This window comes from Shewanella olleyana, assembly GCF_023283825.1.
Classification (GTDB): Bacteria; Pseudomonadota; Gammaproteobacteria; order Enterobacterales; family Shewanellaceae; genus Shewanella; species Shewanella olleyana.
In genome coordinates this window covers 1-57,671 of record NZ_JAKILD010000025.1, presented here as the reverse complement: position 1 = coordinate 57,671, position 57,671 = coordinate 1, and the positions used below count along the sequence as shown (strand labels likewise).

Sequence of the window (57,671 nt, the reverse complement as noted above, 5' to 3'; positions counted from 1 at the left end):
AAAATCGACAATTCGTACCCAGAACTTCTTCAGCACTATAGCCGGTAATTTTACTAAATGCTTTGTTGATGAATATGATTGGCTGGTCAGGTAAGCGTATGTCCGTAACGATAATTCCTGTCGCTGTCGAATCAATGGCGCTGCGTTGTAAATCTAGAATTTCTTGCTGATTTATACTTTTATCTAGTAACTTTTTCCCTTCAATTAATTTGTGCTGCAGTTGCAATAAATTGTCTTTAATACCTGTACTAACGCCTAATAAATTACTGGTTATGGTTTTTTCTTGCGTTAATTCATTTATCGCCAACGCTATCTTATCACTCGGTTTAATTAAGTTATTGGCTAAATAACGCCCCATAAGAAAGAGCAATAACAGTATAAAAATTACTAATATGTATACATTGTTATTCAGCTTTAATATAAAAGAAAAAGCATCAGCTTGATCAAGTTTTACAAGTGTTGACCAACCAATATTTTGAAGCCCTTTATAACCTGAAAAATGATTATAAATAGTTATTTGGTCAATTCCTTTTCTTTCATGGAGTGACTCTTGTGTACCTGAAAAACCGGCAATAGCACGATCTACACCTGGTAACGCTTGCTTCAGCAAATTAGTCTTATTCAACATTGAAAAATCACGTTGGTAAATACTTTGCTGCTTACCTATAGGGTCGTAATCAACTAATACATAACCCTCTCGATCGATTAATAAGAGTTCAGCGTGGTGCAAATCTTTTGCCGCTAATTGTTGGTAGATTTCTTTAAATACGTCTTCAACGACAATAAAGTCGACTATGTTGACCCATATCCCAACCATCTGATTTTGCTGAGTATAAATAGGGGTTCCAAACAGCATGTCATAGCGGCCAGGATACTTATCAATAAATTGATTTTGTGGGCCATAAATAGACACCGTTTGTTTTTGACTATAATGACCGCTTCTAATTGCTTTAAACCAGTCGCTATTAGCAATTGTGATTTGGTCTAGGTTAGATGACGGCGTTATTTCTGATTTACTGTTTCGTGTTGTTTCAACTAAAACCTTTCCCTGCAAATTTAGAATCGCGATTTTTGAGTACGCATTCCTAGTTTGAATCAATGAATTCAATTGAATTTTAAATTTTTCTTTTGAAGTAATATCTTCTAGGTTTTGTTCACTTACATCACCTAAAAATAAAGGTAACAATTTTGCATCTTGCTTGTGTTCATAAAGTGTTTTTTCGATCAGTGTTGTCAGTAATTTTGATTCTCGCTCATAAAAATAAACAGTCTGTTCTTTAGATAAGTGATTAACATTTAGATAAAATACAAAAATTGCTCCAATTAAAAGGCTTACGGCAATAGTTAACAACACAAATATTTTTTTATTCAATTTGAGTTTCCTCTTGCTGATTTCCAAATTTCAGGCCTACTTCATTAATATTTTCTATCATTTCTTTTGCAGACATTGGCTTTGAAAAATAAAATCCTTGAGCTATTGAGCAGCCAAGTTTTTGAATTAAACATTTCGTTTCATAATCCTCAACCCCTTCCGCAACCGCCAGTAATTCAAGATCGTTTGCTAAAGAGATACTTCTTCTAAAAAGAGCTTGAGATTTAGTGTTACGAATGATGTCTGATACAAAACATCTATCTATTTTCAGTTCGTTAAATGGCAACATGTGCAGCTGCTCTAACGAAGCAAAACCTGTCCCAAAATCATCAATCGATAATTTAAACTTCATCATGCGTAATCTTAATAAAGCGACAATCATCACCGATGGATTTGACGGTATGGCAGTTTCAGTTAGTTCACATGTAATTGAGCTATTCGCAATTAAATGAGCCGATGCTGCAGTTTCAATCCATTGAGGCATCGATTCATCATCGAGTATTTTTCCAGATAAATTTATCGATAGATTTAGTGTCGAGTATTGTTCATTCAGCTTGGAGAAATAAAAAAAAGCATCGGTAATTACCGCTTTTGTTAGTGGTAATATTAAACGGGTATCTTCTGCAACATTGATAAATTCGGAAGGAGATATGATTTTGTCACCATCAACAATTCTTGCTAAGGCTTCAAAACCACATACTTGATTTGTGTTTAGGTTGTATTGAGGTTGGAAGAAAGCTTTTACATGACCATGTTTTATATGATGCTCTAATTGTTCATGTGACAGTTTTACAGCCGCTTTAGCTTTAGGAAAGGTACTTAACTTACTTGCCTGCTCAATAAACTCTTTCAACATGGTTGAAGTTATTGGTTTTGGCACAATTGCTAAGATATTTAGATGGTAATGGGTAGCTAACACTTTTGCAGAGTTAAGTAATGTCTCGTCTTCTCCACTGAATAGAACAATTGGGCTTGTATATTGAACTTCAATTAATCGTTGTAACAGATATAAACCATCTTTAACTGGCATGTTTAAATCACAAAATACCATGTCAAAATGGTTTTCTTTCACCAAAGTAAAAGCTTCTAAGCCATCAGAAGCTTCCGCTATCTCAAAGTTTCCGAGAAGCTGTAGGCTTTTAATGAAAATGCTTCTTATTATTTGTTGATCATCAACAATTAATACAGAATCTATTCTTTTTGTAACTCCCACTATAACTCCACTTATTCGAAATCCTTCTCCTTGAATAAGTATAGACACTATTTACAGAAAACAAGTTAAAAACAGTATGTTGCTTGATATTAAATAAACTATTCGCTCAATAACCAATTCATCGCAGCGTCTTTGTCTTCGAAATATTGAGAGTCACCATTAATGAACCATTTGGCGATTTTACCTGCAAATTTTTGCCAGCCTTTATTACCATAGATAGCAATTTTTCTAAATTCATTGCCATGTTTAAGGCCAATTTTTAAATCATCCCAAGCAGCCCTTGCCTCCCAACCATCGAGTTCTGTTCCATCTATAAAAACATTCACTTGTGGATGCTTAACCTCAGCTATTGCCGAATCAATAAGAGGGGTAATTGTCAGGTAGTCTTGGTGGGTTAAGGTGCCTTTAGCTTTTAAAGATAAGAAAATATCATTACCAATTCTTTCAATACCAACGGTAAATCCATGTGTATTACTCATTGTATTATCCTCTAATTGATTGAATTTATATAAGTATTAAAGTTATATATTTAATTATTTAAAGTCATATATAAACAATTTGGTAGTTCTATAATGTCTGGATATTCTGTCACGCTAAAGCCATAAGACTGATAAGCTTTTACAGCCTGTACATTGTCAGCCAATACGAAAAGGGATACTACATCTAGGCTTAAATCATTTTTAGCTTTTTGTATCAATTGCTTTAATAGTATTTTGGCTATGCCCTTACCGCGGTGCTCTGGAGAGATAGCTATCCTTGCTAAGTGGCATTTATTTAATCTTTGATAATATTGGCCAAAACCGACCAATTGCTCAAAGTCATCAATAAGAATATAAGATGACAATTTTTGTAAGTTTAAATCTTCTATAAATGTCTGTTCATTGAAGGGATATCTAAAATGTGGTCCCGCCCACTTTGACAAACTATCTTTATCTGCAAACCAAGTCATTAACCCTGTTAAGTGCTTTGACGTTGGGACAAGCAATTGATATTTCACTTTGTTATTCAACAAAGTCTAAGCTGGTTTAAATGATCAACCAATACAAAACATAACTCTATGTATTGAACCGCTTCTACTTTGCCAACTTCATAGCCTTTTGCATGGGCGACTTTATTTCGAAGAACACGTAATTCGCTGAATAATTTTGCTTTTTTGGTATCGATGATATGTTCAGAGACTAGTGTCTCTTCAATGTCTTTGTATCGAGTGTTTGAATCCAATATGACATTGGGTAACTTAATACGAATAAGGTTTTCAGCGGCTTTATCAACTTCACTCCATGCTTGTAAAATTGATGAATTGGGGAGGTTTTCGACAGAGGCAATGAGTACGGATTTTTTATCGATTTCAAGTTCAGGAAATGCACCCTCAGCTTTTTTGGACACCGCTTTTAATTCTTGGCCAAACTCAATTTCAAAGTCTTTAAATTTGAGCTTTTTAGCAAGCGGAATAAGCGCTGCCAATGGTTTTTGAAGTGTGACAACACTAAAAATAAAAACTAACGGCCAAGCTAGTTTATCTAATAACGCTATAAAAAATTGCATTCCATTCATTAACTGACAAATCCTTTATTCACAGTATCTAAATTAAGAGCTTACATTTGCTGCCTTTCTTCTACACACTCGTATGAACCCATTTCAAACTCACGACATACCCATGGTCGATTTTCATAAATTGTACACATTAAGGTCTCTCTATCAACTGCAATACACCATCCATCATCTAGGCGTTTCATCACTTCTCCGCCCCATTGATCTTCACCAATATACTCTTCAGGTACGCCCGTATCGGAGATTAAAATTACTTCTAATTTACAACAACATGCTTTACAACCAGTACAGGTAATATTGGGATCAATATCTGTGCTATCTATACTTAAAATTTCAGTGATTTCTATTTTCATATCAGCCGTTGATGTTGTGTTTAGCTGTATTTTAAACAAATAAGCTAAGTGTATTATCTTTGGCAAATGATACCTTAGCCCAGTGTTTATACATAACTTAAAGACCTTTTAGCGTGATATTTGCTGAATTAATTAACCAACAAATTAATAAGTCAGTGACCTAACCTCATCGATTGTTAAATACCGCCATGTTCCAGTAGGAATATCTACCGTCAAGTTACCAATATTTTCGCGGTGTAAATGTTTAACTTTATTTCCTACAGCAAAAAACATTCTCTTGACTTGATGGTAGCGCCCTTCAGAAATAGACAGTAAAACTTGAAGTTCCGCAGTTGAATCATATGCTGAATCTACTTCAATCTGCTCAAGCTTGGCGGGTAACGTTGGCTTAGATTCTCCCTGTAACAACAAGCCTTCAGAAAACCTTTTAGCTACACCTTGTAATAATGGTTTTGCTAATGTGACTCGGTATGTTTTCTCACAATGCGTTTCTGGTTTCATGATATTAAAAGACCAGCGGCCATCGTCAGTGATAAGCACTAAACCCGTCGTGTCAGCATCCAATCGCCCAGCAATATGAAGCTCATCCTTATTATCAATTTCAAGGTAATTTAAAATTGATGGGTAATCTCCATCTACATTCGAACATATTGTATCTACTGGCTTATTAAACATTAAATACCTAAAAGGCCTTGGGACTAATAGCTTACCTTGATATTCAATCAAATTATTTTCATGCACTTGATAACGTACATCTTTTATCACATCTTGATTAACTCGTACTTCACCTGATTCAATACAAGAAATGACAGATAATTTACTCAATTGTGTGCTACGTAAAACGAATTTATCTAGACGCATATGGTTTCATTATTTCCTACTATGAGTCAGCTAGAATCATTGATTTTATCTTAAAAGCCTTTTCAAAGTGATCTAACTGATGTGTTTCAATCCACCATTTTGCAACTTGCATTAATTCAACAGGATTATCATTTTTATTTGCGAAAAAAGCGTAAAAAGATAAACCGACATTATCTCCTTTTTGTTCAATTTTCTTATCGCAAATGGTCATAATACGTTGACGTAATTCTGGGCTCATAGTTATCTCTTATTGAATCTGATCCAGTTAAAACATGAATGCTTCAAACAATTTAGGCGCCGGTGAGTTTACGTGAATGTTTGTGTAATAGTAGCTGTGCTAGCTTAGTAAACATTACACTCGCGACTATGGAACTGATTAAACTCAGTAAACCGTATAGTAATATCTCAGTGATACTTCTTTCAATAACACTTCGAGCCTAATGAAATTAGCACCCAGTTTGATTATATAACGCCGCATTGTATTTTTCCCAGCAGAGCCTATTAATGCTTGTAAACAAACCGTTTATGAGTCAATCGATAAACCTATTGAAGAAGCGTTAAAAGCAGAAGCCTACTGGTTATATCAAGCCACCAGCAAAACATCTGCAATTACCCGTTTTACCTGGGCTGACGAGCAAGGCGCTCAGTTTGAAATAGATAACCAACGAAATTGGGCTGTATTTACTTTGGTGCTTCATGGTATCGTTTTTTTGGTGCTGTAGAACAGATGGCCCTAATGGCAGCCCAAGGGCAATTACAACCGACGATTATAACTTTAGTGATATTCACTGTGCTTTTCGTGTGGTCTTGTTACGCCTTATCTGCCGCTGGTCTGATCATTAAGTTGCCGCTAGTTAGATTAATACTGGTGTTAATTACCACTATTTATTTACTTCGTGGTTTAGCTGGTTTTTACTTTGTCAGCAGTCCGCTGGGGAGAACTCCAGAATTTTGGATATGGAGTTCGTTGATTTGCCTTGTCATTGGTTTATTTCATCTTGTTGGACTTATCCAGCAATGGCAACGATTGAGTCATTAATCTAAATCATCTATCAAGATAGACTGACTAAGTAGCGTGGCATTAATCAATTTATTATGACCGGCCACCGTTATATGTTCAATAATTACACATAACGATGTTAAATTCAGCAGGTATGACATTAAGCAACACATCCCAATGAAGGATGTACCGACTTAGCTAACGTTAAAGTTTGGCGTAATGAACACACTGATTTTGCATTGCTGTTTGTTTAAGTAGTTGGGTAAATTGTACTTTACCACTTGCTCTTTCATCTTTAAGTAGTTTTTCCATGTGCTGTGCTTGTGAAACCACCTGCTCCATCGCCGTTTGCCTCGCTTGATTTTCTGGTTGGCCTGTTAGCACTAATTGGTCCACAAGATTTGAATAGTTCTCGTATACCACACCTTTATAAAAATCTGCTTCAGTCGCCAATGGAGTATGAGAATAGATAATCGAACAGCTCACCGCTGTTTCAATATTTGCCCGAGACTGATCAATTTGTATCACAACCGATTGTTGAGTTGAATAACTAGCATTCGCTGCTACTGAGAAGAAAGCAAACATAGCGATCATCATTAACTTTTTCATATTGATATTCCTTTTATGCCGATTCTTTAAGTGTGTTTCTTGTTTATTGCTCAATATTACCTACTCGCATCTTCAATTAGTTACCTTAACGTGCCAAGCATTTTTAAAGATTCACTCTTTATTCTAGATGTATGTCATACAGAGTTTGATTCACTTAATTGGTAACTATTTTATCTACTCATACTAAACCTAAGCTGAACAACTGATTAACTTCTTCAATTCATGGTGATTATTTTTAACAAGCCTCAACTCAATCTTTGAATAAATAACCGACAGATTGTTCAAGTTGAATACAAATAAACGGAAATTATTGCCAATTTTACGGGGTTCACTATAATACTGTATAAACATACAGTTATTTTTATATGTGAAACTTATGAATGTTATTCCTATTTTTGCTAGCGCTGGGATCACTGGATTTGAATCCCCAGCTGCTGAATATCGACAATTACCATTAAGCTTAGATGAGCTATTAATTGAACACCCGAGCGCTACCTTTATAGGTCAAGCCAGCGGCGATTCAATGGAGAAAATAGGCATATTTGATAAAGACATTTTGATTGTGGATCGCCATGTCAGTGTTGAGAACCATGATGTGATTGTGGCTAACTATAATGGCAACTTTGTTTGCAAGCTGATTGATACTAAACGCAGGCTTTTATTATCAGCCAACGACAGCCACAATAGTGTGTTAATCCAAGAACACGATAATTTCAGTGTTGAAGGTGTGGTGATCCGCTCTATCCGCTGTCATCGTCAAAGTCCGATCCTTTCCGGTTATTAATTGATGTATGCCTTAGTTGATGCCAATTCTTTTTATTGTAGCGCCGAGCAAGTCTTTAGGCCTGAATGGCGTGGCCGCCCTATTGTCGTGTTATCCAACAACGATGGTTGTATTGTTGCCGCTAACCGCCAAGCAAAAGCGTTAGGCATAGGTAAATTTGGACCATTCTTTGAAGTAAAAGATTTATGTAATGAGCTAGGTGTGATTGCTCTGTCATCTAACTATGAATTATATGGTTCGCTTTCTAGTAATATGATGGAGATCATTGGCCGATTTGCGCCAGAACAGCACATATATTCAATTGATGAATCTTTTCTATCTTTCAAACAAAGCTACCCTGCTATACCTTGTTTATTAACCCATGCAGCTCGCATTCGCCGCGCAGTATGGAAAGAAACCCGCCTACCTGTTTGTGTCGGTATTGGTGAAACCCTCACCCTTGCTAAAGTCGCAAATCATGCGGCTAAAAAACTGAGTGGTTATAACGGTGTTTGCTATATCGACTCACTCGAGCAGCGACAGAGTATTCTAGCTAGCATGAAAGTCACCGACGTGTGGGGAATTGGTTCTCGCATTGGTAAAAAGCTACAACTCATGGGCATTAATGATGCACTTGCTCTGTCTAAATTTAAGCCTGGGCTGGCTCGCAAAAGCTTTAGTGTTGAAATAGAACGTACAGTACGTGAACTCAATGGTGAAGAGTGTAAGGGTTGGGACAGTGCTCGAGCTGATAAACAGCAAATCTTTTCGACTCGCAGTGTTGGCGAGCGCATTACTGACAAAGAAGCTTTACTGCAAGCCTTAAGTAAACACGCGGCCATTGCAGCAGCTAAAGCAAGAAAACAAGGCTCCGCCGCCAGTAGCTTACTCATTTTTGCCAAGAACTCCCCTTATGATGAACAGCCTAGTGGTTTTAAGTATCACTATCGCTGCGCTTACCCAACAAATGACAGCTGTGAGCTAATAAGTTATGCGACAAGCATAGGTAGCCAACTGTTTAACCCTAATACCCGTTATTACAAAATTGGGGTGGGCTTGGTGGACTTATCGCCAGTTCAACATTTACAAGGAGACTTGTTTACGCCAGCAAAAGATCCTGCGCTGATGCAAGTTTGCGACAGACTGAATCAACGTTATGGCACTGACTCTGTGTTTGTTGCTGCACAAGGTATTAGCGGCAAATGGCACATGCGCCGAGAATTACTTACGCCGCAATACACGACTTGTTGGCAAGATATCCCTCAAGTGAGTTGTAGCGAATAACTCAACTCAAACCTGCACTTGCAAACAACATAAAAACACCCACAACCAAACAAAGTAGCAACAAACGACATACCTTACTCAAACACTTTAGGCAGTTTTGTGGCTGAACTAAAAAGATTTTAAGAAACCTCGACGAGATCCTTGTTTCGGCGGTGAAAATATAGACAATACGCAGCTTGAAATTTTATCGGATTATTGTGCGTGCCAGAGTTTGTCTTAAATCAACTATTCTTTGTTCAACTGCTTGGATTCATCTCAATGGCCATTGGCTGGTGGGCTAACACTCAAAAGCAAGACTGCAAATTTATTCATGGCAACATGATGGCTGCAATACTGACCGCAATTCATTTAGGTTTGCTCGGCAGCTTTTTAGGTATGGCAAATCAACTGGTTAATGTCATCCGCTTTCGTTGCTGTCAAAGCCTGAATAAGCAAAACAGTAAAACACTTTCACCTATCGCAATGACCATACTATTCAGTGCAGTGGCTATAACACAAGGTTTCATGTGGGCAGAACACTGGAGTGAATGGTGCGCGGTTGCGGCTGCGGTAATAATGAGTTTTAGCTTGTTTTACTTTGCTGGAAGTCAGCTAAGACTTGCAATGGTAGTGAGTAATGCACTTAATTTAATGCTATCAATATATTTGATGTCATGGTCAGGCATAATATATCAAGTCATGACTATCATGATATTGTCCCAAGGGCTTATTCAGCATTACATACAAAGCAAGTCAGTCCATGAGGCGGCATCTGGCCACTCAATGGGAACAGCAAATGCAATTGAGACAGCCAGTGCGATGGGAATAAACAGCCCTAGTCAAATCAATATAAGCGCAGAACTTGCTAAGTAAATTAGCGCTATTTGTAAGAGTTTATGGTGAGAGTTCTTAATTAAGGTTATTGGTAATAGCCTTTATAAACAATAAAAAAGCGGCCTTTGCCGCTTTTTTTTTGTATTTATTGATGCTAGCTGAGATTAAGCTGCTGCAGTACTGCCAGTGTTTGCAGGTGTGGTAGCAGCTGCATCTAGCACCTGCTCACTATGATCAACCATAGTCACAACTGCCGCATCACCTACCACGTTAGTACTGGTACAGAACATATCAATAATACGGTCTAATGCAGCAACAATGGCAATTGCCTCAATCGGTAAGCCCAACTGGTGAATAAGCACACCTATCATAACGATCCCGCCACCTGGAACGCCACCAGCACCGATAGACAATAGGAACACAGTGAAAGCAAGCACTGGAAGTTGGCTCATCTCGATAGGATGACCAAAGGCATTACCGACAAAGAAAATACCGACTGTAATATAGATAGCCGCACCACTCATGTTCATGGTTGCACCCATTGGTACGCCAAAACCTGCAATACTTTTCTTAACGCCGATCTTTTCAATTAAGGTGCGCATAGTGACAGGGATTGTCGCATTAGAACTGGCTGTAGAAAGCGCGAATAAGAACTGCTCACGGGTATGACGACGAAAATCACTCGCTGAGGTTGAAGTCGTTAAGCCGATAATGGTTGGATACACCACAAGAGCCCAGAAAGCTAATAAGCCAATCACTAACATCATGTAGCTGAGTACACTCATAAACGCTTCAGGTACGAAGGTTGCGCCTAATTGAATCATTAATGCAAAGACACCGTATGGAGCAAGGCTCATCACAACAGTGATCATCTTAAGCATGATCTTGTTACCTTGTTGGAAAAAGGTAATCGTTGGCTTAACAGTATCACCTAAGGCTTTAATGACACCGCCTGTCATTAAGGCCATGAAGATGATTTGCAGCATATTGCCTTCTGCAAATGCTTGAATTGGGTTACGTGGAATGATGTCTACAATCATGCCTAAGAAACCAGGTAACTCTGTCGTGACTAATTCAGCATTTTTATCCCCTGTTAATGCTAAACCTGCACCTGGTGCAAACCAGACCGATAACGTAATTGCGGCTACAATCGCCACCACAGTATTCAGTAAATACAGCACAAAGGTTTTACTGCCTAATCGGCCGAAGGATTTAAGATCGTTTAGCTCAATGATGCCAGTAACAATACTGAAGAAAACCAGTGGTACAACCAACATCATAATTAACTGAACAAACATACTGCCGATACCAGCAGCAACATCCACCAAAGTTCCGTTAACGAAACCATCATTTGCGAAGCCATATTGGAATAATGTCCCAATAAGCAGGCCTACAAATATTTTTACTGAAAGCGATTTAAACATGATTGATTAACCTTTGGTTTTTATTCTTAATCCTTCCTTAGAACTAACTCCATCGGTAATCAAAATTGACCATTTGAATGGCTATATCAAGCGCAAAAACACCATTTAATAATAACCAAACGCTAAATTAATCTCGCCTTAACATGATTAACCAGTGAAATTTACTGAAACAGCATTAACAACCCAATTAAATCAGAATTAAATGTTGCTAAACGAACTAAACCTGCTCAAAAATATCACTCGTACATAAGTGAAAGCGCGATCAATCGTTTTTAACACGCTTACCAGTTGATACCATCCGTTAATCTTTTTGTCTCATTTGTATTCATCAGTATACAAGGTCAAACTCGATAACTTAGACAGCAAATAACTGAAAGCTTGAGGTACATAAGTTGAAACAAAAACGAAATCAGAAATAGATAATAAAAAAGGAGCCGAAGCTCCTTTTAATGAATAGTAGAAATGAGTCGTAAACGCTTAATGATTATAGAGCATTCAAATAAGCCTTGAGCGCTTTTAATCTGATCGTGGCTGCACCAATGATATCCATAAAACCTAAAAACTTAGCCGGTTTTTCCGCAGATATCCATCCAGACCCAGTCGCACCAATAGGAATTGAGTAACCTTCAGGTTCTTTAAACTCAATAATTACCGTACGGCCATGGCTACCCGCATTATTACCCACATGTTGCCTAACTTGTTGAGTTCCTGCTAATGGGCTTATCAAAGATTCACCGGTACCAGAGGTCACACTGTGTACCCGTCCTCGGAAAATTTCTCCAGGGAAAGCATCAACATAAAACTCAGCAAATTGACCAGGCTTAATATAACGATAGGTTTGATCGGCAATACGCATCTCTAAGAACTTCTTGGAAGTATCATATAAATGCATGTTACCTATACGACTACCAACAGCGACGTTCGTGATTGAAAGTTGTCCATCAAATTGAGCTCTAATTTCACGGCGTTGATCATTCCAAGTTGCTGAAGCAATTTGAGCATCGAACGAACGTAGCTGAGCACGATGAGTTTCTAACTCTGCAACCACCGAGGCGATTTCAGCTTCCGTTGATTGAATTTTTGCTAGTAAGTCATCACGTGTCATTTCACTGGCGTAGTCACGTAAATCGGTGACACGTACAAAATTACGTTTATCATTATTTAGCGAGACTTCTAAAGCCTGCATACGCAACTTTAACGCTTCCTTTTTAGCAAGTTCAGCCGCTTTTTGGGCTATAAGAGAATCTATTTCCTGTTCACTGTCTATCGACACTAATTTATAAATCAAATCACCCTTTTTAACTTCTTGGTTATGAGTAACGTATATCTCTTCTATTTCTTGACCAAATAGTGGACTTAACACTGCATGAGGTGCTTTTATGGTGGAGCTATCGGTTAAATCAGCAGGAGACCAAAAACGGTGCGCAGTAAAAAGCATAAATGCGATGAAAATTCCTAACCCAACTGAACGAACTGCATTAGCCAGATTCCATTGAATAACGCCAAGTTTTACTAGTAACCATACAATGAGTACATATGGGAGCATAATCTCTTTCATTTACTTATCTCCTTTTAAACCGTTACTAATAATGCTAGAAAGTCTGTTAGCCAGCACATCCCAACGACCGAAAGCAATGATGATTGCTAGTACCCACCAGGCTTTATCGATAAATAACCCACACAATGACAAGGCAAATACTATTTGAGTGTGAGCACTCGACATGGCTTCAGCTTTATGGACGGCAACTTCATGTAAACGCCAAAATAAAAGCAATATGTAGCAAATGATCGAAATGGTAACGACGAACACAAAGCCCATAAATAACTCAGAATCAAGCAAGCCTAAGATGCTTGGATAGCCATTGATGAAATAGCTTTCTGGTAATGCTTTACCATGAATTTTTGTCAGTAATGAAAATAAATAGCTCATCAAAACTACAGCTGAAAATGCAGCAATAACAGTGAGACTCTTCTTTAAAATAACCAACTTCACATTGGGTTTATTTGTTGCTACTGGTGCAGTTTCTAGCTGTTCTGTCATGTATTCCTCGTTAGATATAATTTCAACAAATGGAATATTAACAATAGCTAAATGTAAAAACGGAATAACCGTTATTCCAAGTGGCTTATTTACTTTGGTCGTTAATGTGTTTGTGGAATAGATGGTGTAATATAAAGTTAACGTGTTCAAAATTATCGGTATATTATGGATCTGAATGCATTAAATGTGTTTACAACTCTATATAGAGCAGGCTCTACCCAAAGAGCTGCGAAGCAACTTGGTCGTTCACAATCGTTTGTTTCAAAAGTATTGGCACAATTACGTGATGAATTAGGCGATCCATTATTCATTCGCACCGCAAACGGCCTTCATCCTACTAGCTATGCAGATAAAATAGCGCCAAAAATTCAAAGCTCAATTGAGCAAATTAACCTAGCACTTGAGCCAGAATATTTTGACCCGAAAAACCTGCAATATATAACCGTTCATATAGGTGAGCCGTTAATGGTGATGATGGGCAAAGCATTAATTAATTCCATTAGAGCACAAACCGATGCCGTGATTGAATTAAGGCAGTGGCGTAAAAGCAGTAACGATGGCTTAATTGATGGTTCTATCGACATTGGCATTCAAACACTCAGAGAAAGGCCGCAGCAGTTATATCAAAAGAAAGTGGCTTCAGGTTATGGCTCGTTGGGCGGTAATAAAGGAGGTGAGTTTGTCAAACTTATCGTTGACGACCTTAATGAGTATGTTGAGTTTTTTCGTGCCGTCGATGAAAAACTAAACCCAACAATCATTATCGATAATTATACGGTTCAACAGCAGTTGTTTAACGACAATTACTCATTTCAATTTAAGCTAGAATCAGATGATAGTCATAAGGATATTGCCGTTGATTTAGCCGTTATATGCAGTGCAGCGCGTCGTCATGAAGCCAAAATCACCTGGTTATCCGAGTTATGTCAGAAAGTTATGTTGCAATCTATCGCTAATAGTTAGTCCACTCGACAGTGAGGCATTATGAGTCAGAGAAGTATTCACGCTTTATTTAAGCCAAAGTCTATTGCCGTTATTGGCGCATCTAATACACAAAAGCGCGCAGGCCGTGTATTAATGAAGAACTTATTAGGTAGCGGCTTTTCTGGCCCCATCATGCCAGTGACACCAAAATATGACTCTGTCATGGGAGTACTCGCTTACCCTAATATCGAATCTCTGCCAATTAAACCTGACTTAGCCATAATCTGTACGCGCGCGAGCCGAGTACCAGGCATAGTCGAAACCTTAGCTCAATTTGGTTGTAAAGTGGTTATCATCATGGCATCAGGGATGGCCAATGAATTTGATGAACATGGCGTTAGTTTATTAAGTTTAACCCAGCAACACGCAAAACGTTTTGGTATGCGTATTTTAGGCTCGAACAGTTTAGGCATGATTATTCCGCCAATCGGGTTAAATGCCAGTTTAGCCCATAGCAGTGCCCAAAAAGGCAAAATTGCATTCGTATCGCAATCTGCTGCCATTTGTACCACAGTCCTAGACTGGGCAAATAATAAAGATATTGGTTTTTCATCATTTATATCGCTTGGCGATGCATCGGATATCGATTTTGATGAATTACTGGATTACCTTGGCCGCGATAGCAGCACTAGCGCAATTATGTTGTACATAGACTCCATTAACGAGAAACGTCATTTTCTGTCTGCAGCAAGAGCTGCAGCCCGTAATAAACCCATCTTTGTCATTAAATCTGGTCGAAGCCAAGAAGGCGTGAAAGCGGCAATGCTTCATACTGGTGGTAAAGGCGGTAATGATGCCGTGTATGAAGCCGCATTTAAACGTGCGGGTATGCTTAGAGTCAATGACTTAATCGAGCTATTTGCCGCCGTTGAAAGTTTAGCCCACTCAACCCCTCTTAAAGGTGAACGAGTTGCAATCATTAGTAATGGCGGAGGCCCAGCAGTACTCGCTGCTGATGAGTTAATTATAAAAGGCGGAAAGCTCGCCCAATTATCAGAAGATACCGTCAATAAACTCAATCAGGTATTACCCAGTACTTGGTCAGGGCAAAACCCCATCGATATTGTCGGTGATGCTAACAGCGCCAGATACACTAAAGCACTAAACATTTTGATGGATAGTCAGGAGATGGATGCCATCCTTGTGCTGCACTCGCCATCAGCTTTAGAAGAAAGCGATGAGATTGCCCAAAGCTTGATTGATGCCATGAAAGCTCATCCCAATAGAAATAGACTGAATATTCTCACTAACTGGAGCGGTGAAAACTCGGCTTATCCAGCAAGAAAATTATTCAATAAAGCGGTCATACCGACTTATCGTACACCTGAAGGCGCCGTTAAAGCCTTTATGCATATGGTTGAGTACCGCCGTAACCAAAGGTTACTTCAAGAGGTGCCGCAATCTATTCCTGATAATATTCCAGCAGATGTAAACAGTGCCAGGGCGTTACTTCAAAAAGCGCAGAATGAACAACGCTTTATTTTAGAAACACATGAAACCCGTGATATTTTAAAAGCCTATGGCCTTAATACAATCCAAACTTGCTTTGCTAAAACAGCTGATGAAGCGATTAGACTTGCCAATAAGGTCGGTTACCCTGTCGCGTTGAAAGTCCAATCGCCTGATTTAATGTATAAGTCAGACGCACACGGCGTTATGTTAAACCTCACCAATGATGATGAAGTTAAGCAAGCTGCGCACTCTATTACTACTCGTGTGAGAGAAATTAACCCCGACGCCAAGATTGATGGGATGATAGTTCAAAAGATGGCGCTCACAGCGGGAGCGCAAGAAGTACGTGTTTCAGTCATTAACGACCCTGTATTTGGCCCAGCAATTTGTTTAGGTGAAGGTGGCTCTGAATGGGATCCAACCCGTGATGCCGCCGTAGCCTTGCCGCCACTTAACATGACACTTGCCAGATACATGGTTATTCAAGCCTTAAAAGCCAATAAACTCAGAGACAGACATTTGCCATTAGGCTTAGACATGAATGCGCTATGTATCATGCTAACCCAAATATCTCATCTAATTATAGATTGCCCTGAAATAGCTTCATTAGATTTAAACCCGGTACTCGCCGCTGGTGAAAGCATTACTCTGCTTGATGTGAATATGAAACTTAATCAAGCGGACATTGATCCCAAAACTCGCTTAGCCATCATGCCGTACCCCAAAGAGCTCGAGCAAACAGCAGTATTAAAAAATGGCATAGAAATCATGTTAAGGCCTATTTTGCCAGAAGATGAACCAAAACATTTAGCCTTTGATAACTCCTTAAGTGATGAAGATAGATATAAACGTTATTTTGGTGTTCGCTCTCGTATGACACATGAAGAAATGGCGGTATTAACCCAAATTGATTTTGCTCGAGAGATGGCATTTATTGCAACAACCATTGATGAAAATGGCGAGTCTATTACCCTAGGAGCGGTAAGAGCATCCACAGATCCTGACAACACTGAAGCTGAGTTTGCGATGGCGGTTCGAGGTGATTATCAAGGTATTGGTTTAGGTAAGTTGCTACTAGAAAAGTTAGTTAATTATTATAAAACCACCGATACTCCAGTACTGGCAGGCTTCACCATGTTTGAAAACCGCAGCATGGCAAATCTAGCTAAAAACTTAGGTTTCGCAGTGTCATTCGATATGGAAGAGCATTTGATCAAAATGCACATGGATTTACCTAAAGCAGGTAAGTCATCTTGATATAAGCATAATGACTTATGTAGATTGGTAGATTTAAACAATAAAAGGCTAAGTTTTAAATAACTTAGCCTTTTAACTTTATTTAATTTAACTTAAACAACCAACTGTTAATCCAAGAATGCTTGGCAATAGTTTTTATCTAATATCTGTGCGTTAACCTTTAACGCAATTACGACCCGTAGATTTGGCTTGATATAACATGTCGTCAGCACGTTTTAATAAGGTTTCAGAATCATCACCTGGTTGAATGTGTGCAAGTCCTATAGAGACAGTGATATTACCTAACTGCTGCTTCTTTTCTTTACCTATGGTCAATTGACGACCAGCAATACGTTCTCTGATATTTTCAGCAACTGTAAACGCATCTTTAAACTCAGTATTAGGCAGTAAAATAACAAACTCTTCACCACCATAGCGGGCTACGAAATCATTGCCTTTAACCGACTGCTTTAAAGCAAAGCCGACAAAAGCTAATACTTTATCTCCCACTAAATGCCCGTGTGTATCATTGAAGGCTTTAAAATGATCAATATCGACCATGAGCAAACAGCAAGGAATTTGGTTTTGAGTAAACAAACTGACTTGTTCTGTTGAAAAAATTTCATAGGCACGACGATTGTTTAACGAAGTCAGCTCATCAGTCATCGCCACTTTACTGAGATTATCCATTTCCTCTTTAAGCTGAGTGAGTTCATCGCCTAAAGTTTGGATATCCTCTTGCATTGACTGGTTATTGGCAATGACCTTTTCAACTTCAGCACTGATATTAATCACCATCTTATTAAGCGATTGTGGATTAGCTTCAGATTGCAGCTCTTCATTGAAAATAGATAAATTAGTAGAAAAGTCATCAGTGCCAGTAGAGAACTGATTAATTTTATTCACTAAACTATTGATTAAAATCTGAGTCTCTATTTGAACGTTTTCAATCACCTCAGGTGATTGCTCTTGAATGAAATTGTTATACAAACCTTGGTTAACGGAAGCAGTAAATTCTACTTCATTAGCCAATAATCCATCGATGGCTCGTTTTAAACCTAGATTAGTCTCAGAATAATACTGATACCAAATGGCATAGTTTTCAGGCGTAACAGGAATGTTTAACGCTGACATTTGAGGGACTGCCATACGAAGAATATGGGCAGAGCTTTCCAGATTAGTATTCAATAGAACATCCTATGTCATCATGAATGTGTTTATGATCGGCTACTTAGCTGATAAGTTACAATAAAACATAGGCTAACTTAACTAAGGCTTTAAGCTCATCAAACACAAAAGTATACTTTCTCAGTGTATTAAAAATATTATTTAAAGCAATGGCGTTTATAAAGTTAATCTAAAAAACATTGAAAATAAAGGATATTTTGTAAACCCCATAAAAATTTCTTACCGATGAAATATTTATTTTTGAAAAAATAAAACCCTTTTTCAATTGGCCATCGTTTATATCAATAACAACCCAATCACGCTTAAGTATTACACTAGCATTTTAGAAGTGAGAACCCATATGAAAAAAAATCTAAACAGTACATTACAAAATCTATTCAAAATGTCAGCAATTGGGTTAATCGCCTGCATGTCTTTTTCTTCAATGGCAACGAGCCCTGTACCCAATCAATTTGAGCGCCCAAGTATGATCACAAGTCATCAGTTTTCAGAGCAAAATTATCAAGTGATTGACGAAGCGAAGATGTTTCCTAAACCACTAGACAATCAAGTTCAACATATTCTTTCTCTATCTAAACGTGATGATGAAGCGAACTACAAAGTAGAAATTCAGATTGGCCAAAATAAAATGGTCGATTGTAATCAACACAGATTGATGGGTTCTGTAGAAAAGCAAAGTCTACAAGGCTGGGGATATAGTTACTACACGCTAGATACGCTGACTGATGGACCAAGCACTATGATGATGTGCCGCGATCCAAAAACGGCGAAATTTGTGACGCTAGGAGAAAGTATTACGATTGATTACGATAGTCGTTTACCTAAGGTATTTTATTTACCTGAAGGCGCAGAACTTAGATACCGTGTTTGGCAAGTGAAAAGTGACTTTAACTACACCGGTCAATAAGGAATTAGCAGAACTATTCCCCATATACCGCAAAAAATGATGTTGGTTCTTTATACGCTTATTGATGAGCTTATTGATGAGCACGAGCTTTAGTAACGTTTGACACGCACGACTTGCATCACTTCAATTGCAAAGCCTGCAACCGTTTCCTCATCACTGTAATAAATCAGGCTGACTAATTGATCTTTGAGCGACTTATATTTTTTAGGTCGCTTAAATTTAAACGGCACATCATAACCGTCAATCATTAGCGTATGTAACACCCACTCTTCTTTTTCACGCTGAATGTGAGAAACAACTTTAACGCCTTCTAAATGATTAAGCTTTTCATGCTTACTCAATAAACCTGCAACCGCTTTATTCTTCATATTAGTTAGCCCCGACGCTGATAAAGTGAGTAATATCTTGGTATCGATACTCACTACAATAACCAAAACCAGGCAATTGTTTAACCTTAATACGAGCAAACATAGGAACCGATATCCCTGCTAAAAATTTAGCTTGTATCGAAACAGACACTGATTGGTGCCCTTTGGACTCCATGTGAGCTAAAAAGCTATTCAACATGTCATTGATGCCAGCCTTCTCTTTCATAGGAGCTATAGCTTTTTGAGGTAACGTTGCTGGATATCCGCGACAGACACTGCAATGTCCACACTGCTGAGGGGCTGCATGATCATCAAAATAATCAGCTAACCTAGCAGTAATACAAGTCTGAGATTCGAAAAATGACAGTAACTGATTTAAGCGAGAAATCTCTTTAACTTCATTGCTATGAAAGTATTCAGATAAACTCTCTACTAAACCCTCTTGCACAAGTGCAGCAGGATTAACATCAAACACTTGAGTGATCTTTTTAGTTTCTAATAAGATCATTTGTTTATCAGCTAAATATTCGAGCGCAGCGACAACACGTTGCCTTTCTGCCCCATACTGCTGATAAAGGCTATCAAAATCGAGTTGCCCCCAAATTTTCTTAAATTGTGTGTGTTCAAAAATTTGACTCAAAAACAACTGCCGCTGCTCATCAAAGTTCGCTAACACTTGTTGCTTATCAACAATGAACTGATATTTAAACTCAGCAAAATAAGCAAAGCTAGGTTTCACAACCTGAGCGAGTTCAAGCTGAACCAGTAAGGTTTTTAACGGTAATAATTTTATATTGCAGCTTGTGGATATAGCCGACTCTTGCATTTCCCAGCGGCCATTATCAACTTCATGAGTAATGTGTTGGATCAATTTGCTAATGGCACTCGGCTCCGGTGTATCACCATAAACAAAGTTTTCTATGGTATTTAAGCCATCCTTATTTGCTAAAGTTATACAGTGGGACAAGGCATTATCACGTCCTGCACGACCAATTTCTTGACTATAGTTTTCAATGGATTTGGGTAAGTCGTAATGAATAACGAATCGAATATTACTTTTATCAATCCCCATACCAAAGGCAATAGTGGCAACAATGACGTTAATTTCACCTGCCATAAATTGATTTTGAATCACGTTACGGTTTTCAGACTCAAGCCCTGCATGGTAAGCGGTTGCTTGTATACCTTGGCCTGATAAATAATGCGCCACATCTTCAGCGGTTTTTTGTAATGTCACATAGATAATACCCGCCCCTGTATTTTGACTGACATGACTAACCAAAGTGGCATTCTTTTCAGACTCTAAAACCGGTAAAACATTGATATCAAGGTTCGGTCGATAAAACCCTGTTTGAACAACTTGATCTGGCGAAATATTAAACCGCGCTGCCATATCATATTTTACTTTCGCGGTTGCTGTTGCCGTTAACAGTAATACTTGAGGTATAGCAAACTCCTGACAATACACAGGAATTTTTAAATAATCGGGCCTGAAGTTATGGCCCCATTCTGAAATACAGTGGGCTTCATCAACGACTAATAACGAAATACTGATGGAGCTTAAGAACTGCCTAAAACGTTCGTTTTTAAACCGCTCAACCGACACCATTAATATTTTAGTTTGACCACTACGCACATCACGCATCACTTGCTGACTTTGCTCATAGGTTAAACTTGAATCGATACTGGCAGCATTAATCCCTTTACTATGTAAAAATGCAATTTGATCTTTCATCAAGGCTAATAGCGGAGACACCACTAAGGTTACATTTGGCAGCTGTAAGGCGCTGAATTGGTAACACAAAGATTTACCCGAGCCTGTAGGGAATATGGCTAATGAGGAATGGCCAGAAATGATATGTTCAATAACGGCTTGTTGACCTTCACGAAACTGATCAAATCCAAATTGCTGTTTTAGTAATGCAGGCAATGAAGCGGTATATTGAGGAGCTTGTGTTATTGAATCAAGCATTTAGACGCCTTATAAAATTGAAAGCAGCCGAAACCCTTACGACTTACGAGCAATATATTGATTAATTAAGTGGGTCAGTTTGTCTTCGAAACCTTCTTGAACCTGTTCTAAATCATGACCAAAGCGGCTTAAATATTTAGCAGCTTGCACACGGGTCAGCATTTTATTAGCGAGACAATAAGCCATTTCATCTAATTGCTTGTTATATCTAGGTTCGAGAAACCATTGGCAAGTATCTGTATCGAACGCTGCTAGTGTTTGCTGCGCAAGATTACAGAAAGTTTCGATGTGTTCTATACCGTCAGGTCCTAAACAACCTGGTTCAAGCCGATATAACACAATTAATTTATTATCAAACATACTAAGCGCGCATCCTATGCGTAAACAATTGAACTGATTTACAAACTTTCCAAAATGAAGCGTTAACTATTAAGGAGTTAACCTTGTTTAGCATTTATCATAGCCTGTTTGAACTTATCAATATAGTTTTCAATGGGCACAATATCTTCTTTTAAGCGTCGGTTTCGCCCTAATAAAGATGATTCAACAAATAACTCAAACCATGCAGATAATGCTTCACCATTTTTAGGTTCATTAATTGCGTTAAAAGCTAATGCCGCCACTTCAGCTGTTGAAAGTTGAAAGTCATGACTGCCCTTTCTTAATTCATAAGTGGCTAGTGTTTCTGGAGTGAAAGACAATAAAGGCAATTCATGCAAGTAGACGCTTTTACGGAACATTTTAATGGCTTGGCGCCAACTACCATCCAATAAAATTAATAATGGTATTTTGCTAGGTTGCGTCTGACTTTGTTCATTATTGCACTCATTATCTAATGTAGACGATAGAGCTAGTTGATTGATATGTTCAACCACTTGCTGACCTTCTTGTGCGTACTGTGCAGGAAAAATTAACAATGGTTGATATTTAGGATCATTTATCATTTCCACCATTTGCTTGTTGGGCTCTTTACGTGACCATAAAAAAGCACTGGTTTCAGGCACGGTATCAGCAATCAATCGACCGCTATTTGTCGGTTTAAGTACTTCGTCATCGTACATAATCAGCATAAAATGAGCTGAAGTATCGAGATACTGTCTGTGCTGACACGTACAGAATTGTTCACCTAGCAAGCACCAAGGACAACGAATAAGTTTCATTCCTCTGGCAGCAAAAGGCTTAGTCGATATAGATTTTCTATATTGGTAAAGGCGGTGTACAGCGTGTTGCTGCTCTGAAGGTAAAGCCAACATGACAAACTCTCTAGCTAATGTAATTTATAATGATGCTACTGCTAACACAAAACCATAAATAACATTATTAAACGTGGAAAATAACAAAGCTAACTCATCGGTTAATCAAACTAATTATTGGAATAATAGTTCAAAATCGACTCGTTAGCTTTCGAATAAATTCATCTATACAATGAATTTTAATTAATCAGAAATGTATTATAAAATTCTACGAAGCAAGAAATCGGCTTTTAAGCGCTTTATTCTTGTCATAATTTTTTTCACAGGAACTGGATACTTCTGTAGTGTCTCAATTTGACTGTAATGAAAAAGCTTTTCTGTATGAGTCAGAATGAGTTCTTGCTCAGCTTCAAATTTTTCCTTCCAAGCCCCGCTTTCATCATGGAGTAATAAACCATTTTCAAGATCTAATGCCCATGCACGTGGATTAAGATTAGAGCCTGTGATGAGGTGTTTTCTACCATCTGCACTAATTCCCTTTAAATGATAGCTATTGATTCCATTTTTCCAAAGGTGAATGCGTAGCTGGCCATTTTCAACTGCCCACTGCTGGCGCTTTACAAACTTACGTAAAGACTGCTCATACATGTAAGGCAGCGCCCCAATGGTAGAGAACTCTTTTTCAGGTGGAATATAAAAGTCGTTAGCGGTTTTATCACCTACAACAATATCGATACTTTTACCGTTACGCAGATGTCGAGTTAATGCACGAACTAATGCATTTGGCGGATTAAAGTACGGCGTACAAATAAATAACGACTCTTTTGACTCATCAACCAACTTAACAACAACTTCATTTAGCTTGTTATTTTTGCGTCCAAGCCCTACAAGTGGTGTTACACGGTTGCCGATACGGGTGCTTTCAAACTCATATTTAGAACGACCTAGACGTGTTTTAAAGGTACGTATGTCATTCTTTTCAGGGCATTGTTCAGGATTACAGTCTTGAGTTAAAGAGCATACCGCAGGATCACTGACCAAATATTTGTGAATATAAGCTGTCATACTTCTAGCAAGCTCTGCTGATTCAATTAAGTGATAACGATCAAAACGATATTTTTCAAACTGCTGAAAGTAAATATTGTTAATACTGGCACCACTAAAGATAACCGCATCATCAATAATAAACCCTTTAAGGTGCAGTACGCCCATAAATTCACGCGACTTTACAGGTACTCCAAGAATATCAAACGGAACTTTCGCTTCAGCCATAGCTTTGCGGTACATTATGTAATTACCACTATCGCCTTTGTGGCCAATAAGTCCACGACGAGCACGGTGATAATCTACCAGTACGACAATATTTAATTCAGGGTTGGCAGCCTTAGCGGCTAATAACGCATTTAATACTTCGCGCCCTGCTTCATCATCTTCTAAATATAATGCAGCAATATAGATCGAGCTCTTCGCGTTTTCGATACGTGTCAGTAACTCAGCTCGGAACTGAATAGGATCTAATAACCACTTTAATGATTCAGCTTGTAATGCGATACCACCTAGCTTGTCCAGCAAGGCAACCTCCTTAAATGATTCTCAATGTAACTCATTGAGTTCGACAATCCCGCTTGTTCTATTAGTAGATTTAGCATAGAAGTCTTATTCAGAAATGTTGAACTGATGCTTCATACTATTTTGAAAAACTAATCTAAATCTATTAATCGGCGCTTCTGAATTGTCGCAATAACTGTTTAACAAAAGATTTGGAAATAGAAATTACCGACTTAACTGCTTTCGAGCAAGGTTTTTCTTAACTTAAACACCCGTTTGGTTAGTTTATGAGAAACAATTAATATATTTGGGATCAAACTCTAACGATTTACTCACGATAACGACCAGTTCTTTACAGTAAAAAATAGGCTTTATCAGCCAAAATCAAAGATGTTTGATGTAAACCAGAGATAAATGGCGTATTTTAATAATATCCATATTCAGTGTATTTTATTATGTCTTTTGTGTATCGCGCCCTATGTTTACCGCTTGTTGTACTTACGGCTAGCTTCAGCGTCTCTGCTGAAGACTACTTGACCAAGATGATGAATATCATCAGCCCGCCCCAATCACAATTAGCAGTAAGTGTATGGGATGTTGAAACACAGCAAGATGTTTATAACTTAAATGATAATACCTTGATGCTGCCTGCCAGTATTCAAAAACTCATTACTGCTGTTGCAGCAAGTCACCAATTAGGCCGCGACTTTCGTTACCGAACCCAAGTAACTTACGATGGTGAAATACAAAATGAAGTGTTAAATGGCGATCTATATTTCCATTTTCAAGGCGATCCCACACTAAATCGTAAACACCTGAATGAATTAATAGAAACATTAAAGCTTAACGGGGTTAATAGAGTTTCTGGCAAAGTTTATTTAGTCGCAGCAGAATCTAAACAGACTCGCGCTCCAGGCTGGGCATGGGACGACTTGGGCATTTGTTACGCAGCGCCAGTATCGAATTACATCATTGATAGAAATTGCGTTAAAGCATCACTATCCCCCGCTGATGATTCTTCTACCGTATCTATAAAACCTATTTACCCTATTACTATGACATCAACAGCAACATTTGACCCGAGTATTGATGTAAAAGAAGCGCAAATACATTTTTGTGAATTACATATGCAGCGTTTTGACAACAATCATTATCAATTAGATGGCTGCTACCCAGGAAATAAATCAATTAGATTAGCCATTGCAGTCAATGATCCTAGTTTATATAGCCAAGCTGTGATTGCAGACTTATTGTCTGCAAACAATATTGTTTACCAGCACATAGAAACCACATCAAAGATTAATAAGCAGCAAACTATTATTGCATCTCATCAATCAGCGTTGCTGCCTGAATTACTCAAAATTATGCTACAAAAATCTGATAATTTGATCGCTGATAGTTTATTGAAGCAAATAGGCGCTAATTATTTCTATCAGAATACCCATCAGACATCGGCACTTAAGCTCACGGAATCAAATGACCCACAACTGAAAAATGCCGAACAACAGCATTCACAATGGCAAAAAGCGAATCAAAATGATGGCTTCCTTGTAGGTGCAAAAGCGATTGAACATATCATGCGCGAATTGGGGCTTCCTTTTATCGAAGCCAATATTGTCGATGGCTCAGGCTTATCTCGCTATAACTTAATTACAGCTCGCCAAATGATGTCACTACTCCAGTTAATTAAAAATGACCAACACCTACAATACATTGAGAATTTACTGCCTATTTCTGGTCAATCTGGCACACTTCGCTATAAAAAATACTTTAATCAACCACCATTAAAAAATGAAGTGGCGGCTAAAACTGGCACTATGATGGGGGTTGAAAATTTAGCGGGTTACCTAAATGCAGACAATGGTAAACAGTATGCATTTGTGATTATTGAAAATGGTTTAAGCCCCAAAGCTAAAAAAGCCAGACTTGCACCTTTTAGTGCCTTGCTTTTACAAACGATAAACGACTTACCTTAACTAAAATCAGTTGCCTCTATGTACGTGTTTCCTGTACGTGTTGCCTGTAAGTTTTCCCTTTAATTGTGAATTGGTTTCAATTAAAAGAAAAAGCACTTTGCGTAAACAAAGTGCTTTTTTTATTACTCGATAAACTGAATGTTTATATAAATCAGGCTTTAGCAAAAGACGTCTGCTTTAAATAGCTAGTCTGTTAATAAAAGTCTATTAATAAAAGCCTGTTAATAAAAACCTGTTAAAACAAGTCTGCAGGCATTGCCATGATTGAATCGTCACCCTGACTGACTTGAGCCATGTGGAAATCAGCTTTGGGTAAGACTTTATCCATATAGAATTTTGCTACAAATTGTTTTTGTTTAGCAAACTCTTGATCTTCATGTCCATGAGCGCGCTCAGCCATGAGTAATGAATAAAATCCGTAAAGGGTATAACCAAAGGCATCTAAGAAATCGACTGCGCTTGAGTTAATTAAAGCAGGCTGAGATAACTTGTTCTCATTGATATGATTTGCAATGGTCAGCAGTTTATCAAATCGAGCATTGATGGCTTGTTTGTCAGCATCTGAAACATGCTCAAGACTCGCTAACTCTTCATTAATTTCAGCGACAAAGCTGGTTAGCGTAGCGACATTGTCACCCGTAACTTTACGGCCTAGGAAGTCGATAGCCTGAATACCGTTAGTCCCTTCATAAATTTGTGCGATTCGTGTATCACGTACAAATTGTTCAATACCTGTTTCACGGATATAACCATGACCACCAAATACTTGCTGCGCCATAATGGTTGAGTCTAAACCACGATCGGTTAAGAAAGCTTTTGATACTGGAGTAAGTAAACCAACGTATTTAGACGCTTTAGCTTTTACATCGCCTTCGCCGTGTTTCGCTAAATCTAATTGCTTACCAGTAAATACAGATAAAGCACGGCCTGCATCAGTGATTGATTTAATCGTTAATAACATACGACGTACATCACCATGGACGATAATAGGATCGGCAGTAGCACCTGTAGGCGAACCTCCAGCTGCAACACCTTGTACACGCTCTTTGGCGTAATCAGCTGCCATTTGATAAGCACCTTGCGCGCTACCAAGACCTTGAATACCAATAGCTAAACGTTCGTAGTTCATCATTGTGAACATACAAACTAAACCACGATCAACGCGACCGACTAAAAAGCCTTTTGCATTGTCGTAATTCATTACACAAGTTGCAGAGGCCTTTAGCCCCATTTTGTGTTCAATTGACCCAACAGTAACGCCATTTGCTTCACCGAGTGAACCATCATCGTTAACACTGATTTTAGGGACTAAGAATAAAGAGATACCACTTGAGTTTGGCAGTTTTGCTAGCACTAAGTGAATAACGTTTTCAGTTAGGTCGTGGTCACCACCAGTAATGAAAATTTTGCTACCAGATATTGAGTAGCTACCATCATCTAATGGTTCAGCTTTAGTGCGAATATTGCGTAAATCAGAGCCGGCTTGTGGCTCTGTCATATCCATCGCGCCAGACCAAACGCCTGAGTATAAATTAGGAAGGTACTTTTCTTTTAATTCATCTGTTGCATGTGCATTGATACACAAGGCAGCACCAGCAGTAAGCGAACTATAAAGAGTAAAAGAGTTACAGGCACTGTAGTTCATCTCATCAACTAATACACCTAACATCTTAGGCATACCCATACCGCCAAAGTCAGGCTCACCACAAAGGCCTACCCAACCGCCCTCAGAAAACTGTTGATAGGTTTCTTTAAAACCATCAGGAGTAATCACCTTACCATCGATGTGTTTAACTTCTTGTTCATCGCCATTTCGGTTAATAGGTTGAATTAGGTCACGGCTTATTTTGCTCGCTTCATCTAAAATAGCGACTGCTGTGTCCATATCGACCATCTCAGCAATATTAGGCATGCTTTGCCAAGTATTTGTGGCATCAAAAACATTTTCTAATAAAAACTGCATGTCTTTTAAAGGGGCTTGGTAAGGGTTCATATCAGACTCTTAAACAGATAATTAAAACAGTTGTTTCAATTTATACAAAAGTCTAGTCAAACACAAGCTGAAACTACATTTAAAGCTAATAAAAATATAATATTTTAATAAGAATATTATGACTTTTTTGGTGTGAGAAATTAAGCTGATAATTGTGTAAACAAGGAGGATGAAACATAGGTTTTACTAGCTAAGTACCCTTGTCTCAGTAACTATAGTTAAGTAACTTTGGATAAGGAGCTATGGATAAGGAGCTATGGCTAAGTAACTATAGTTAAGTACCTTCGGCTGAGAGCCTTTGACTTAAGAAGTTTTAGCTAAGTACTTTTAGCAAAGTAGATTTAGATAAGCACCTTTGTCTAATTACCTTTGCCTAGCTATCTTGTTGTTGCTCAAAAGCTAACCCTAGTAGAGCGAAATAATCCACAATACTCGCCATTATCAACTTTCGGTGTTCAAGGGTGGGATAAATCATTTTAGAAGCGGTATCTTGCTTCATTGTCCCCGACACTAAGTATTGGTTATTAAGGTGGCCATCAGATTCAATAGCAGACTCAAATGCCCTTGCCATTAATTCTGTTGGTTTTGAAAAGTAATAACACCCTTGCTGTTTATCAACTTCAATGGCCTTTGTTACGTAATCACTCGGGGCTTCACCATCCTCGCTTAGTAACACTAATTTAAATAAAGCAGATAATTTATCATTCAAACGGTGTGGCTTAAGCAATACATCTTTTAGCCATAAATCAGATGCACAAGCGTATCTTAATTGTGAAGCTTCCCTACTTCTTGATCGCTGACTACCAATATCAAATGCTTTATCAACAATATAATGATCAAACGCATGCCAAAACTCATGTGCTAATGCGCCAGCGCCTGCATTTTTGGCTAAAGCAAGTTCTCTAGTAGTTGGTGAGTAATGAGCTTGTACTCCTTTTTGCCCGCCTCGGCCAAAAAGTAAGTTAAGTGTTTTCCGTAAACCAATAAGTGCTGTGGGAACTTGTAAAATCTGAGATAAATCTGCCAATGAATCAAACACTAAATTTGCCGCGAGTTGTGACTCTTCTTTTGTGACCCACTTTCCAACGCTAATGTGCCTCAAACCAAAAGTATGCTTAATATCGATAAAGTTAGCTTGCTGTCCTTCACGATAGTCAGCACCATTACGATAATAGTTTGTGTTTTTTAGCACTTTAATGACCTAGGTTTACTGGGTGATGAAAACCCGAATTTGAATCAAGTTTAAAGCCAATAAAAAAGCCTCAAAAAGAGGCTATTTTAAATAACATAGTAATGTTTGGTCAATTTACCACATTAAATCATCTGGAATCGCATAATCTGCGTACGGATCATCAGCTTGGTCAACTTGCTCAGTTTGATTACTACTGTTCTCTTCCCATAAATAACCACACCATGCTGGAACTAATAAATTAACACGCTCAGCTAATTTGTGGGGAACGAGGTAACTTTTATCTTCATGACGGACAATACCCACTGCGCCAGATAATAACTGCCCTTGCAGTTTATCTGTGACATAGATAGATAGAATTTTATTATCCATGGTAAAATTAAATTTAATTTCAGCGTCTTTTGGAATGCTGATAGCAAATTTGGTGAACTCAGTGATTAAACCACGTACTTGACCTTTTTCACTGGCTTCTGCAAAACGTTTTTCATTTAATGCACGATCTTTTTCAGCCTGAGCTAATTTTTGCTGTGCAATTTGCTGTTTTAAGTCAGCGCTGCCATCATCAACTTTCGCTTTCTTTTGTTTACGCTTTTGCGTTTTAACATCTCGCGCTTTTTGTTTGCTAGCCAGTCCCGCTTTTAGCAATTGCTCTTGCAATGCGTTCGCCATTTATATCACCTTTAAAAATTTTGTTTACTGTTCAGGTAAATGTTTTGCTAATGCGTCCATTGCAGCACCTGCACCACCTAATGACCAACCGCCATCAACTGGTAATATCGTACCTGTAATATATGAAGCCATGTCAGAAGCAAGAAATAGTGCTGCGTTAGCGATATCTTGTTTTTGACCGTTGCGTTTAAGTGGCACACTATCGGCTATCATCGATTTTAATCCTTTACTGGGCGCTAGGCGATCAAAACCTTCTGTATCTGCAATAGGCCCTGGGACAATCGAATTAACTCTGATTTTGTCTACGCCCCACTCAATAGCTAATGTACGTGTCAACATGTCTACACCGGCTTTAGCTGCGCAAACATGAACTTGTAACGCCATAGGCACATAAGCTTGCGGCGCTGAAATCTGTATCACACTTGCAGATGAATGTGTCCCGTTGTGCTTAATACCTTTTACCAACAGTGGGTATGCTTGCTTGATCACTTGAAAGCTTCCAAGTAAATCAATATCCATCACAGACTTAAAACCATTTACTGATAAATCTTTTGCTCTTGCAGGAAAATTACCAGCAGCGCCACTTACTAACACATCAATGTAGTCAAACTCAGCTTCAATCTCAGCAAAGCCTTTCGCTACAGCTTCAGCATCTCTTACATCAAAACTCACGCCCATATGATGGCCATTGCCATTAACTTGTTTTAACGCATCAACTGCAGCATTCACTTTGTCGATACTACGGCTAGCAACGGCTACATCAGCCCCTTGAGCTGCAAAAGCACACGCAATACCTAAATTAATGCCACTTGTACCGCCAATAACAACAACCTTCTTCCCTTGATAGTCAAACATTGTGCGCTCCTGCAAATTTGTTGATTAACGGTAACAATATAAATTCTATATCGAACTTATTTTAATGAGTTAACGATTTGATGTAATGACGCCAGCGGATCTGCAGCTTTAGTGATTGGGCGTCCAATCACTAAATAATCTGAACCGGCAGCAATTGCTTTTGGTGGCGTCATCACTCGATGCTGGTCACCAACATCAGCACCAACTGGACGAATACCCGGAGTGATCAGATTAAAGTCTTTGCCAAAGTTTGTTTTAAGCATAGTGGCTTCTTGAGCTGAACATACAACACCATCAAGCCCAGCTTGATGAGTTAGTGCTGCTAAACGTTTAACATGCTCAGATGCAGGGACATTAATTCCTAATAATGCTAAATCTTCATCACTCATTGATGTTAATACTGTCACAGCGATTAGCAAAGGCGCGTCATTACCATAATTGCCTAATGCATTCTTTGCTGCTTGCATCATAGCTAGTCCACCACTTGCATGGACATTAGTCATCCAAACACCAAGATCGGCAGCCGCTGATACGGCTTTGGCCACCGTATTGGGGATATCGTGAAACTTTAAATCAAGAAATAAATCGAAATCACGATCATGAATATCTTTAACCAATTGTGGTCCGAATAAAGTAAACATCTCTTTGCCTACTTTAAGACGACACATTGTCGGATCAAGTTTATCAATCAGTGATAGAGCCTCATTCTTATTATCATAATCTAAGGCTACTACAATCGGTTTATCTGCCATGTTTACTCCGTAGGGTGTTGATTAACGCTAAGTTTATAATATTGTAGTTAAACAGTGAAACTAGCAAAACTTTATTTGCGCGCTATTCACCGTCTAATCCTTTCACTCGTTTGATACTGCCCCATTCTTTACATGACGGACAATGCCAATACAAACTGTGAGCAGGAAAACCACAAGAGCAACAACGATAACTTGGTCTAAATTTAATCTGTTGCTCTACTAATTTTTCTAACATTGACAGGCTTTGTTTTGCTTGACCGTCTTCAGCCTGTTTAATATGTAACTGCATTAAATGTTGAAACCCTTTCATCGTTGGATGACGGTACAAATGGTCTAACACCATTTTTTCAGCGTTTTTAGTATTGCCTTGTTCAATTTTGTGTTGAGCGAGTGCGATGATAACGCTAGCACCAGCACCAGATTCTAAAGCCTGTTGTAATAATGACTGATAGTTCTCGAGGTCATTACTATCACGGTAAACTTGGCGGGCAATACCGATTGCATCAGAAAATAGCTCTATATCGGCAAGTTTCAGCTCAAAAATAGCCTTTTTGCATAAACTGATTTGATTGGTATCAAGGTAAATTTTGGCAAGAGTCAACCAGGCTCGACCACATTTGTCATCGAGTTTAATGCCTTGTTGTAATAATTTGATTTTGTCAGCAGTTTCAGTCGCTTCATCTGCCAATTGGCAATAAAAATGAGCAGTAATAGATTTTAAGGCTTGTTGGCGTTTACGACTTAAGCCCTTAGTGATATTAATGGCGTTTTGCCATTCTTTAGTGACTTGATAGATAGAAATTAATTGAGTTTCAGCTTCTTCACTATGATCATCTTGACTGACAAGATTCAAAAATATTTCTTCAGCTCTGTCATAAAATCCTGCAGCTAAATAATCTTTACCTAACTCCATCATCGCTATATCACGTTGCTCAGTGGTAAGGCTTGGTCTAGCGATGAGGTTTTGGTGAATTCGGATTGAACGGTCTACTTCACCACGCTTTCTGAATAAAGACCCTAACGATAAATGGGTATCAATGGTTTCGTCGTCAACATCAAGCATGGTAATAAACAAATCAACCGCTTTATCTGATTCATTTGAAAGCAAAAAATTAAGCCCGGTAAAGTAGTCTCTACTGAGTTTTTTACTTTGCTGTTTTTGATTCTGTCGTATACTTCTTCGGCCCATATACCAACCGTATCCGGCAGCAATGGGTAACAACAGAAAGAGGATCTCTAGCATCTTAAGCGGCGGTATCCTTTGCTGTAGCAGCTACTGGCTCTGCTACCTTGTCTGTTAACTGTGCAATGGTTTTATTTCTTTTTCTAAGTACCATTTTAAGTTTAACGATGTAATAAGCTGCAAATAACCAACTAATAATAAAGCCAGCAAGAAAAACAACTGCAAGTACTACAGGCAGGCGGTACTGGCCTTCTGCAACAAAATAACTGACCGTAACGATTTGTTCGTTCTTTGCGCCAAAAAGTAATGCAAGAACAAAGAATAACCCGACAATGACAATGGCAATAAATGATTTCACGTGCAGCTCCATTCTATCTGTGAAAAATAAGATCGAAATTTACCAATATAATGATTATCCAAGAATTTTAGCCAACTAACCAGCTTTGCTGAGCAATAGATACAAAAAAGCCTCCAAAAGGAGGCTTTTTAATCAAGCGTTAATCAATGATTAACCGCATCGACACGTTCACGCAGTTCTTTGCCAGGCTTAAAGTGCGGTACGTATTTGCCTTCCAAATCAACTGAGGTTCCAGTTTTTGGGTTACGGCCTACACGTGGTGCACGGAAATGAAGTGAAAAACTACCAAAGCCACGGATTTCTATACGATCACCGCCTTCTAATGTTGTTGCCATTTGCTCTAACATTTCTTTAATAGCACTTTCCACTTCTTTCGCCGACAGCTGCGACTGCCTAGTGGCGAGTTTTTCGATCAGTTCGGATTTCGTCATCCTATACCCTCTATTATCAAGCCAAACACAGTCGCCTAATGGGAAACAATGTGCGTTTCCCACACAACAGGCGATTTATTACTTACGAGCTGCTTTGAACGCTTCAGCCATTGCATTACTAATAACAGCATCATCTTGCTTGTTAATAGTTGCCATTGCTTCTTTCTCATCTGCTTCATCTTTCGCTTTGATAGATAAGCTGATAGAACGGTTCTTGCGATCTACGCCCATGAACTTAGATTCAACTTTGTCACCTACAGTGAATACTGTAGATGCGTCTTCGATACGCTCGCGAGAGATATCTGCAACGCGAAGGTAACCTTCAACAGTTTCAGCTAGTTCAATTGTAACGCCTTTAGCGTCAACAGCAGTAACTACACCATTTACAATAGTACCTTTCTTCTTGTCTGCCAAGTAAGCATTGAAAGGATCGTCTTCAGTTTGCTTAACGCCTAAGCTGATACGCTCGCGCTCAGGGTCAACAGAAAGAACTACTGCGTGGATTTCGTCACCTTTCTTGTACTCAGATACAGCGTCTTCGCCAGTACCGTTCCAAGAAATGTCAGATAAGTGAACAAGACCGTCGATGCCGCCGTCAAGACCAATGAAGATACCGAAGTCAGTGATAGACTTGATCTTACCAGAAACTTTATCGCCCTTGTTGAAACGAGTAGCGAAATCATCCCATGGGTTAGTCTTACATTGCTTAAGACCTAGAGAGATACGACGACGTTCTTCATCGATGTCTAGAACTAGAACTTCAACTTCATCACCTAAGTTAACAACTTTAGATGGGTGGATGTTCTTGTTAGTCCAATCCATTTCAGAAACGTGAACAAGACCTTCAACGCCTTCTTCGATTTCAACGAAACAACCGTAGTCAGTTAAGTTTGTTACGCGACCAGTAAGACGAGTGCTTTCTGGGTAGCGCTTGCTGATTTCTAACCATGGATCTTCGCCAAGTTGCTTAAGACCTAGTGATACGCGAGTACGCTCACGGTCATACTTAAGAACTTTAACGTTGATTTCGTCACCAACATTAACGATTTCAGATGGGTGCTTAACGCGCTTCCAAGCCATATCAGTGATATGTAGAAGACCGTCAACGCCACCTAAGTCTACGAATGCACCGTAGTCAGTAAGGTTCTTAACGATACCTTTAACTGCTTGACCTTCTTGAAGGTTCTCAAGAAGAGCATCACGCTCTGCACTGCTTTCTGATTCGATAACAGCACGACGTGAAACAACAACGTTGTTACGCTTCTGGTCAAGTTTGATAACTTTGAATTCTAATTCTTTGTACTCTAGGTGAGCAGTATCGCGAACTGGGCGAACGTCTACTAGAGAACCTGGTAAGAAGGCACGGATACCGTTTAATTCAACAGTGAAACCACCTTTAACTTTACCATTGATGATACCGATTACAGTTTCAGCATCTTCGTAAGCTTTTTCTAGAACAATCCAAGCTTCGTGACGTTTCGCTTTTTCACGAGATAATTGAGTTTCACCGAAACCGTCTTCAACAGAGTCAAGAGCAACATCAACTTCGTCGCCAACAGCGATTTCTAAAACACCTTGAGCGTTTTTGAATTCGTCAGCAGAAATTGGGCTTTCAGACTTAAGACCAGCGTCAACTAGTACAGTACCGTTTTCGATGCGTACAACTACGCCACGTACGATAGAACCAGGACGGAACTCAAGTTCATTTAGGGATTGTTCAAATAGATCAGCAAAAGATTCAGTCATTTTATGATTACTTTCTTTTATAAACCACCATCCATCCTAGATGTGGAGTCAATTAATTTATTTACATCATCCGTGATATAAATGTTGTTTCATAATCTCTCAGAATTAAGAAATTACGTTAAGTTTTTATTGATGTGTTCAAGCACAAGCTCAAGCACTTCATTAATACCTATGCCACTAGTATCAATAACTAGCGCATCATCTGCAGGCACTAAAGGAGAGACTGAACGATTAATATCGCGGTCATCTCGTTCAATGATTTCAGATAAAAGGCGATCGATATTAACATCGAAGCCCTTGTCCTGCAACTGTTTATAGCGTCTCTGCGCCCTTTCCTCGGCCGATGCGGTCAAGAAAATTTTGGCTGGTGCTTGAGGAAAAACGACGGTTCCCATATCGCGTCCATCAGCAACTAAACCTGGTGCGCTACTAAAAGCACGTTGGCGACGTAGTAAAGCTTCACGTACGCGTGGGAAAGCCGCAATTTTCGATGCTGCGTTGCCACACTCTTGAGTACGGATGCTTAATGACACATCTTCGCCTTCAAGGATCACTTTAACTAAGTCTGTACCTGTTAAAAACTGCACATCTAAATGGGCTGCAAGTAAGGTAATAGCTTCTTCATTCTCTAATTCAACATTATGATGAATTGCAGCTAGGGCTAATACACGATAGATAGCGCCGCTATCTAATAAGTGCCATTCTAGTTTTTCAGCAACTAGCTGGCATATGGTCCCTTTCCCTGCACCGCTTGGTCCGTCGATTGTGACTACTGGAGCACGTTCAGACATAAATTCCTCCGAAAAAAACAATCTTCCATGAAAGTAAAAAAGGTTCATCAAAATGAGCGGGCGGCATTGTATAACAATTTCGATAAAAAAACTGGAGTATTTTGTCAGTTCACTAATCAGATCAAAACAACGGCAGTATATTGACTGCCGTCATTTATCTTAAGTGTTTTGCCAAGTTGATTACTGAGCTAGGCGTGCAAACTCATTAAAATAGGTAGGAAATGTTTTTGACGTACAATCTGGATCATTAATGGTGATCCCACAGTCAGCAAAGGCCATCATAGAAAAACACATTGCCATGCGGTGGTCATTATAGGTATCAATGGCTGCAGTATTTAACACCCGTGGTGGCGTAACAGAAATAAAATCATGGCCTTCTTCAACAGTGGCGCCAACTTTTCTTAGTTCAGTGGCCATCGCTGAAAGGCGATCGGTTTCTTTAATACGCCAATTGTAAATATTTGTAATACGAGTAGTACCTTCTGCAAATAAAGCCGCTGTTGCAATGGTCATTGCCGCATCAGGAATATGATTCATATCCAAATCAACAGCGGTTAATTTTGCTTGTCTAGCTATAATGTAATCATCACCCCACTCGATGTCTGCGCCCATTTTTTCAAGTACATCAGCAAATTTAACATCACCTTGAATGCTGAGTTTACCAACGCCAGTGACCTTAACTTCGCCACCTTGTATCGCGCCAGCTGCAAGAAAGTATGAAGCAGAAGATGCATCTCCTTCTACAAGTACCTTTCCTGGTGAAACATATTGCTGACCCGTTTGTATTTCAAATCGTCGGTAATCATGATTAATAACTTCAACACCAAACTGTGCCATTAACGCAATGGTGATATCGATGTAAGGCTTAGAAACAAGTTCACCTTTAATATTAATATGCACGGTATCTTTGGTGAGTGGCGAAACCATCAATAATGCCGTTAAAAATTGGCTTGATAAATCGCCCGCTATCTCAACTTCACCGCCATTTAATCCATCGGCATTAATCGTTAGTGGTGGAAAACCATCATTTTTGAGATAGGTGACACTAGCGCCCAACTGGCGTAAAGAATCGACAAGATCGCCAATCGGTCTTTCTTCCATACGAGGTTCACCTGTTAAGGTAAATTCACCAGAACCTAACGTCAGTGCAGCACAGAGTGGACGCATTGCAGTACCCGCGTTACCTAAAAATAGCGTTTGCGCTTGGTCTGCACTTAATGGTTTACCTAAACCTTCAAGTTCACATACCGTATTATTTTCTGATAACTGATAGTTAACCCCTAATTGCTTAAGAGACTCCAACATATATCGGATGTCATCTGAATCCAGCAAATTGGTTAAGGTCGTTTTCCCTTTGGCCAGGGTCGCAAGTAATAAAGCTCTATTAGAAATGCTTTTTGAGCCAGGAATATTAACGACACCGTTGACTTTTTTGACTGGTTCTAGACGCAATTGTTTCATTATGAATTCTTCTTTCATGAGTTCTAGCTAAACGCGAGAATGACTGTAGGCAAAGATAAAGACTAAGTTGTCAATTTATCTATACGATTCTGACTTTATTAAACTGATTAATTATTCTTGCCTACAAATTTACTGATTGCAGCCCATGATTCAAGGGAAAACTGAAATTTATTTACTGAATTTAAGCCAACATGAATAAAACGAATGAAAAACAGCCAATAAATCAAAAACAAGACGATTAACGCTTTCATTTATCGCCTAAACTGTAAACTTAGTACTTCAAATATCTTTCTTTTTGAGTTTGGATAAAAAAAGGCATTTCAATCATCAATTAATCTACGTTACCCTAAAGTTAATCCTACTAACGCTGATTTCATTAGCTGACTACATTATAAGGTCAATGGCCATGTTCAATAATTTAACTGCAATGCCTGCAGATCCCATTTTAGGTTTACTCACTCAATACCGACAGGACAATCACCCACAAAAAATAGATTTAGGTGTGGGTGTGTATAAAGACCCTGTAGGCCACACTCCTATTTTAGATTGTGTAAAAAAAGCTGAGCAATTAAGAACAGATACTGAAACCACCAAGGTTTATATCGGTCCTACTGGTTCTGAACAATTTAATCGTTTAATGTCAGAACTAGCCTTTGGTCAATCACATGCGGCATTGCTTGCCAACCGAATTCGCACAGTATCAACTCCAGGTGGTACAGGTGCGTTACGTGTTGCTGCTGAATTTATTAAGAGCTGTAACCCGAATACCGTAATTTGGGTAAGCGATCCGACTTGGGCTAATCACACAGGTTTATTCGAAGCTGCGGGTTTAACGGTAAAAACTTACCCGTATTACGATTATGACTCAAAAACACTTAAATTTGATGAAATGAAAGCGGCATTAAATAGCATCAGTAGTGATGATGTCGTGCTACTGCATGCTTGCTGCCATAATCCAAGCGGTATGGATTTATCGGTAGAGCAATGGGATGAAGTGATTGGCATCACAGCTAAACAAGGTTTTACTCCACTTATCGATATGGCATATCAAGGTTTTGGTGATGGTGTCGATGAGGATGCCTATGGTGTTCGTCAAATGGCTGCTGCTGTAGAAGAAATGATTCTATGTAGTTCTTGCTCGAAAAACTTCGGTTTATACCGTGAACGTATCGGAGCTTGTACCTTAGTCGCTAAAGACAGCAATACTGCGAATGTCGCTTTCTCAGTGTTACTTTATGTTGTGCGCTGCATTTACTCTATGCCGCCAGCACATGGCGCAGCGTTAGTTGAAACAATTCTCGGCACACCAGAGCTAAAACAGCAATGGCTAGATGAATTAACGGTAATGCGAAATCGCATTAATGGCAATCGTCAAATGTTAGTTAATAAATTGATTGAAAACGGTGTCCAACAAGATTTCAGCTTTATTGCTAATCAGAAAGGCATGTTCTCCTTCCTAGGTATTAATGCACAACAAGTTGAAGAGCTTAAACAACAGCATAGTATTTATATGGTCGGTTCTAGCCGGATGAGTATTGCAGGTATAAGCGAAGCAAATGTAGATTATCTAGCAAAATCTATCAGCTCAATTCTGTAATTAAACCAAAAAGCGAATGACCTAAATGTCATTCGCTTTTTCTCTTATCTTCTAAGTCTCTCTATTTACATAGGCTAACTATACTTTGACTAGCTATGCTTTTTGGCAAATGCTTCCATAAAGCTGACTAAAGCTTGTACGCCTGATAGCGGCATTGCGTTGTAAATACTGGCGCGCATACCGCCGACAATACGATGACCTTTTAGAGCAACCAGCCCTGCTTGCTCGGCTTGTTTTAAAAACTCACCATCGAGACTGTTATCTGTTAATTGAAACGTGACGTTCATTCGCGATCGATTCTTAACCGCTACCCCGTTTTTATAAAATGGGTTGTTATCAATACACTGGTATAGCAAGTCAGCTTTTTGCTTATTAATCGCTTCAATTTCATTTACCCCACCTTGCGCTGTTAACCAATCAAATACTTCTGCGGCTAGGTACCAAGCAAAGGTCGGTGGTGTGTTGAACATAGAATCATTTGCTTGAGCAACGCTATAATCCATTATTGAAGACTGAGGAAGTTTAGGAAGTTTTAACATGTCATCGCGAACAATCACAATTGATAAACCTGAAGGGCCGATATTCTTTTGCGCACCCGCGTAAATTAAACCATATTGACTCACATCAATTTTGCGGGACATGATAGTTGATGATAAATCCACAACAACAGGCCAAGGGCTATCTAAGTTCTCAAATATCTCAATACCATCTACGGTTTCATTGGCACAAAAATGAACATAACGATAATCTTTTTCGATAGCATTCAAATTAGGGAGTACCACTTCGTTTAAGCCCTGTTTGTTTTCAACAATGCTTAATTGATCAATATTGTCTTCGCCGACTAATTTAACCGCTTCTTTAACAGCAGCAGATGACCATTGCCCATTGACTAAATAAAGTGCTTTACCATCCTCTCCTAAAAAATTATTGACGACATTAGTGAATTGACCACGACCACCGCCATGCATAAATAGCACGTGGTAATTTTCAGGTATTTCCATCAATGAACGTAACGTCTTTTCAGCATGTTCAGTTAAGGCAATAAACTCTTTACTGCGATGACTAATTTCCATGACGGAGACACCCAAACCATTCCAGTCAATTAATTCTTGCTGCGCTTTTTGCATTACAGCTTGTGGTAACATGGCAGGTCCAGCACAAAAATTATAAATAGCGCTCACAGCATTGTCCTTTATCGTTTTTAGTTAAAACATTAAATTAATAGCATTTTGATAGGCAGTATATCTCAACTGTTTATAGGCTAAAATGAAAAATAATCATAAAGCCTAAAAGTTGAGAGTTTCTTAATATAAATTAGAGATAAAATATTATTTTAACGCCCTTTTTTGATAGAATTGACTGCTTTAACCTTAGTAAGACCATCAACAAATTGACATACTGTCGAATGAATAAACAGTATGAGTTCATTTAAACAATCATTAGTCGCTTTTTTAACTATTATTCATCATTAACGACTAGTAATCACAGCTGATTTGCTCAACAATACCTGTATACAAATTAGTAACAAATATCATTTTAATGACTATATTGACATCAAAACAATAAAAATTAGATCGTATTAACGGTCACTGGAACTGTAAATGTTTTTAAAACCTATTTTGCTTTTAGGCACTTTATCTATTGGAGCGCTGAGTCCAACCTCCTCTTTAGCGGCATCGCAATCTGAATACAATAAAATTTCCGAAAACTTCAAACACAATTTTCATAAGCAGCTGAGAAAAAGCAAAGTACCAGGTGGTGCTTTTGTCATTGTCGAAGGTAGTGAAATATTAACACTGAGCACCTACGGAAAACGTGCCAAAGGTGGCAATTTGAATGTCAACGCTGATACAGTATTTCGTTTAGCTTCGGTGTCAAAAACTTTTGCTGGTACATTGGCCAGTATACTGGTTACTGAAAATAAACTACATTGGCAACAACCTATCATTAAGTATCTTCCTGAATTCACCCTTGCTGATAAACAACAAGCAAAGGAGATAAATTTAGGACATATCATTGGTCAAAGTACCGGCCTAATGCCAAATAGCTACGATAATTTGATCAATGCCGATGTAGGCATGGAAAAGATCATTAATAAGTTTTCTGAATTAACCCCAATGTGTAAACCTGGAGTTTGCTATAGCTATCAGAATGTGGCGTTTTCATTTATTCAAGATGCCATAGAGCAGCAATCTGGTGAGAGTTACGAGAGTTTAATCCAACAAAAAATATTCTCGCCACTTAAGATGACAACTGCATCAATTGGCTATGAAGCATTTGATAAGCAAAGTAATCGCGCCGAACCTCACGTAAAAACTCAGTCAGGCTTTAGAAAAGTAAAAGTGAAACCTAACTATTATAAATTAGCACCTGCAGCAGGCGTAAACGCCAGTATTACTGATATGTCCAAATGGCTTATCGCTAATTTAGGCGAAAACCCAGGGGTGTTATCAAATAGAGTCATTAAAGACGTGACAACTGCTGGTGTTAGAACAACCAAAGAGCTTCGTCGACGTGATTGGAGAACATATCTTGATGATGCTCATTATGGTAAAGGCTGGCGCGTTTATGAATTTGAAGGTCGTCCGTTAATTTATCATGCTGGTTGGGTTGCTGGATATGTCGCAGAAGTGTCTTATTCACCAGAATTAAATATCGGTATGGCAATGTTACTTAATGGTGAGTCGCGTGTGATCGCTAAGCTAAGTTCAACCTTTTGGCGTGATGCTTTTAAGCATGCAGATACTTTAGCTAAAAATAATGGCTAGTTTGTAAGAAGGCTTATTGGTTGGTTGGTTATAGTGATAGCCACAGAGCAAACTGATTAGCCTGATATTTATTCAGACATTAAAAAAGGATGCCATTGGCATCCTTTTTTGTATCCACTTAACGCTTAGTATTAAGCATCAGCTTCAGGAGTATCTGTTGCATCATCAGCAGGATTTTCTACTGCTGGTGTTTCAGGCTGTTCGCCCTCCTCACCTTCAACAAAATCTTCTGTGACTTCAATTTCATCCAGTCTTTGTAAACCGACTACTTTTTCATCTTCAGCAGTTCGAATGATTGTGACACCTTGAGTGTTACGACCAATCAGTGATACACCACTTGAAGGAGTACGAACTAACGTACCCTTGTTACTAATCAACATAATTTCTTCAGACTCAGTAACTTGTACAGCGCCAACAACAGCGCCATTACGTTCACTCACCTTGATAGAAACCACACCTTTAGTACCACGGCTCTTAGCTGGGTATTCAGAAAGGTCAGTACGCTTACCATAACCATTTTCAGTCACAGTCAAGATAGAACCTTCTTCTTTAGGAATGATCATTGAAACAACTTTTTGACCATCTTCAAGTTTGATACCGCGAACACCTGTGGCTGTACGGCCCATTGGACGGATAGCAATTAAGTCTTCACCTGTTTCAGGATCTTTCTTCACTTCACCTGTTTCAGAATCACGTACTTTCTCGTTGAAACGAACTACTTTACCTTCATTCGAGAACAACATGATGTCATCACTACCATTAGTAATATCAACACCAATTAATTGATCATCGTCTTTCAGGTTAACTGCAATAATACCGTTTGCACGAGGATTACTGTAAGCCGTTAATGCGGTTTTCTTAACTGTACCGTGCGCTGTTGCCATAACAATAAACTTATCATCAGCATATTCACGTACTGGTAAAATAGCAGTAATACGCTCACCATCAGATAATGGTAGTAAGTTGATGATTGGACGACCACGTGCTGTGCGGCTTGCCAATGGTAATTGGTAAACTTTAAGCCAGTACATTTTACCGAAGTCAGAGAAACAAAGGATGGTGTCATGAGTATTAGCAACGAGTAGTTTCTCAACGAAATCTTCGTCTTTAACTTTAGTTGCTGCTTTACCTTTACCACCACGACGTTGTGCTTGGTAGTCAGTCAGTGGCTGATACTTGGCATAACCCATATGTGATAATGTCACTACGACATCTTCTTCGTTAATTAAGTCTTCAAGACTCATATCAACTTCGTTTTGATTAATTACAGTACGTCGAGCATCACCGTATTGTTCTAATACTTCTTCTAGCTCTTCTTTGATGACTTCCATCAAACGTTCAGGGCTGCGAAGGATGAACAATAGACCAGCTATGAACTCTAATAATTCTTCATATTCAGCAAGGATTTTTTCATGTTCAAGACCAGTTAAACGATGTAATCGTAATTCAAGGATCGCTTGTGCCTGTTGTTCAGTTAAAAAGTATTCGCCATCTCGAATACCATACTCAGGCTCTAACCATTCTGGACGCGCTGCATCATCACCTGCTTTTTCAAGCATGCCTTGCACATTACCTAACTGCCAGCCTTGAGCAACTAATTTAACTTTAGCTTCAGCTGGTGTTGGAGATGCTTTGATCAACGCGATAATTGGGTCAATGTTAGCAAGTGCAATCGCTAATGCTTCAAGGATATGTGCACGTTCGCGGGCTTTACGTAATTCGAATACTGTTCTGCGTGTTACAACTTCACGGCGGTGAAGAATAAAGCACTCAAGCATTTCTTTAAGGTTAAACAGTTTTGGTTGACCATTAGTCAACGCAACCATGTTGATACCGAAAGAGCACTGCATTTGAGTTTGAGCATATAGGTTATTAAGTACAACCTCGCCCACTTCACCTCGTTTGATTTCAATAACAATGCGCATGCCGTCTTTATCAGACTCATCACGTAAACCACTGATACCTTCTATCTTCTTATCTTTAACAAGCTCAGCGATTTTTTCAATCAAACGCGCTTTGTTCACTTGATAAGGAATTTCAGTGACGATAATACGTTCGCGACCGTTTTCTTCTTCAATGGCAGCTTTTGAGCGCATAACAGCGCGGCCACGGCCAGTCTTATATGCGTCAATGATACCTTTACGGCCATTGATTGACGCTGCTGTAGGGAAGTCAGGTCCAGGAATATATTCCATTAGTTGTTCAATTGAGAGGCTAGGCTCCTCAATTAATGCTAAACAACCTTGAACAACTTCATTGATATTGTGCGGCGGGATATTCGTCGCCATACCAACAGCAATACCTGAAGAACCATTAATTAATAATGTTGGAATGCGTGTAGGAAGAACCGCTGGTATATGTTCAGTACCATCATAGTTAGGTACATAATCCACGGTTTCTTTTTCTAAATCGGCTAGCAATGAATGCGCTAACTTCTCCATACGGATTTCGGTATAACGCATTGCCGCTGCTGAATCACCATCGACAGAACCGAAGTTACCTTGGCCATCGACAAGTGTGTAACGCATTGAGAATGGTTGTGCCATACGTACGATTGTATCGTAAACAGCAGAGTCACCATGAGGGTGATACTTACCAATTACGTCACCAACAACACGAGCTGATTTTTTATAAGGCTTATTAAAGTCGTTCTTTAATTCGTTCATTGCAAAAAGCACACGACGGTGAACAGGTTTTAATCCGTCACGAACGTCGGGTAATGCACGACCTACGATTACACTCATAGCATAATCTAAATAAGAATTTTTTAGTTCGTCTTCGATGTTAATTGGCGAAATTGATGATGCCAGATCAGTCATAAACTGCTCGTTCCCCTAAAATTAGCGCACAATAATTATTCCATTTTATTGTGTAGCTCAAAAACGTGATTTGGCATTCTAACACAGATATATAAAGTGACTAGACCCTAGGGCAACGAAAAGTTAAAGCAAGTGAAAAACTGAATAAAAACAGCAAGAATTAGTCAATATTGTTTAGGTTTAACTACTATTAGAATGCGCAAAAGCCGCTAACAAAACCTCAATGGCTTTTTTATCAGCAATTAGTGCCGAATATATAACCAACTAGAAATGAATCTTGTTTCATCTCACTATGTTTATTAAAGGTATGGTTATAATGCATGCAATAATCATAAATAAATCATGGGTCCTTGCTATGTCGAACCAAGAACACACCACTCAACAAAACGTTGATCATCAAGAAATCGAAAAATTTGCCAACATGGCTGCGTCTTGGTGGGATCCAAATGGTGACTTTAAGCCACTACATCAATTAAACCCATTACGATTAAACTATATTGATCAAACTAGCGGTGGCTTATTTGAAAAACAAGTTATCGATATTGGTTGTGGAGGCGGTATTTTGTCAGAAAGCATGGCAAAAATTGGTGCAAAAGTTACTGGGTTAGACATGGGTGAAGCCCAAATTGAAGTAGCTAAGCTGCATGCCTTAGAAACTGGCGTTTCTATCAATTACGATACCATGACTGCAGAAGAGCATGCGCAATCGCATATGGGACATTATGATGTTGTCACTTGCATGGAAATGCTAGAACACGTACCCGACCCTTTATCAGTCATTCAAGCATGCTGTGACATGGTGAAACCTGGTGGCCATGTTTTTTTCTCGACCATTAATCGCAGTATGATGTCTTACATCCAAGCAATTGTGGGTGCAGAGTATGTTTTAAAAATGCTCCCCGTTGGAACGCACGATCATAGTAAATTCATTAAACCTTCTGAACTTATCACATTAGTTGATAACACAGATTTAATTTGCCGCGATGCCTTAGGAATTACTTACAACCCAATTTCAGGTGTATATAAATACACGAATAAAGTGGATGTAAACTATATGATTGCGACACAAAAAATAGAGGACTAACTGGCCCTTCAGTTATTGAAGAATCAATTTCTCACCACCATTTTTTGCCACATTTTAATGCTGTAACTTAAGGTGTGGCACATTTAATTTCTCATTAAGGCTTAAAATGAATTTAATTAAAGCTGTGTTATTTGATTTAGACGGCACATTAGCGGATACCGCACCTGATTTAATTCATGCATTAAACCTTAGCTTAGATGAACGAGGAATTGCAGCTCAGAGCGTTGATAAACTACGTTACTCTGCTTCTCACGGTAGCTTGGCATTAGTAAAAGCAGGTGTACCTCACCTTAGTGAAGCAGAACAAATTAACATCCAACAATCACTACTTGGGCATTATAAGAAGGTGAATGGTGAAAAAGCTCAGTTATTTGCAGGGTTTAAAGAATTTTTAGATTTGCTGGAAACAAATGATTTACCGTTTGGTATTGTCACTAATAAACAAGCAAAGTTTACCCGCCCTCTCATTAATGCACTCGGTCTGACCCATAGAGCTAAATCTGTTGTGAGTGGAGATTCTACCCTTCATCCCAAACCTCATACAGCGCCTATGCTATTAGCGGCGCAGCAAATAAACTGTAAACCAGCAAACATTTTGTATTTAGGTGATGCTGAAAGAGACCTAGTCGCAGCTGCGAATGCTGGCATGATTGGCGGCACTGCCTTATGGGGGTATTTGGCTGAATCTGATTGTCCAGATCAATGGCCAAGTCAGATTGAATTCAATAACGTGAATGATTTGCATCAATTCTTTGTTACGTCAGTTTTGGCTTAAATTAAACTCATTTTCTGAATGCATATGCCTCATTGCAGCTTGCTGACGATGAGGCTGTATACCCAAACAACCTGAAGATGCTCGATTTCAGCAAGAATTTACACGCGTATAGGCAAGGCATTGATTGCGGGTAATGGTTATTCCCTTTTCAAAATCAATAACGCAGCATAAACGCGTGCAAAACTTGCCCTCAGGGAGTTTCACCGTGTTCCCACTACGTTGTTGCGCTAATTTATAAGGTACCTACATTACCGCATTAACGTGCCTAGTATTGAAAACACGGTGAAGCTCTGAAACACTTATCTTCAGGTTTTTTGGGTATATACACATATACAGCATTAGCTTTTAGTGAACTAACAATACAAAATTGGCTTAGCAAATCTGACCAACAAAAATCAAACTATTTTTATAACAAAACAATTGATCGCTGATTATTGTAGCGATCAAACTTACCGCCTCTATTGTAGATAAAATCACCACCCTCACAAATTTAAAGCGCAATTTGCGTTAGCAGGTTAGCTTTTACTAACTTGTATCAATATACATGAGATATCCACAAGTTATTCATAAAAATCTTGCTTGCAAATAGTGACTAACCTCACTATCTTGTATGTATCAGATTTAAAAACACCATATCTTGTGTGTGACATCACTACGAGACACTAGCATAAAAAGCTCAGTATCTTGCTGTAACACTAGTATTTTTGTAAATATTATGTTGTGAACGCTTTTGGATGATCAACTTACAAGGGAACGTAATGTGATTTATTGGCGATCGTAAGTAACTAGTTGTAGAAAGATCCAAAGATAAATTACACCAATAAATATAGAACCAAGGCCTCTTTTTAATGAACAGCAATATGACAGTCACTAAACGCAGTGGCGAACGCGAAACAATCGATTTAGACAAAATTCATCGCGTTATCGAATGGGCAGCTAAAGGACTGAATAATGTCTCAGTCTCAGAAGTAGAATTACGTTCTCACCTACAGTTCTTTGAAGGTATTCCTACAGAAGCTATTCATGAAACTATCATTAAAGCAGCAGCAGATCTTATCTCTCCAGAATCTCCTGATTATCAGTTTCTTGCTGCTCGCTTAGCTGTTTTTCATCTACGTAAAAAAGCATTCGGCCAATTCGAGCCACCTAAGTTAGTTGAGCAAGTTAATCGCTTAGTAGAACTCGGAAAATACGATAAGCATATTATCGAAGATTACACTGCTGAAGAACTGGATATCCTTGACGGATACATGGACCATTGGCGTGATATGGACTTCTCTTACGCTGCTGTTAAGCAATTAGAAGGTAAGTATCTCGTTCAAAACCGTGTCACTAACGAAATCTACGAAAGTGCACAGTTCTTATATATTTTAGTCGCAGCATGTTTATTCGCTAAATACCCGAAAGAAACTCGCCTTGACTACATTAAGCGTTTTTACGATGCCGTATCGACGTTTAAAATATCGCTACCTACACCTATCATGGCAGGTGTTCGTACTCCAACACGTCAATTCAGCTCATGTGTATTAATTGAATGTGACGATAGCTTAGATTCTATTAATGCTACAGCGTCATCAATCGTTAAATACGTTAGCCAACGTGCTGGCATCGGTATTAACGCTGGCCGTATTCGTGCATTAGGTAGCCCAATTAGAGGTGGTGAAGCATTCCATACAGGTTGCTTACCGTTTTATAAGTATTTCCAAACAGCGGTTAAGTCTTGTTCTCAAGGCGGCGTTCGCGGCGGTGCAGCGACCCTGTTCTACCCTATTTGGCATTTAGAAGTTGAATCACTGCTTGTACTTAAAAATAACCGTGGTGTTGATGATAACCGTGTCCGCCACCTTGATTACGGCGTGCAATTAAACAAGCTGATGTATCAACGTTTAATTAAATCTCAAAATATCAGCTTATTTAGTCCATCTGACGTACCTGGTTTATACGATGCATTCTTTGCAGACCAAGCTGAGTTTGAACGTCTGTATTTACAATACGAAGCAGATACGAGCATTCGCCGTAAAGAGATTAAAGCAGTTGAATTATTTTCACTGATGATGCAAGAGCGTGCTTCAACTGGTCGTATTTATATTCAAAACGTGGACCACTGTAATACCCACAGTCCATTCGACCCTAAAGTTGCACCAATCAAGCAATCTAACCTTTGTTTAGAAATTGCATTGCCAACTAAGCCAATGAAAAACATTGAAGATCCAAATGGCGAAATCGCCCTTTGTACTCTTTCTGCGCTTAACCTAGGTGCAATCAATGACTTATCAGAGTTAGAACCATTAGCTGATTTAGCAGTTCGTGCTTTAGATAACTTACTTGATTACCAAGACTACCCAATTATCTCGGCTCAACTTGGTTCGATGAATCGTCGTACTCTTGGTATAGGTGTTATTAACTTTGCAAATTACTTAGCTAAAAATGGAATGAAATATTCTGATGGCTCTGGTAATAATTTAACCCATAAGACCTTTGAAGCAATCCAGTTCTACTTATTAAAAGCGTCAATGAACTTAGCTAAAGAGCAAGGTGCATGTCCGCTATTTAACGAAACAACTTACGCTGAAGGTATCTTACCTATAGATACTTACAAGCGTGACCTTGATAAAATCTGTAATGAACCGCTTCACATGGATTGGGAAGGTTTACGTAGCGATATTCAACAACATGGTTTACGTAACTCTACATTGTCTGCATTAATGCCTTCTGAAACATCGTCGCAAATTTCAAACGCGACAAACGGTATTGAGCCACCACGTGGATTAATTAGTGTTAAAGCAAGTAAAGACGGTCAGTTAAAGCAAGTAGTTCCTGATTTTGATGAGCTTAAGCATCAATATGAATTGCTTTGGAATATGCCAAACAACAACGGTTACTTAGAATTAGTCGGGATTATGCAGAAGTTTATTGACCAAGCAATTTCCGCTAACACTAACTACGACCCTACTCGCTTTGACGGTCAAAAAGTGCCAATGCAAACCTTGCTTAAAGATTTGCTAACAGCCTACAAGTTAGGGGTTAAAACCCTTTACTATCACAACACTCGTGATGGTGCATCAGACAACTTAGATGACATTACTGTTGTCGAAAAAGAAGATGATGATTGTGCCGGCGGCGCTTGTAAGATTTAATCAATAATTAGCATACAATAGCGGGGAGTTTCCCCGCTTTTTTGGGATATATAAATGGCTTACTCTACTTTTTGTCAAACACCTAACAATCCAATGAATGAACCAATGTTCATGGGTCAATCAGTTAATGTTGCGCGTTACGATCAACAAAAATATGAAGTTTTTGAAAAGTTAATTGAAAAGCAGTTATCTTTTTTCTGGCGCCCTGAAGAAGTAGATGTAAGCAAAGATAAAATTGATTACCAAGGCTTACCTGAGCATGAGAAACATATTTTCATCTCAAACCTTAAGTACCAAACCTTACTTGATTCTATTCAAGGCCGCTCTCCTAACGTTGCCCTGCTGCCGTTAGTGTCGTTGCCTGAGTTAGAAACTTGGATTGAAACCTGGTCTTTCTCAGAAACAATTCACTCACGCTCGTACACCCATATTATTCGTAATATCGTTAACGATCCTTCTGTTGTTTTTGATGATATCGTTGTGAATGAAGAGATCCTTAAACGTGCGGGTGATATTGCACAATATTATGATGATCTTATTGAATTGACTCAGGTATTCAATTTACATGGTGAAGGTACTCATACCATAAATGGTAAAGAGATTGCCGTTAGCTCGCGCATTCTTAAAAAGTCACTCTATCTTTGTATGATGTCGGTTAATGCACTAGAAGCAATTCGTTTCTATGTCAGCTTTGCTTGTTCATTTGCTTTCGCTGAGCGTAAGTTAATGGAAGGTAATGCTAAGATTATTCGCTTAATTGCTCGTGATGAAGCATTGCACTTAAATAGCACTCAGCACATTGTCAACATCATGCAAGGTGGTAAAGACGATCCAGAAATGGGCGAAATCGCTAAAGAGTGTCACGATCTAGCTTTCGATATTTTCTATAAAGCGGCTGAGCAAGAAAAAGAATGGGCTCAATACCTATTCAAAGACGGCTCAATGATTGGTCTTAACGAACAAATTTTATGTCAGTACGTTGAGTACATAACCAACCAACGTATGAAAGCTGTAAATTTACCTCAACCTTATCCAGAGCAAACTAACCCTTTACCATGGATGAAAAACTGGTTAGAAAGTGATGCGGTTCAAGTCGCGCCACAAGAAGTAGAAGTGTCTTCTTACTTAGTGGGTCAAATCGACTCAGCAGTAGACAGCGATGAGTTTTCTGACTTTGACCTATAAGCCAAACTTCAAAAAAGCGCCCATTGTCAGTTTAAATGGTGAACCTGTGTTGCTGTTCAATCAACAGCAACACACTCTGCTTGAAGTGTTAGAAATAAAGAAAGTGAATATTTTCTCAGAATGCAGAAATGGTTTTTGTGGTGCTTGTAAAACCAAAATGAATAAAGGTAGTGTTCGTTATCTTACCAAGCCACTGGTTGAGCTTGAAAACGATGAATGTTTACCTTGTTGCTGCGTACCAGATTCTAACCTAGATTTAGATCTTACCACTGATGAACCCAGTAACTTGTACGTGCAGCACAACAAGTCTGTGGCTTTCCTTGATTAAAACTTTGATAGCGAATTAAACTTATTCAATCGTCATTAATTCGCAACCTCTTAAGTCGTTTTAGCATATAGATTGGATTTTCGTTTCGCTTTTTTAGCTTCAATAAACATCTTTTCGACCTCAGCAAACATCCAGTTCATAATATTACCAGCACCTTTATCTCGGCGTTTGACTAACCCCATTTCAATCAATAATGAATCTGGAATATGATAAGTACTCAATTCTTTAATCTCGCCTGAATACCACTGAGAATCTGCAATATGTTCAGGCACCAAAGCCCAGCCTAATCCTCGAGTAACCAAAGAAGTAATGTAATAATAGCTATCAACATGCCAACAATTAGCTGAAATGGGTTTACTTTGCGTTTGTAAATCGCAAATAACCAGCTGCCGATGTTCGTTTAATTGAGAAATATTAGGTACAGCGATTGACGCTAGCGGGTGATCTACAGAAACAATCAGTGATTGATGAAAGCTATCAATGGTGAAAAACTCTAATCTATCGAAAAGTTGTTCCCCATGAAATAACACACCTAAATCCGCTTTATCACTATCAACCCATTGTGCAATATCATCTCGGGAGCCATTTAATATCGTGAGTTTTAATAACGGAAATTTAGCCGCTGTTTTATCGAAGAAAGTTTCAAAAATTGAAATAGGTACAGCTTCATCAATCGCAATGGTTAACGCTAACTCATCTTTTGTTTGCACCGACATTGCGCGGGAATTTAGCCGTTCGCATTGAGCTATAACAGCTTGAGCTTCAATGAACATTTGTTCGCCCTGCTCAGTAAGTACAGGCAATCGAGCATTTCGATCAAATAGCTTAAACCCTAAATCGATTTCAAGGTTAGCAATCGCAGTACTAACCCGAGATTGCGCTTTACCTAAAGTTCTGGCCGCAGCAGAAAATGAGCCGGTATTCACTGCTGCAACAAAAGCGTGTAATTGTTCAATGGACCAGTTCATCTGACACCAAGTATTTTCAAGATTATAAAATTGATTATATCTATCCGATAAAGAGATGGATACCAACTTTTACCTATCTACTTTAACTTTATAATGTGCTTTCTTTGAAATTCATTAAGTTTTGAGCTTACAAAATGTCATTACACAATAAAAAACCTACAGATCAACTCACCGTTAGCCAACACTTCTGGAAGTATGCGATTCCATCTATCGCTGCAATGCTTGTCAGCGGTCTTTATCAAATTATTGATGGTATTTTTGTGGGGCATTACATTGGATTTGAGGGGTTAGCTGGAATTAATATGGCTTGGCCAGTTATCTGCTGTATTGCAGGTGTTGGTATGATGATCGGTATGGGAGCAGGAAGCTTACTTTCCATTAGTCGTGGGGAAGACAAGCCGAAAGACGGCTTAAGAGTCCTCAATAATGCCATGGCACTCATTATCATCTTGAGTGTATTGGCTGCAGTTTTCATCAATTTTTGGGGTGAAACCTTGTTATTGCTGCAATCAGCTAACGGCGATAACTTTGCAATGGCAATGAACTACATTGAAGTTTTTGCATATGGTGCTTTTTTTACTGCCACAGCAACAGCGCTTCCCCTACTCGTTCGTAATGATGAGAACCCAGGGCTTGCAACCAAGCTATTAATTATTGGTGCGTCATTAAACATTTTATTAGATTACTTACTTATTGCAGTTTACCCATTGGGTTTAAAAGGGGCTGCCATTGCAACTCTGTTATCTCAGGCAACAGTTGTTGTACTTGGCTTTAGTTATTTCTTTTCTTCAAAAGCTAATACGCGGGCCAAACTTGAGTTCAACCTTATAAGCTTAAGCCAGATGAAACATATTATTGTCTTGGGCAGTTCAAGCTTGTTCATGTTTTTATACTTCAGCTTTATTATTGCTCTGCATAACTATTTGTTTATGAAGTTTGGATCTGCAGTACATGTGGCCGCTTTTGCCATTGTGGGTTATGTAGCTACCACCTTCTTTTTACTTGCTGAAGGTATAGCTGGCGGTATGCAACCACCAGTAAGCTATTACTATGGCGCTAAACAAGTTGCCAATATCAAAGCCACTGTAAAGTTAGCTGTTAAGGTCATCGTTATATTAGCGTTATCAACACTCGCCTTTATTAATATCTTTCCGGAATTTGTCATCGGCTTCTTCAGTAGTCAGGATAAAGTCTTGATGGCAGAAACATTAATCGGCATGAGATTGCATTTATTTGCACTAGTGCTTGATGGGCTAATTTTCATTGCCACCATGTATTTTATGGCGGTGAATCGAGGGGGACGCTCGTTAACTATTTCACTTGGTAACATGCTAATCCAAATTCCATTTCTATTAACACTTCCTTCTATCTTAGGGGTTAATGGAATTTGGCTTTCTGTTCCTTTGTCCAATGTGGCTTTATGTATTTTATTATCACCATTGATATTCAATGAAATAAAACGAATCAAAAACCTTGATTCAAATAACGCGTTTGAAAACCACAATAATAAACTAGCAACGGAAGACAATATCAGTCTTCGTGAAAGTTAATATTTTAAATCTGCTAATGTGGTTCATGCATTCACATTAAGGTTTTCGAAACCTTATTGTGGATGTCATTCACTTCCATTAACGCAGCGCTACCAAGGCAATCGTTCCATCTCTACACTCTGGATAAATAGCGGAGTCTGTTTCAGAAAACGCTTTTACTTTGGTAATTGTTTCAACATTAAAAAATAGCTCCATTTTTACTCTCTTTGCCAATAAATGGGCCTGATACTATAAGCTTACCTGCTGCAAGTTGACCAATGCTCTCTATATTAGCACGTTGTAACTTTGCAGCCTCCTCTTCACTTCTATCTCGATTAGGCCCACTTTTAAAAAAGCCATGACATATCACTTCATGTCATATTCATCAGCATTCAGTGATTCAGCTAATTGTTGATCATACTGAGGATTGGTATTTGCAAAACAGATAGGAGTTACGCTTAAACTTGTTAAACAAATCACGGACAATATACGTTTTAAATGAAACCTTAATGGACTGTATCTTGATATTGAGTGAACAATAAAATCAAAAACTGTCATTGAGACCGAGTAAAAACTTAAAGAGTTCATAATTTGAGATCCATGAGTCAACATTGAATAAGCATAGATTAAAAATTAATGGTTTACGCCATGACTAGACTTCAAGTTGTTAAGTATATTGACTGAAAAAAAAGCAACGAACAGTCGTTGCTTTTTAATCACTTACTTAATTAAATGAAATATTTATTATTAAGGTTTTTTAAGCTCGCTAACCATAGGTGTAACTTGCACCTAATCCAAGAGGAAATCCAATAGACCAATATATTAGTAGCCAAATAGTCCAAATCGACAGTAAAGCCAAGCTAAATGGCAACATCATTGAAATGAGAGTACCAATACCAATACCCTTAACATAACGTTGGCAGTAAACAACGACTAAAGGGAAGAAAGGCATCAAAGGAGTAATAATATTCGAGCTTGAATCACCAATACGATAAGCCGCTTGAGATAAATCTGGGCTGATATTTAATTGCATCAACATAGGAACAAGCACTGGCCCGATTAACGCCCATTTAGCAGATGAAGAACCGACAAATAAGTTAACAAAACCCACTAAAATAATCATGCCAACCACAGTTACTTCAGCTGGTAAGTTCAGTGCTTTAAGCCCGCCTGCACCTTCAACTGCAATGAGTGCTCCAAGATTTGATGCCGAAAAAGCAGCAACAAACTGAGCACAGAAAAACGCCATGACAATATAGTGGGACATGCCACTCATTGACTTAGACATAGCTTGAACCACATCTGATGACGTTTTAAAACTGCCGGTCATGTAACCATATACAAGACCAGGTAACATAAAGAAAATGAAGATTAACGGCACAATAGATTGCATTAACGGTGCACTAAAACTCGTTAAAGAACCATCAGCATCGCGTAATGTTGACGTTTCAGGAATAGTCAGTGAAAAGAAGCCAACAATCGCAGCTAGCATTACGGCAGAAGCAACTCTGAATGCTTTGATTTCTTTAGCATTAGCTTCATCCATCGCAGGTAAGTCAACCTCATCACGTTTAACTTTATGAGATTTATTAAGTCTAGGTTCAAGAATTTTATCCGTTAAATACCAAATAAGTAAGGTGATTGGGATACAAGAAGACGCGGCAAAAAACCAATTATTCAATGGGTTAACTTGAATACTTGGGTCAACAATTTGCGCTGCTGATTGAGTAAAACTTTGCAGGAGCGGATCGATACCAGAAGGAATAAAGTTGGCACAAAAACCACCCGATACACCAGCAAATGCTGCCGCAATACCTGCTAACGGATGCCTACCGACAGTAAAGAAAATAACACCAGCAAGAGGAATAACAACCACATAACCCGCATCTGTAGCGGTATGGGAGATAATCCCGACAAGAACAACTGCTGGAGTTAAAAACTTAGCAGGAGTCACTTTCAACATCTGCTTCAATGCAGTGTTAATAAACCCTGATTGCTCAGCAATACCGACACCAAGCATCGCAACCAAAACTACACCTAAGGGGGCAAAAGCGGTGAAGGTGGACACCATTGAGGTTAAAAAGTGGGTTAAAGCCTCTGCGCTTAATAAATTGTTTACTTCAATTGGGCTATTAGTTCGAGGGTCAATCGCTTCAAAGCTTACACCTGAAAGTAGTGCTGAAATTCCCCATACTGCGAACATTAAAATTAAAAACAACATTGCAGGATCAGGTAATTTGTTACCCACCCTTTCAATAGTATCTAGCGCCCTTCCTAGTAATCCGGGCGCTTTCTCCACAGAGTCACTTTTCATCGTCATCACTTCCTACCTTGTCAGTATTCGGCTAGTTGCTATGCAAATTGAATAATTATCATTGCAAAGTTAACCGCCATAAACCTGCTTAATATATTTTTAGCCCTTAAGAATAATCAAACAATCTGTAACCAAACTTAAATTCGGATTTAATTTGCTCGTTAAATAATCAGTTAATAATGAAACTTGCATTGTCATTCTATTACGGGATCTGTAACACACCATAAATAATAGGTATTAAAAAGGGAGCGTCAGACTCCCTTGTAAATAAACCTTAAAGATGACAGCTACCAAGGCAATACCTGACCGTTAGAATGCTTAAATACACCAGTACTATCCATGTCTAGATCATTGATTAAACTCACTAGTCTACTGGCAGATTCAATTGCTGATATATCGCCGCCATGGTTCACCATATCTGTTTGAACATACCCTGGATGATAAATCCCAACGGCAATATTCTTATGAGCTAAATCATGACTGAGTGACATAGATGCAGCATTGAGAGCCGCTTTTGACATGCGATAACCGTAACGACCGCCAGAAGTATTATCTTCAATCGACCCCATACGTGAGGTGATCATAGCCACTTTCCCTCCTGCATTTAGCTGGTTTTGAAGTGCTGCCACAACGCGCAGTGGAGCAACTGCATTAACTTCAAACTGTTGTCTAATGGTATCTAAATTAAGCTGAGCTAATTGCTCATCACGCAAGATACCTGCATTACAAATTAATAAATCAATTGCCACACCCGCTAATGAAGTGTGCATGTTATGAATGCCCTCATCGGTAGCGACATCAATCTGAGTAATGACATTAATGTCTAATGCTTCTAGTTCATCAGAAGTATGACGACATAAACCAAACACCTTGCAACCTTGTTGCTTAAATAACGTAGCGAGCGCTAAACCAATACCGCGATTGGACCCTGTAATGACAACGTTAGACATTTTATATCCTTAAAAAATAACGATTTGACACAAAAAGTATCAATAAAATTTGCACATACCAAGCCCTAATGCAATACCATCCCTTGCCTTATAACCATAGCGTTGATAAAAATCTTCTTTTCCGATCACCGACAACAATCCAGCGGTTGCGCCTTTACAAGTTGTACTGTCTAAAAACGATTCAACACCTTGCATAATTAAACCACCGAGACCTTTTCCTTGAAACGGCTTAATCACCACTACATCCTGTACATAATAGAACAATGCTCCGTCACCTATTACTCGGCCGTAAGCTATAAGCTCTTCATTGCGGTAAACCCCAATATGAAATAATGAGTGTCTTAGGCTTAATGCTGCAAGTTGAATATCAACCTCATTCCAACCTGCATCTTTTCTAAGTGCATTGAATTCATGTGCACTCGGTCGATTAAAACTTAACGCTAAATCTAGTTCGGTAAAATTAATTTTGACTGAATCATCAAATAATTTCCGAATCGCTTGTTGATCCATATTTTATTCCGACATGAGATTGATAACCTAACAAAACAAAAAACCTAGCAGAATGCTAGGTTTCAGATTAATGACAAACCCCCACTTTTTTTAAAGTGGGGGTTTTATTTTATTGGTTTATACGCATTTCACGACGTTTATTTAAAAACACATCTTGAGCAATATTGTTGG

General features: G+C 38.7%; 51 protein-coding genes (1 of these 51 running past the window's edge). 16 read left to right on the top strand and 35 right to left on the bottom strand.

Annotated elements, in window-relative coordinates:
* The 8 genes from L2735_RS16640 to L2735_RS16605 form a co-directional block, all read right to left on the bottom strand.
* Nucleotides 1-1,372 carry the start of a PAS domain-containing hybrid sensor histidine kinase/response regulator gene (locus tag L2735_RS16640; RefSeq protein ID WP_248985770.1) on the bottom strand. It extends 3,401 nt beyond the left edge of the window, so the window shows 1,372 of its 4,773 coding nt (coding positions 1-1,372); the start codon lies at nucleotides 1,370-1,372; its stop codon lies beyond the left edge, outside the window.
* Entirely contained in the window at nucleotides 1,365-2,585 is a 1,221-nt protein-coding gene (locus tag L2735_RS16635) for an EAL domain-containing response regulator (RefSeq protein WP_248985769.1), read from the bottom strand. The genes L2735_RS16640 and L2735_RS16635 overlap by 8 nt, the downstream gene beginning before the upstream one ends.
* A gap of 98 nt (nucleotides 2,586-2,683) precedes the next feature.
* Nucleotides 2,684-3,064, bottom strand: coding sequence for a SpoIIAA family protein (locus L2735_RS16630; protein WP_248985768.1), 381 nt, complete (start codon nucleotides 3,062-3,064; stop codon nucleotides 2,684-2,686).
* A gap of 50 nt (nucleotides 3,065-3,114) precedes the next feature.
* Nucleotides 3,115-3,582: a GNAT family N-acetyltransferase gene (locus tag L2735_RS16625; RefSeq protein WP_248985767.1), complete on the bottom strand. Its 468-nt coding sequence runs from the start codon at nucleotides 3,580-3,582 to the stop codon at nucleotides 3,115-3,117.
* A gap of 8 nt (nucleotides 3,583-3,590) precedes the next feature.
* Complete coding sequence (locus L2735_RS16620; protein ID WP_248985766.1) at nucleotides 3,591-4,130, bottom strand: hypothetical protein; 540 nt, start codon at nucleotides 4,128-4,130, stop codon at nucleotides 3,591-3,593.
* A gap of 50 nt (nucleotides 4,131-4,180) precedes the next feature.
* A complete protein-coding gene (locus L2735_RS16615; RefSeq protein ID WP_248985776.1) occupies nucleotides 4,181-4,489 on the bottom strand; it encodes a YkgJ family cysteine cluster protein in 309 nt (102 codons plus the stop codon).
* A gap of 144 nt (nucleotides 4,490-4,633) precedes the next feature.
* Nucleotides 4,634-5,350 (bottom strand): pseudouridine synthase, encoded by a 717-nt coding sequence (locus tag L2735_RS16610; RefSeq protein WP_248985765.1) that lies wholly within the window; start codon nucleotides 5,348-5,350, stop codon nucleotides 4,634-4,636.
* A gap of 19 nt (nucleotides 5,351-5,369) precedes the next feature.
* Complete coding sequence (locus L2735_RS16605; RefSeq protein ID WP_248985764.1) at nucleotides 5,370-5,588, bottom strand: DUF6500 family protein; 219 nt, start codon at nucleotides 5,586-5,588, stop codon at nucleotides 5,370-5,372.
* Nucleotides 5,589-6,020: 432 nt separating this feature from the next.
* Between L2735_RS16605 and L2735_RS16600 the strand changes: the two genes are divergently transcribed.
* Nucleotides 6,021-6,389: a hypothetical protein gene (locus tag L2735_RS16600; protein ID WP_248985763.1), complete on the top strand. Its 369-nt coding sequence runs from the start codon at nucleotides 6,021-6,023 to the stop codon at nucleotides 6,387-6,389.
* Between the two features lie 165 nt (nucleotides 6,390-6,554).
* Here the strand turns inward: L2735_RS16600 and L2735_RS16595 are convergent, their stop codons facing one another.
* The gene (locus tag L2735_RS16595; RefSeq protein ID WP_248985762.1) at nucleotides 6,555-6,959 is read right to left on the bottom strand and encodes a hypothetical protein; all 405 of its coding nucleotides are present in this window, start codon (nucleotides 6,957-6,959) and stop codon (nucleotides 6,555-6,557) included.
* A gap of 376 nt (nucleotides 6,960-7,335) precedes the next feature.
* Between L2735_RS16595 and L2735_RS16590 the strand changes: the two genes are divergently transcribed.
* The 3 genes from L2735_RS16590 to L2735_RS16580 all read left to right on the top strand — a co-directional run bounded on the left by L2735_RS16590 (nucleotide 7,336) and on the right by L2735_RS16580 (nucleotide 9,858).
* Nucleotides 7,336-7,743, top strand: a complete 408-nt coding sequence (locus L2735_RS16590) for a LexA family protein (RefSeq protein WP_248985761.1) — start codon at nucleotides 7,336-7,338, stop codon at nucleotides 7,741-7,743.
* A 3-nt stretch (nucleotides 7,744-7,746) separates the two neighbouring features.
* On the top strand, nucleotides 7,747-9,006 hold the full coding sequence (locus L2735_RS16585) for a Y-family DNA polymerase (protein WP_248985775.1): 1,260 nt from the start codon (nucleotides 7,747-7,749) through the stop codon (nucleotides 9,004-9,006).
* Between the two features lie 201 nt (nucleotides 9,007-9,207).
* On the top strand, nucleotides 9,208-9,858 hold the full coding sequence (locus L2735_RS16580) for a YgjV family protein (RefSeq protein WP_248985760.1): 651 nt from the start codon (nucleotides 9,208-9,210) through the stop codon (nucleotides 9,856-9,858).
* A gap of 125 nt (nucleotides 9,859-9,983) precedes the next feature.
* On the opposite strand, the gene L2735_RS16575 is transcribed toward L2735_RS16580, so the two are convergent.
* The 3 genes from L2735_RS16575 to L2735_RS16565 form a co-directional block, all read right to left on the bottom strand.
* Nucleotides 9,984-11,243, bottom strand: coding sequence for a dicarboxylate/amino acid:cation symporter (locus L2735_RS16575; protein WP_248985759.1), 1,260 nt, complete (start codon nucleotides 11,241-11,243; stop codon nucleotides 9,984-9,986).
* A gap of 484 nt (nucleotides 11,244-11,727) precedes the next feature.
* Nucleotides 11,728-12,801 (bottom strand): HlyD family secretion protein, encoded by a 1,074-nt coding sequence (locus L2735_RS16570; protein ID WP_248985758.1) that lies wholly within the window; start codon nucleotides 12,799-12,801, stop codon nucleotides 11,728-11,730.
* A complete protein-coding gene (locus tag L2735_RS16565) occupies nucleotides 12,802-13,284 on the bottom strand; it encodes a magnesium transporter (protein WP_248985757.1) in 483 nt (160 codons plus the stop codon).
* A 165-nt stretch (nucleotides 13,285-13,449) separates the two neighbouring features.
* On the opposite strand from L2735_RS16565, the gene L2735_RS16560 reads away from it, so the two are divergent.
* Complete coding sequence (locus L2735_RS16560) at nucleotides 13,450-14,247, top strand: LysR family transcriptional regulator (protein ID WP_248985756.1); 798 nt, start codon at nucleotides 13,450-13,452, stop codon at nucleotides 14,245-14,247.
* A 21-nt stretch (nucleotides 14,248-14,268) separates the two neighbouring features.
* Nucleotides 14,269-16,977: an acetate--CoA ligase family protein gene (locus L2735_RS16555; RefSeq protein ID WP_248985755.1), complete on the top strand. Its 2,709-nt coding sequence runs from the start codon at nucleotides 14,269-14,271 to the stop codon at nucleotides 16,975-16,977.
* Nucleotides 16,978-17,130: 153 nt separating this feature from the next.
* Here the strand turns inward: L2735_RS16555 and L2735_RS16550 are convergent, their stop codons facing one another.
* Nucleotides 17,131-18,105: a diguanylate cyclase gene (locus L2735_RS16550; protein WP_248985774.1), complete on the bottom strand. Its 975-nt coding sequence runs from the start codon at nucleotides 18,103-18,105 to the stop codon at nucleotides 17,131-17,133.
* Between the two features lie 379 nt (nucleotides 18,106-18,484).
* On the opposite strand from L2735_RS16550, the gene eco reads away from it, so the two are divergent.
* Nucleotides 18,485-19,051 carry a serine protease inhibitor ecotin gene (gene eco, locus L2735_RS16545; RefSeq protein ID WP_248985754.1) on the top strand — a complete coding sequence of 189 codons (567 nt, stop codon included), beginning with the start codon at nucleotides 18,485-18,487 and terminating at the stop codon, nucleotides 19,049-19,051.
* A gap of 89 nt (nucleotides 19,052-19,140) precedes the next feature.
* Here eco and L2735_RS16540 read toward each other — a convergent pair whose 3' ends face one another.
* The 5 genes from L2735_RS16540 to pssA form a co-directional block, all read right to left on the bottom strand.
* Nucleotides 19,141-19,419: a hypothetical protein gene (locus L2735_RS16540; RefSeq protein ID WP_248985753.1), complete on the bottom strand. Its 279-nt coding sequence runs from the start codon at nucleotides 19,417-19,419 to the stop codon at nucleotides 19,141-19,143.
* Between the two features lies 1 nt (nucleotide 19,420).
* A complete protein-coding gene (locus tag L2735_RS16535) occupies nucleotides 19,421-21,391 on the bottom strand; it encodes a RecQ family ATP-dependent DNA helicase (RefSeq protein WP_248985752.1) in 1,971 nt (656 codons plus the stop codon).
* Between the two features lie 36 nt (nucleotides 21,392-21,427).
* Complete coding sequence (locus L2735_RS16530) at nucleotides 21,428-21,751, bottom strand: hypothetical protein (protein ID WP_248985751.1); 324 nt, start codon at nucleotides 21,749-21,751, stop codon at nucleotides 21,428-21,430.
* Nucleotides 21,752-21,828: 77 nt separating this feature from the next.
* Nucleotides 21,829-22,644, bottom strand: a complete 816-nt coding sequence (locus L2735_RS16525; RefSeq protein ID WP_248985750.1) for a tRNA-uridine aminocarboxypropyltransferase — start codon at nucleotides 22,642-22,644, stop codon at nucleotides 21,829-21,831.
* Nucleotides 22,645-22,842: 198 nt separating this feature from the next.
* Complete coding sequence (gene pssA, locus L2735_RS16520; protein WP_248985749.1) at nucleotides 22,843-24,156, bottom strand: CDP-diacylglycerol--serine O-phosphatidyltransferase; 1,314 nt, start codon at nucleotides 24,154-24,156, stop codon at nucleotides 22,843-22,845.
* Between the two features lie 431 nt (nucleotides 24,157-24,587).
* On the opposite strand from pssA, the gene dacB reads away from it, so the two are divergent.
* Nucleotides 24,588-26,108 carry a D-alanyl-D-alanine carboxypeptidase/D-alanyl-D-alanine endopeptidase gene (gene dacB / locus L2735_RS16515; RefSeq protein WP_248985748.1) on the top strand — a complete coding sequence of 507 codons (1,521 nt, stop codon included), beginning with the start codon at nucleotides 24,588-24,590 and terminating at the stop codon, nucleotides 26,106-26,108.
* A 235-nt stretch (nucleotides 26,109-26,343) separates the two neighbouring features.
* Here the strand turns inward: dacB and L2735_RS16510 are convergent, their stop codons facing one another.
* The 11 genes from L2735_RS16510 to aroA form a co-directional block, all read right to left on the bottom strand.
* Entirely contained in the window at nucleotides 26,344-28,101 is a 1,758-nt protein-coding gene (locus tag L2735_RS16510; protein ID WP_248985747.1) for an acyl-CoA dehydrogenase C-terminal domain-containing protein, read from the bottom strand.
* A 373-nt stretch (nucleotides 28,102-28,474) separates the two neighbouring features.
* A complete protein-coding gene (locus tag L2735_RS16505) occupies nucleotides 28,475-29,293 on the bottom strand; it encodes a CLCA_X family protein (RefSeq protein ID WP_248985746.1) in 819 nt (272 codons plus the stop codon).
* A 114-nt stretch (nucleotides 29,294-29,407) separates the two neighbouring features.
* Complete coding sequence (locus L2735_RS16500; RefSeq protein ID WP_248985745.1) at nucleotides 29,408-29,959, bottom strand: DUF2058 domain-containing protein; 552 nt, start codon at nucleotides 29,957-29,959, stop codon at nucleotides 29,408-29,410.
* 24 nt (nucleotides 29,960-29,983) lie between these two features.
* Nucleotides 29,984-30,814: an SDR family oxidoreductase gene (locus tag L2735_RS16495; RefSeq protein WP_428848325.1), complete on the bottom strand. Its 831-nt coding sequence runs from the start codon at nucleotides 30,812-30,814 to the stop codon at nucleotides 29,984-29,986.
* 56 nt (nucleotides 30,815-30,870) lie between these two features.
* A complete protein-coding gene (gene pyrF, locus L2735_RS16490; protein ID WP_248985743.1) occupies nucleotides 30,871-31,566 on the bottom strand; it encodes an orotidine-5'-phosphate decarboxylase in 696 nt (231 codons plus the stop codon).
* Nucleotides 31,567-31,648: 82 nt separating this feature from the next.
* Nucleotides 31,649-32,809, bottom strand: coding sequence for a lipopolysaccharide assembly protein LapB (lapB, locus tag L2735_RS16485; protein ID WP_248985742.1), 1,161 nt, complete (start codon nucleotides 32,807-32,809; stop codon nucleotides 31,649-31,651).
* Between the two features lies 1 nt (nucleotide 32,810).
* Complete coding sequence (locus tag L2735_RS16480) at nucleotides 32,811-33,107, bottom strand: LapA family protein (RefSeq protein ID WP_248985741.1); 297 nt, start codon at nucleotides 33,105-33,107, stop codon at nucleotides 32,811-32,813.
* Between the two features lie 143 nt (nucleotides 33,108-33,250).
* Nucleotides 33,251-33,538, bottom strand: a complete 288-nt coding sequence (gene ihfB, locus L2735_RS16475; RefSeq protein WP_153914705.1) for an integration host factor subunit beta — start codon at nucleotides 33,536-33,538, stop codon at nucleotides 33,251-33,253.
* 78 nt (nucleotides 33,539-33,616) lie between these two features.
* Entirely contained in the window at nucleotides 33,617-35,305 is a 1,689-nt protein-coding gene (gene rpsA / locus L2735_RS16470) for a 30S ribosomal protein S1 (RefSeq protein ID WP_346348149.1), read from the bottom strand.
* Between the two features lie 92 nt (nucleotides 35,306-35,397).
* Nucleotides 35,398-36,075, bottom strand: a complete 678-nt coding sequence (gene cmk, locus L2735_RS16465; protein WP_248985739.1) for a (d)CMP kinase — start codon at nucleotides 36,073-36,075, stop codon at nucleotides 35,398-35,400.
* Between the two features lie 180 nt (nucleotides 36,076-36,255).
* On the bottom strand, nucleotides 36,256-37,536 hold the full coding sequence (gene aroA / locus L2735_RS16460; protein WP_248985738.1) for a 3-phosphoshikimate 1-carboxyvinyltransferase: 1,281 nt from the start codon (nucleotides 37,534-37,536) through the stop codon (nucleotides 36,256-36,258).
* Between the two features lie 406 nt (nucleotides 37,537-37,942).
* Here aroA and L2735_RS16455 point away from each other — a divergent pair, with 406 nt between their 5' ends.
* Nucleotides 37,943-39,133: an amino acid aminotransferase gene (locus L2735_RS16455; RefSeq protein WP_248985737.1), complete on the top strand. Its 1,191-nt coding sequence runs from the start codon at nucleotides 37,943-37,945 to the stop codon at nucleotides 39,131-39,133.
* 89 nt (nucleotides 39,134-39,222) lie between these two features.
* Here L2735_RS16455 and serC read toward each other — a convergent pair whose 3' ends face one another.
* Nucleotides 39,223-40,314 (bottom strand): 3-phosphoserine/phosphohydroxythreonine transaminase, encoded by a 1,092-nt coding sequence (gene serC, locus L2735_RS16450; protein ID WP_248985736.1) that lies wholly within the window; start codon nucleotides 40,312-40,314, stop codon nucleotides 39,223-39,225.
* A 420-nt stretch (nucleotides 40,315-40,734) separates the two neighbouring features.
* Here serC and L2735_RS16445 point away from each other — a divergent pair, with 420 nt between their 5' ends.
* Nucleotides 40,735-41,901 (top strand): serine hydrolase domain-containing protein, encoded by a 1,167-nt coding sequence (locus L2735_RS16445; protein WP_248985735.1) that lies wholly within the window; start codon nucleotides 40,735-40,737, stop codon nucleotides 41,899-41,901.
* Nucleotides 41,902-42,032: 131 nt separating this feature from the next.
* Here L2735_RS16445 and gyrA read toward each other — a convergent pair whose 3' ends face one another.
* Nucleotides 42,033-44,720, bottom strand: coding sequence for a DNA gyrase subunit A (gyrA, locus tag L2735_RS16440; RefSeq protein ID WP_248985734.1), 2,688 nt, complete (start codon nucleotides 44,718-44,720; stop codon nucleotides 42,033-42,035).
* Nucleotides 44,721-45,075: 355 nt separating this feature from the next.
* On the opposite strand from gyrA, the gene ubiG reads away from it, so the two are divergent.
* The 5 genes from ubiG to yfaE all read left to right on the top strand — a co-directional run bounded on the left by ubiG (nucleotide 45,076) and on the right by yfaE (nucleotide 51,229).
* On the top strand, nucleotides 45,076-45,804 hold the full coding sequence (gene ubiG / locus L2735_RS16435) for a bifunctional 2-polyprenyl-6-hydroxyphenol methylase/3-demethylubiquinol 3-O-methyltransferase UbiG (RefSeq protein ID WP_248985733.1): 729 nt from the start codon (nucleotides 45,076-45,078) through the stop codon (nucleotides 45,802-45,804).
* 106 nt (nucleotides 45,805-45,910) lie between these two features.
* A complete protein-coding gene (locus L2735_RS16430; protein ID WP_248985732.1) occupies nucleotides 45,911-46,579 on the top strand; it encodes an HAD family hydrolase in 669 nt (222 codons plus the stop codon).
* An 848-nt stretch (nucleotides 46,580-47,427) separates the two neighbouring features.
* Entirely contained in the window at nucleotides 47,428-49,716 is a 2,289-nt protein-coding gene (gene nrdA / locus L2735_RS16425; protein WP_248985731.1) for a class 1a ribonucleoside-diphosphate reductase subunit alpha, read from the top strand.
* Between the two features lie 54 nt (nucleotides 49,717-49,770).
* Nucleotides 49,771-50,901, top strand: a complete 1,131-nt coding sequence (nrdB, locus tag L2735_RS16420; RefSeq protein WP_248985730.1) for a class Ia ribonucleoside-diphosphate reductase subunit beta — start codon at nucleotides 49,771-49,773, stop codon at nucleotides 50,899-50,901.
* Complete coding sequence (gene yfaE / locus L2735_RS16415) at nucleotides 50,876-51,229, top strand: class I ribonucleotide reductase maintenance protein YfaE (RefSeq protein ID WP_248985729.1); 354 nt, start codon at nucleotides 50,876-50,878, stop codon at nucleotides 51,227-51,229. The genes nrdB and yfaE overlap by 26 nt, the downstream gene beginning before the upstream one ends.
* A 50-nt stretch (nucleotides 51,230-51,279) precedes the next feature.
* On the opposite strand, the gene L2735_RS16410 is transcribed toward yfaE, so the two are convergent.
* Nucleotides 51,280-52,197 carry a LysR family transcriptional regulator gene (locus tag L2735_RS16410; protein WP_248985728.1) on the bottom strand — a complete coding sequence of 306 codons (918 nt, stop codon included), beginning with the start codon at nucleotides 52,195-52,197 and terminating at the stop codon, nucleotides 51,280-51,282.
* A gap of 134 nt (nucleotides 52,198-52,331) precedes the next feature.
* Between L2735_RS16410 and L2735_RS16405 the strand changes: the two genes are divergently transcribed.
* Entirely contained in the window at nucleotides 52,332-53,747 is a 1,416-nt protein-coding gene (locus L2735_RS16405) for an MATE family efflux transporter (protein WP_248985727.1), read from the top strand.
* A 745-nt stretch (nucleotides 53,748-54,492) separates the two neighbouring features.
* Here the strand turns inward: L2735_RS16405 and L2735_RS16400 are convergent.
* From L2735_RS16400 to L2735_RS16390, 3 genes are all read right to left on the bottom strand, one after another.
* Complete coding sequence (locus L2735_RS16400; RefSeq protein ID WP_428848324.1) at nucleotides 54,493-56,046, bottom strand: AbgT family transporter; 1,554 nt, start codon at nucleotides 56,044-56,046, stop codon at nucleotides 54,493-54,495.
* A gap of 281 nt (nucleotides 56,047-56,327) precedes the next feature.
* On the bottom strand, nucleotides 56,328-56,990 hold the full coding sequence (locus tag L2735_RS16395; RefSeq protein WP_248985726.1) for an SDR family oxidoreductase: 663 nt from the start codon (nucleotides 56,988-56,990) through the stop codon (nucleotides 56,328-56,330).
* Nucleotides 56,991-57,029: 39 nt separating this feature from the next.
* Nucleotides 57,030-57,500: a GNAT family N-acetyltransferase gene (locus tag L2735_RS16390; protein ID WP_248985725.1), complete on the bottom strand. Its 471-nt coding sequence runs from the start codon at nucleotides 57,498-57,500 to the stop codon at nucleotides 57,030-57,032.
* Between the last annotated feature and the right edge of the window lie 171 nt (nucleotides 57,501-57,671).

Coding starts and splice junctions, on each gene's coding strand:
- L2735_RS16400 (WP_428848324.1), bottom strand. CDS start 56,046: ATGACGATGAAAAGTGACTCTGTGGAGAAAGCGCCCGGATTACTAGGA.
- L2735_RS16575 (WP_248985759.1), bottom strand. CDS start 11,243: ATGTTTAAATCGCTTTCAGTAAAAATATTTGTAGGCCTGCTTATTGGG.
- aroA (WP_248985738.1), bottom strand. CDS start 37,536: ATGAAACAATTGCGTCTAGAACCAGTCAAAAAAGTCAACGGTGTCGTT.
- L2735_RS16500 (WP_248985745.1), bottom strand. CDS start 29,959: ATGGCGAACGCATTGCAAGAGCAATTGCTAAAAGCGGGACTGGCTAGC.
- L2735_RS16570 (WP_248985758.1), bottom strand. CDS start 12,801: ATGAAAGAGATTATGCTCCCATATGTACTCATTGTATGGTTACTAGTA.
- L2735_RS16630 (WP_248985768.1), bottom strand. CDS start 3,064: ATGAGTAATACACATGGATTTACCGTTGGTATTGAAAGAATTGGTAAT.
- L2735_RS16525 (WP_248985750.1), bottom strand. CDS start 22,644: ATGTTGGCTTTACCTTCAGAGCAGCAACACGCTGTACACCGCCTTTAC.
- L2735_RS16530 (WP_248985751.1), bottom strand. CDS start 21,751: ATGTTTGATAATAAATTAATTGTGTTATATCGGCTTGAACCAGGTTGT.
- L2735_RS16565 (WP_248985757.1), bottom strand. CDS start 13,284: ATGACAGAACAGCTAGAAACTGCACCAGTAGCAACAAATAAACCCAAT.
- nrdB (WP_248985730.1), top strand. CDS start 49,771: ATGGCTTACTCTACTTTTTGTCAAACACCTAACAATCCAATGAATGAA.
- L2735_RS16390 (WP_248985725.1), bottom strand. CDS start 57,500: ATGGATCAACAAGCGATTCGGAAATTATTTGATGATTCAGTCAAAATT.
- pyrF (WP_248985743.1), bottom strand. CDS start 31,566: ATGGCAGATAAACCGATTGTAGTAGCCTTAGATTATGATAATAAGAAT.
- eco (WP_248985754.1), top strand. CDS start 18,485: ATGAAAAAAAATCTAAACAGTACATTACAAAATCTATTCAAAATGTCA.
- L2735_RS16615 (WP_248985776.1), bottom strand. CDS start 4,489: ATGAAAATAGAAATCACTGAAATTTTAAGTATAGATAGCACAGATATT.
- L2735_RS16555 (WP_248985755.1), top strand. CDS start 14,269: ATGAGTCAGAGAAGTATTCACGCTTTATTTAAGCCAAAGTCTATTGCC.
- L2735_RS16430 (WP_248985732.1), top strand. CDS start 45,911: ATGAATTTAATTAAAGCTGTGTTATTTGATTTAGACGGCACATTAGCG.
- L2735_RS16410 (WP_248985728.1), bottom strand. CDS start 52,197: ATGAACTGGTCCATTGAACAATTACACGCTTTTGTTGCAGCAGTGAAT.
- cmk (WP_248985739.1), bottom strand. CDS start 36,075: ATGTCTGAACGTGCTCCAGTAGTCACAATCGACGGACCAAGCGGTGCA.
- L2735_RS16510 (WP_248985747.1), bottom strand. CDS start 28,101: ATGAACCCTTACCAAGCCCCTTTAAAAGACATGCAGTTTTTATTAGAA.
- L2735_RS16560 (WP_248985756.1), top strand. CDS start 13,450: ATGGATCTGAATGCATTAAATGTGTTTACAACTCTATATAGAGCAGGC.
- yfaE (WP_248985729.1), top strand. CDS start 50,876: ATGAGTTTTCTGACTTTGACCTATAAGCCAAACTTCAAAAAAGCGCCC.
- L2735_RS16595 (WP_248985762.1), bottom strand. CDS start 6,959: ATGAAAAAGTTAATGATGATCGCTATGTTTGCTTTCTTCTCAGTAGCA.
- L2735_RS16445 (WP_248985735.1), top strand. CDS start 40,735: ATGTTTTTAAAACCTATTTTGCTTTTAGGCACTTTATCTATTGGAGCG.
- dacB (WP_248985748.1), top strand. CDS start 24,588: ATGTCTTTTGTGTATCGCGCCCTATGTTTACCGCTTGTTGTACTTACG.
- L2735_RS16610 (WP_248985765.1), bottom strand. CDS start 5,350: ATGCGTCTAGATAAATTCGTTTTACGTAGCACACAATTGAGTAAATTA.
- ihfB (WP_153914705.1), bottom strand. CDS start 33,538: ATGACGAAATCCGAACTGATCGAAAAACTCGCCACTAGGCAGTCGCAG.
- L2735_RS16395 (WP_248985726.1), bottom strand. CDS start 56,990: ATGTCTAACGTTGTCATTACAGGGTCCAATCGCGGTATTGGTTTAGCG.
- L2735_RS16605 (WP_248985764.1), bottom strand. CDS start 5,588: ATGAGCCCAGAATTACGTCAACGTATTATGACCATTTGCGATAAGAAA.
- L2735_RS16550 (WP_248985774.1), bottom strand. CDS start 18,105: ATGGCAGTCCCTCAAATGTCAGCGTTAAACATTCCTGTTACGCCTGAA.
- L2735_RS16585 (WP_248985775.1), top strand. CDS start 7,747: ATGTATGCCTTAGTTGATGCCAATTCTTTTTATTGTAGCGCCGAGCAA.
- L2735_RS16590 (WP_248985761.1), top strand. CDS start 7,336: ATGAATGTTATTCCTATTTTTGCTAGCGCTGGGATCACTGGATTTGAA.
- L2735_RS16620 (WP_248985766.1), bottom strand. CDS start 4,130: ATGCAATTTTTTATAGCGTTATTAGATAAACTAGCTTGGCCGTTAGTT.
- L2735_RS16540 (WP_248985753.1), bottom strand. CDS start 19,419: ATGAAGAATAAAGCGGTTGCAGGTTTATTGAGTAAGCATGAAAAGCTT.
- L2735_RS16535 (WP_248985752.1), bottom strand. CDS start 21,391: ATGCTTGATTCAATAACACAAGCTCCTCAATATACCGCTTCATTGCCT.
- gyrA (WP_248985734.1), bottom strand. CDS start 44,720: ATGACTGATCTGGCATCATCAATTTCGCCAATTAACATCGAAGACGAA.
- nrdA (WP_248985731.1), top strand. CDS start 47,428: ATGAACAGCAATATGACAGTCACTAAACGCAGTGGCGAACGCGAAACA.
- L2735_RS16495 (WP_428848325.1), bottom strand. CDS start 30,814: ATGTTTGACTATCAAGGGAAGAAGGTTGTTGTTATTGGCGGTACAAGT.
- ubiG (WP_248985733.1), top strand. CDS start 45,076: ATGTCGAACCAAGAACACACCACTCAACAAAACGTTGATCATCAAGAA.
- L2735_RS16455 (WP_248985737.1), top strand. CDS start 37,943: ATGTTCAATAATTTAACTGCAATGCCTGCAGATCCCATTTTAGGTTTA.
- L2735_RS16405 (WP_248985727.1), top strand. CDS start 52,332: ATGTCATTACACAATAAAAAACCTACAGATCAACTCACCGTTAGCCAA.
- lapB (WP_248985742.1), bottom strand. CDS start 32,809: ATGCTAGAGATCCTCTTTCTGTTGTTACCCATTGCTGCCGGATACGGT.